Raw genomic sequence first — 57,671 nt, 5'->3', positions numbered from 1 at the left:
TAACGACAATAGCTTGATGCAGTTATGGCAATTACGCTATAACCCGATCGGTAAAGTATTAAGCTGCACATATTATGAAACAGATCTTAAGTTGCGCATCGTCAAAATGAATAATGAGATTGAACAACTACGCAGCAATTTAATGATGACTCAATAAATTTCAGTATCATTAAGTGTGCAAACACAAGGATCAAATATAAAAAAAGAGCACATTGCGCTCTTTTTTTATATTTGGTGTTATGGTATTTAAAGCAACGTTATAAATAATAAACCGCAAGCTGCACACCCATTAATGCAAATATACCAGCTAAAACATCGTCAATCATAATCCCAAAACCACCATGGACTTTTGCATCTAACCAACGAATTGGCCAGGGTTTAATGATGTCAAAAAATCGAAATAATATAAAACCAAGTAGTAACCACACAAAGCCTACTGGCGCGGCGATCATGGTGATCATCAATCCAACCACTTCATCCCACACAATTGCACCATGATCATGAACGCCCATATCTTTTGCGGCCTTACCACAAATATAAAAACCGGCAAGCATGCTGAGCACAGTGATCATCAAGTAGGGAGTTAAACTTAATTGTTGCATTAAGAGCACTATAGGTACGGCTGCTAGGGTGCCAAAAGTACCAGGCGCTTTGGCCACTTTCCCGCTACCAAAACCCAAAGCTAAAAAATGAATAGGGTTAGCAAGAGACAATTTTTTTACAAATTTATCTTGAGTAAATAGTTTCATAGGCCTTTGTTAAAAATGCTCAAAAACGCGAGAAACAGGAATAAAAGCCTTGCCATCATCGACAAACTTAAGTTTATCACCAGCACATATCTGGCCTATTTTGACAAACTTAACTCCAGCGTGAATAAGCGCTGTATCAATAGCACCGCGTTGTGATTCTGGCACAGTGAACAACAGCTCATAATCTTCGCCGCCAGTTAACGCATAGCTTAGTGCATCTTCGCGGCTCAAATTGGCTTTTAACGAGTTAGATAATGGGATCAGATTAACATCGATAATCGCCCCCACTTTGGAGGCTTTAAGCACATGAGCAATATCGGACACTAACCCATCAGACAAATCGATTGCACTGGTAGCTAAGGTTCTCAATGCCTGCCCCGCTAACACTCTTGGTGTGGGGTAATAATGGCGATTTATCAGGTATTCTTTATCTTCTGTGTATACAGATTTTACGCCACGTAGCACATCTAACCCTAACGCGGAGTCACCCAATGTACCCGTAACATAAATCCAATCACCATTTTTAGCCCCCGAACGAGTTAATGCAGTGCCCTTAATCACTTGGCCATTAATGGTAATGCTTGTGCTACGCGGGCCCCGGGTCGTATCTCCACCAATGAGAGCGATACCATAGTACTCTGCGATCTCAAATAAACCCGTACTAAAGCTAGCTAACCAAGACTCATCAACACTTGGCATTGTTAAAGCAAGGGTAAACCAGGCAGGCTCGGCTCCCATGGCCGCAAGATCAGAAAGATTCACAGCCAAAGACTTATAACCCAGTGCATGGGCAGGCATGTCTGATAAAAAATGGACATTTTCTACGAGAGTATCACATGAAATCGCAATCGATTTGTTGTCTGCTGGATTAACCAAAGCACAGTCGTCGCCAATGCTGAGCTCTACATCGCGTCTTTTTTGGCCTTTATTACGAAAGTAATGTTCGATGAGTTGAAATTCTTTCACATTCAGTTTGGTTCGGTAAACCGACCACCTTAATTTAGAAACAATTAATAGAAATGAAAAACGGTATCCGAAGATACCGTTCTGGTATTACTTATGTTTCACTAATTTATCTAGCAAGCCATTTACAAACTTGTGACTGTCGTCGGCGCCAAACGCTTTCGCTAATTCGATACCTTCGTTAATTGCCACTTTAAACGGCACATCTTTACGAAAGGTCAACTCATAGGTTGCCAAACGAACGATTGCTTTTTCAACTGGTGAAACATCTTCGAAATCACGATCTAAATGTGGCTTCAACAAATCATCAATCTGTGCAGTTTTTGACGCTACACCCGACAATAACTCGCGAAAATAAGCAACATCTACGCCGTCTGTGCTCTGTTCAGTTAAAAACTCATGTTCTACATCAGCAACATTGTTCTTACTTAACTGCCATGAATAAATGGCTTGAACGGCTAAACGGCGGGCCTTACGGCGCTCTGAAGGTTTCATACTTTTCCTACTATTACAGCTGTTGTTCTAGTTGTTGCAGTACATTAACCATTTCAAGCAAGCCAAGTGCAGCTTCGCCGCCTTTATTACCTGCTTTAGTACCTGAACGCTCAATGGCTTGTTCGATGGTATCTGTCGTTAATACACCAAATGAAACAGGTAGGTCATATTCTAGAGCAACTTGCGCAAGACCTTTGTTACATTCGCCGGCAACAAAATCAAAATGAGGAGTACCGCCACGGATCACTGCACCGAGTGCGATGATGCCGTCAAATTTGCCACTTGCAGCAACACGTTTTGCTGCTAGCGGTAATTCAACTGCGCCAGGAACACGCACAACAGTGATGTTGTCGTCACTTACCTGACCGAAACGCTTTAATGTGTCTATTGCACCGTCAAGCAGACTTTCAACTAAAAAACTATTGAATCGCGATATTACGATCGCCACTTTGGCATTTTTCGCTTCGATATTACCTTGAACTACGTTCATTCTATCTTACCTAAATTAGCTAAAGCACCCGGCTCGGGGCAAAAAGAGGCGCTATGATATCACAGCCATTAGCCCTGAGCGCTATGCAATTAATGAAATTGTTAAATTTACCATAGACCAAAATTATTCGGCTATGTAATCAGTCACTTCTAAACCAAAACCTGACAGTGAATGGTAACGCTTTGGCGAACTTAATAAACGCATACTCGTCACGCCTATACTCGCTAATATTTGTGAGCCTACGCCAACACGACGTGAAGTACCTTGCCACATTGCTGGCGCAGGTAGTTGCCCATTGTCTTCAGCTTCAAACGCTTTAACTTTTGCGAGCAAATCACTGCTGTGTTCTTGATTACCCAGTAACACTAAAATGCCGCCCTCAGCTGCAATGCGCTCCATGGCTTTTTCTAATGGCCAACTGCGCTTTTGGTCACGCTCAGAGTGCAATAAATCGTTAAAGGTATTTTGCAAATGCACACGTACTAAACAATTTGGCTGCACATCACCTTTAATCAAAGCATAGTGTAACTGATTATCTATCGTGTCTCTAAAAGTCACCATAGTAAACTCACCAAAACGAGTCGGTAATTTACAGGTTGCTTCTCGCACAACTGTCGTTTCGTTAGTGTTACGGTATTCAATCAAATCAGCAATAGTGCCAATTTTAATGCCGTGCTTTTCACTGAAGATTTCTAAATCAGGTCGGCGCGCCATGGTGCCATCTTCATTTAAAATTTCGACTATCACCCCCGATGGCTCGCAGCCTGCTAAACGAGCTAAATCACAACCGGCTTCAGTGTGACCTGCACGCGTAAGCACCCCACCTTCTTGGGCCATTAATGGAAAAATATGACCAGGTTGCACTAAGTCTGACGCTTTGGCATCTTTAGCAACCGCAGCTTGCACGGTTACAGCGCGGTCATGAGCAGATATCCCAGTGGTAACACCTTTAGCGGCCTCAATAGACACCGTAAAGTTTGTTGAAAACTGGGCGTTATTGTTAGTTACCATCAGTGGCAAATTGAGTTGCTGACAGCGTTCTTTCGTCATTGTTTGGCAAATGAGTCCACGGCCATAGGTTGCCATAAAGTTGATTGCTGCTGGCGTCACTTTATCAGCGGCCATGATCAAATCGCCTTCATTCTCTCTGTCTTCATCATCCATCAAGATAACCATTTTACCTTGACGAATATCTTCAATGATTTCTTCTATGCTATGTAGCGCCATTGTCAGACCTTTAATTATCGATTTATAGTATTTGAATATGTTGGGTACAGGTATTTACATCTAGTTAGCGTAAGAAACCAGATTTAGCGAGCAGCTCCATTGTGACCCCAGATGTGGGCTCATGATTTGCCTCAGGCTGCATTAACCGCTCTAAATATCGGGCAATTAAATCCACTTCAATATTAACCTTATCGCCAACTTTTAATGTGACTAATGTGGTTTCGCCCGCGGTATGAGGCACAATGGTTAATCTAAAACGGTGACCATCGACTTCGTTAACCGTTAAACTCACACCATCGATGGTAATTGAGCCTTTGTGTGCAATATAACGACTTAGCGCAACAGGCGCAGATAACCAAAACTCAAGCGCCTTACCTCTGTAAGCGCACTGCTCAACGGTGGCAATGCCATCGACATGGCCGCTGACCATATGTCCGCCAAGCCTAGTTGAAGCAGTCACAGCTTTTTCAAGGTTTACTTTTTGACCCACCTGGTAATGGCTAAAACCCGTTAACGCAACCGTTTCAGCGGATATGTCGGCAACGTAACCATCAGGTAAACACGCCACAACTGTTAAGCAAACGCCGTTAGTTGCTATGCTGTCACCTAATTTCACATCGCTTAAATCCAATTTACCACTGGCAACGGTTAAGCGAATATCGTTCCCTTTACGATCAATTTTACGTAATGTACCAAGGGCTTCGATTATCCCAGTAAACATAATGACTCACTTTTAACGTTTATACTTTGCTGTTGCTCAGATTTTTAAGTTTGGCTACAACGAATTAATAGGATTTATTATATCTAAGGATATAACGCTTATCTTGTCCAACGTGGCGCTCATCAATTAACTGCAATTCAGGGGGTTGATCCATTGCGGTATAATCGGGTAATTGCAGCATATTACGCCCATGACTGCCCAGTAACTTAGGCGCCTGATAAAGCACAATATCATCCGCTAAACCTTGCGAGACAAACGCGCCCGCTAGCGTAGCTCCAGCTTCAACTAACACTGAGTTTGCCGTTCTGCCTAAATACGTTAGCAAGGGCAGTAACGGGATTCTACCTGACGAGTCACACTCTAAAACTAAAAAAGACACATGCGCTGGTAATGTCGCTTTGATGTGTGCAGGATAATCACACCCTGACACCAATAATATTGGGCTTTCAATTGAAAAAAGTTGCTGATTTGCCGTTAATCTCGCGCGGCTATCTAGTACCACTCGAAGAGGCTGAAAAATCTCATCTGGAGTATGTCGGGTGGTTAATTCACCTAATGATTCAAAGCGAACATGTAAACTCGGATCATCAACTAGCACGGTTTCAACGCCGGTAATTAACGCACAATGACTGGCACGATACTTTTGCACATCTGCACGAGCTGCAGTGCCGGTAATCCATTTTGACACGCCATTAGATAACGCCGTTTTTCCATCTAAACTAGCAGCCACCTTTACCGTTACCCAGGGTAAACCTGTTTTCATGCGTTTCATAAAACCAAGGTTTAATGCATATGCTTGATCTGTGAGTAAACCGACATCCACTTGAATACCCGCCTCTCTTAGCATGGCGATACCACGCCCAGAAACTTCTGGGTTAGCATCGGTCACAGCCACCACAACTCTGGCAACCTTGGCATTAATTAATCCCAATGCACATGGCGGCGTACGGCCATAATGACTACAAGGCTCAAGTGTGACATAAGCAGTCGCACCTTGCGCGGTTTGGCTTTTATCATAAAGCATCTTAAGCGCATTAACTTCTGCATGACCTTGACCCGCTCGTTGATGATAACCTTCGCCGATAATGTGGTCATCGCGTACAATTACGCAACCGACACAAGGATTGGGCCGAGTAGTAAACCGCCCCTTTTCAGCCAGCTTAATTGCTCGGCTCATCATTTCTATATCAACACTAGACCAGTTAGACATGGTTGTTAACCTCGTTTACTGCCATATATATCCTGTAGAAAATCGTCTAAACAGAAGAGCATGGTCTTACATATGTGATTATTTTTGTAGCTTGGCAATAGCCTCACCAAATTGCGAGACATCTTCAAAAGCGCGATAAACCGAAGCAAAACGAATATAAGCCACTTTATCTAGCGTCATTAACTGCTCCATCATCAGATTACCAATCATTTCAGAATCCACTTCACGCTCGCCAGTTGCGCGCAGTGTTGATTTAATCTTAGTAAGGGCTTGTTCTATCTCGTCAATTGATACCGGACGCTTTTCCACTGCTCGCAACATACCGCCACGCAGTTTATCTTCATCAAACGGCTGTCTGGTGCCATCACGCTTTATCACTCTGGGCATCACTAATTCAGCCCCCTCAAACGTGGTAAAACGTTCATGACATTCGGTACACTCCCGGCGACGGCGAACTTGATGGCCATCGGCCACTAATCGAGAATCGATAACTTTGGTGTCGGTCGCGCTACAAAAAGGGCAATGCATTGAACCTCCTGCAGAAAACAAAATGGCCGCTAAAAATTAGCGGCCATCAAAGTTTATCCTATTTGTGGCATAAGGTTAACCTAAACCTCAACACCTAAAACAATAGTGATTAACCGTATACTGGAAACTTAGCACACAATGCCAACACCTGGCCTTTAACGCGCTCAATAACAGCAGTGTTAGATGCATCATCTAAAATGTCACAAATCCAGGTTGTCAGCTCTTTTGCTTCAGCTTCTTTAAAGCCACGGCGAGTAATGGCTGGTGAACCAATACGGATACCCGATGTAACAAATGGTGAACGAGGATCATTAGGCACTGAGTTTTTGTTAACGGTAATGTTGGCACTGCCTAACGCCGCGTCAGCTTCTTTACCGGTTAAATCACGACCAATTAAATCAACCAACATTAAGTGGTTTTCAGTACCACCTGAGACGATTTTATATCCGCGAGATAAAAATACTTCAACCATGGCTTTGGCATTTTTAACTACTTGCTGCTGGTATACTTTAAACTCTGGCTCTAATGCTTCTTTAAATGCTACTGCTTTACCCGCGATAACATGCATTAATGGGCCACCCTGGCCACCAGGAAATACTGCAGAGTTTAACTTTTTGTATAACTCTTCATCGTCAGCAGCTGAAATAATAATACCGCCACGAGGGCCAGCTAAGGTTTTATGTGTGGTAGAAGTCACAACGTGTGCGTGTGGCACTGGCGTAGGATAAACACCTGCAGCAATTAAACCGGCAACGTGTGCCATATCAACAAATAAATAGGCACCAATTTTGTCGGCAATTTCACGCATTCTTGCCCAGTCAACAATACCTGAATAGGCAGAAAACCCGCCAATCATCATCTTAGGTTTATGCTCAATGGCTAAACGCTCCATTTCGTCGTAGTCAATTTTGCCAGACTCGTCGATACCATAAGGAATGATGTTATAAAGTTTGCCAGAAAAGTTAACTGGAGAACCATGGGTTAAGTGACCACCGTGTGCAAGGTTCATACCCAATACAGTATCACCTGGCTGCAACAACGCCATGAATACAGCACTGTTTGCTTGTGAACCAGAATGTGGTTGCACGTTAGCATAAGTGGCACCAAATAATTCTTTTGCACGTTCAATGGCTAATGTCTCAACTACATCAACGTATTCGCACCCACCATAGTAACGCTTACCTGGATAACCTTCAGCATACTTGTTAGTTAACTGAGAACCTTGCGCTTCCATTACACGTGGACTGGTATAGTTTTCAGACGCAATTAGTTCAATGTGTTCTTCTTGACGACAAGTTTCATCTTCAATGGCTTTAAATAATTCTGGATCGTAATCCGCAATATTCATCGCTTTTTTCAACATGGTAGCTCCAACATCAATATCTTTATAGTAGGGTTGCGGCGTATTCTACTCTGCAACGATGATGATTCACAGTAGAAACAACATGAAATTCACTGTGTTCTGAATACAAAACGATTGATGTTAATTCTTGTCTCGGCCTTTTATAACCCCATTAAGACGGTAAAATTATTTCCGGCAATCCCCTGTTGAGTTCAGCCAATAATACAGTAGAATTATCGCTATCTTTGTTGACAACTAGACAGAATAAACATGGCTCAATTTGTATACAGCATGCTTCGTGTGGGTAAGATTGTTCCACCGAAAAAGCAAATTTTAAAAGACATTTCATTAAGCTTTTTCCCCGGTGCCAAAATTGGTGTACTCGGTTTAAACGGATCAGGTAAATCAACACTATTACGCATTATGGCGGGTATTGACACCGAGATTGAAGGTGAAGCACGCCCTATGCCTGGGCTTAAAATTGGTTATTTACCCCAGGAACCTCGTTTAAATGAGCAGCAAACTGTGCGTGAAGCCATTGAAGAAGCGGTAAGTGAAGCAAAAAATGCTTTAACACGCCTAGATGAAGTCTATGCCGCATATGCTGAACCTGATGCTGACTTTGATGCACTAGCTAAAGAGCAAGGCGAATTAGAAGCCATTATTCAGTCACAAGATGCTCATAATCTTGACCGCATTCTTGAACGTGCAGCAAACGCACTTCGTTTACCTGAATGGGATGCAAAAATTGAAGTGCTTTCGGGTGGTGAACGTCGCCGAGTGGCAATTTGTCGTTTATTGCTTGAAAAACCTGAAATGCTGTTACTTGACGAACCAACCAACCACTTAGATGCTGAGTCAGTGGCATGGTTAGAGCATTTCTTACAAGAATATACCGGCACAGTGGTAGCCATTACCCACGACCGTTACTTCTTAGATAATGCTGCGGGTTGGATTTTAGAACTTGACCGCGGCGAAGGTATCCCGTGGGAAGGCAACTATTCATCATGGCTTGAGCAAAAAGATGCACGTCTACAGCAAGAGTCCTCTACAGAAAGTGCACGTCAAAAAACCATTGCTAAAGAATTAGAATGGGTTCGCCAAGGTGCGAAAGGTCGTCAATCAAAAGGTAAAGCCCGTATGGCTCGCTTTGAAGAATTGAACACCAACGATTACCAAAAGCGTAACGAAACCAACGAACTGCTTATTCCACCAGGACCTCGCCTAGGCGACAAGGTCATCGAAGTTACCAACCTCACCAAGTCATATGGTGATCGAGTGTTGATTGATGATTTAACATTCTCGGTACCTAAAGGAGCAATCGTCGGTATTATTGGTGCTAACGGTGCGGGTAAATCAACATTATTTAGAATGATATCGGGTGCTGAGCAGCCAGACAGTGGTTCAATTTCTGTCGGGGAGTCTGTTAAAATTGCTTCAGTTGAGCAGTTCCGTGATTCAATGGACGACAAAAATACCGTATGGCAGGAAATTTCTGGTGGCCAAGATATTATGCGGATCAACAACACCGAAATTCCAAGCCGTGCTTATGTAGGCCGTTTTAACTTCCGTGGTGGCGATCAACAAAAAATTATTGGTACATTGTCAGGTGGTGAGCGTAACCGTGTCCATCTAGCTAAATTGCTACAGGCTGGCGGTAACGTATTATTACTCGACGAACCCACCAACGATTTAGACGTTGAAACCTTACGCGCATTAGAAGAGGCACTATTAGAGTTCCCAGGCTGCGCTATGGTTATCTCGCATGACCGTTGGTTCCTTGACCGTATTGCTACTCATATCCTTGACTACCGTGATGAAGGTAAAGTGAACTTCTATGAAGGTAACTACACCGAATACTCAACATGGCTTAAAGAAACATTAGGCACAGACGTAGTAGAACCACATCGTTTAAAATACAAACGTATTAGCAAGTAATAAAGCGACAACCTTGTGTTAGCTTAAAACACAAATCACGGTCACAATGAAAAACAAAACAGAGACGATTCGTCTCTGTTTTGCTTTATCAGACTGATTTTCGTTTATATTTATGCCATTTCAATATAAACTCGTTTTTACATCTAAAAGTGTCAAAAATTTGTCAATTTATTGTGAGCGATGCACCACAATCTGTTTGTAAAGCAAAAATAACTTCAGTATTATAAATTATTAACGGATTATTTTGCTCTGCTGATAACACTCAGCGCATTACAGAGTGTCGATGGTTCCAGCTTGTAAAGAAATATTATGGAGAGATCAGTGAGATACGGTTCAATTAGCCTTGCTTTATTGTGCTTATATGCAAGCAATTCATTTGCGGCACTCGAAGTCATCACCAGTTCAGAACAACAGACACTAAACCAAATCGAAACCGAATATGATATCGATAGTTTGTTGATAAATGTGAATGACAAATTCTCTCAACTCAACAAAAAAGCCTATGACGTCGAAGGCCTGAAAAAGACCATTGCATCAGAGCAACTTCGTTATGATGCATTAATTGAAGGTTTACCTCAGGCTATTCGCAGTAAAACAGCCCTACCTGACACTTACAAGCAAATTGAAGAGTCAGTTATTTTGGTTGATGAGTTAACCCTAAAAGCGGAAGAAGACAGCAAACGCCTTGAAACTGAAAAAGTCGAAATCTTGTCTGAGTACGAAAAAATCAACAAACAACGTGCAAGTAAGAGCCAACAGTTATTTAAACTAAAAACGGACATTACTAATCGATTAATTGCTGATCTATCAAAATCAAGCAGTACCCTTCCGGTCAATATCAATGGCTCAACAGAGTGCTCAAAATATCAAACAATTGCCGCGTGTTTAAAAGAATCACAAAGCAGCATTGTAAGCAATACTCGTAACGAATCGCCTTTTTTAAACGACAAGAGCGTATTGTTATCTTATGAAGTCATCGACGCAAACATGAACATGAGAGGCGATTTGAACTATAAAGTGGCGATGAAATTTAAGCCATCTTATAACAACAAAATCGACGAAATGTTAAATGAAAAATTAGGGTTGAAATCAGCAATGGTAACGTTAGTCAGTAACGTACCTGCAGACTGGTTTGTTAACGGCGTAAAAATAGGTACAGGTAAAAAGCTGTTCCACGAAATTCCGCTAGGCAAGCATGGCATTTTAGCCTCTTACCAAAACCAAGACCAATCGAGTGTAGAAAATATTGAAGGCAATGGAGTATTTAATTACAAATTCTCTAATGTCAGCGCCCCTAAGAAACCCGTTACTAAACAACCTATAGTGGTTGCTGAAGTGCCAAAAGGCATTCTTAAGCCCTCGGCAAAACAAGCACAGCAACCTGAAGTTCAAAAACCGAAAGCCAAATACACGCTGTTTTCTGACCAAACTAGCATTAAGTTAAGTGACGATGATGCTAAAAAAACGTCAAATGATAAAGGCTATGAATATTTTATGGGTGTATCTCCAGCCACTAAAAAACAGAACATAGAGTTTACTAACGAGCCTATTGAAAAATAAACTCGCGTTTTGTTATCTCGTTATTGAGCCAGTTAAAGCCATATCAATTGATATGGCTTTTTTTATATTCACACAAACACAGTTCATGACAACGGGTTCAACAAAAACCTATTAGCGCCTTGTTACAAACAAACTAAAAGCTTTACATTACTTTACGCTTAATTTTGCTCAATATAATTACAATATTCGTAAAAGCTAACACACCCTAAGCGGATCCCCGCGCATTGCTTATAGAGATCACCCAAAATGATAAACAAACATGGCTTGAATACTTTTTCAGCAGCCTTAGTGATTTTTACCACCAGCGTATTGAGCACCCATGCTTATGCGGCACCTCAGCCACAACGAGCCGAAAAAATTGTCCCAGTGGTGACTTCAAATGTAGAGCAACATGAGTTATCTCAATCTATTACGCTTATTGGTAAATTAGCCGCGACTCATTCCGTCATGATTGCGCCGCAAGTGGGCGGCAAGATAAACAAAATTGAAGTGACATCTAATGAGCATGTTAATAAAGGCCAGGTATTATTAACCCTGGACGACAGCAAAGCGAAAGCCAGTGTTCTTGAAGCACAGGCATATCACAATGACGAAGTACGTAAACTAAACGAATTTTTAAAGCTGATTAACGTTAACGCCATCACCCAGACCGAAATTGAAGCCCAAAAAGCCAGTGTTGACATAGCCCTCGCCCGCCTGCAATCTGCTCAAACAGACTTGGCCTACCACACCCTCACAGCACCTTTTAGCGGTCATACCGGCTTAATTAATTTTAGCCGCGGTAAAATGGTCAGCATGAATGAAGAGTTATTGTCATTAGACGATTTGTCAGTTCTGCAATTAGATTTACAGGTGCCCGAGCAATATTTAGCCCAACTCAGCACAGCCATGCCGGTCAGCGCAACAAGCCGAGCATGGGAAAATGAACAGTTTACAGGCAATATTATCGCCATAGATCCCCGCGTGAACGAGCAAACACTTAACCTTAAAGTTCGAAGCCAATTCAATAATCAACACGGCAAATTAAAGCCAGGCATGATGATGTCGGCAACCCTCACCTTCCCAAGTGTTTCAGCGCCAATCGTGCCAGTACAAGCGTTAGAATACTCAGGAACAAAACGATTTGTATACGTCATTAACAAAGATAACATCGCCAAGCGCACCGAAGTGGTATTGGGCGCGCGAATTAAAGATCAAGTATTGATTGAGTCTGGAATTAATATTGGCGATCACATTGTGGTTCAAGGCTTAGTGAACATGCGTGACGGTGTAAAAGTGAATGACCTTGCCGGCCAAAATACGCCTGAAAAAAACAGCAATGCAGCCTCAATACAGGAGCGTAAATAATGTGGCTAAGTGATACTGCTGTAAAGCGCCCAGTGGTTGCCATCGTCTTAAGCTTATTGCTTTGTGTGTTTGGTATGGTGTCATTTTCAAAACTTGCCGTTAGAGAAATGCCCGACGTACAAAATCCTGTGGTTACCGTTATGACCACCTACAGTGGTGCTTCGGCAACCATTATGGAAAGTAAAGTAACCAAAACCCTCGAGGACGAGCTGACCGGGATAAGTGGTATTGATGAAATCACCTCAACGACCCGAAATGGCATGTCTAGAATATCCATTGAATTTGAACTCGGTTGGGATTTAACCGAAGGGGTTAGCGATGTTCGTGATGCGGTAGCCAAAGCACAGCGCCGTTTACCAGATGAAGCAGATGACCCCATAGTGTCTAAAGATAACGGCACGGGCGAACCTTCAATCTATGTCAATTTAAGCTCTGAAAACATGGACCGTACTCAATTAACGGACTATGCCCAGCGCGTATTAGAAGACAGGTTTAGTCTTATTACTGGTGTCAGCTCCGTCAATATTTCTGGTGGGCTGTACAAGGTCATGTATGTCCAATTAAAACCACAATTAATGGCTGGCAGAAATGTCACCACCAGTGACATTATCAGCGCATTAAATACCGAAAACCTTGAAACACCTGGCGGTGAAGTTCGTAACGACACCACGGTCATGTCTGTTCGAACTAAACGCTTATACTTTAGCCCCGAAGACTTTAATTACCTCGTCGTGCATACAGCGCCAGATGGCACTCCAATTTACCTTAAAGATGTAGCGAATGTTTTTATTGGCGCCGAAAATGAAAACTCTACCTTTAAGAGCAATGGCATTGTTAATCTCAGTCTCGGTATTGTGCCTCAGTCCGATGCCAATCCATTAGAGATCTCAAGGCTGGTCCAACAAGAAGTCGACAAAGTACAAAGCTTTTTGCCACAAGGAACAAAACTTGTCGTCGACTATGATGCTAACGTATTTATTGACCGCTCAATTAACGAAGTCTACAACACACTATTCATTACCGGGGTGTTGGTTGTACTGGTGTTGTACATTTTTATTGGCCAGGTTAGAGCTACATTAATCCCAGCGGTAACCGTACCCGTATCATTAATTGCTGCATTTATTGCAGCTTACAGTTTAGGCTATACCATAAACTTGTTAACCTTGATGGCGTTAATTCTAGCCATTGGTTTGGTGGTTGATGACGCCATTGTGGTGGTAGAAAACATTTTCCATCATATCGAAAAAGGAGAAGAGCCTTTATTAGCAGCCTATAAAGGTACCAGAGAAGTCGGATTTGCGGTGATATCCACCACACTTGTCTTGGTAATGGTCTTTTTACCTATCTCATTCATGGATGGTATGGTCGGTCTTCTGTTTACCGAGTTTTCAGTCATGTTGGCCATGTCGGTGATTTTCTCATCGCTCATTGCACTCACACTTACTCCTGTAATGGGCAGTAAACTCCTTAAAGCCAACGTCAAAAAAAATCGCTTTAATCAATGGATCGATAATGGTTTTGCACGCTTAGAAACAACCTATCGCAACATGGTGGCTTGGGCGCTTAAGTGGCGTTTGGCAGCCCCGGTGGTGATAATATCCTGTATCGGCGGAAGCTATCTATTGATGCAACATGTGCCATCGCAACTCTCGCCTCAAGAAGATCGTGGGGTGTTATTTGCCTTTATCAAGGGCGCAGAAGGCACCAGCTATAACCGTATGATTACCAATATGGACATTGTAGAAAGCAGGTTAATGCCGCTGTTAGGTCAAGGGGTTGTAAAATCATTTAGTGTAGAAGCACCCGCCTTTGGAGGCCGTGCAGGCGATCAAACAGGCTTTGCCATTATTCAGTTGGAAGATTGGGCAGTTCGAGATACCGACATAAAACAGGCATTAGGCTTAATCAGCCAAACCTTAAAAGATATCCCCGATGTAATGGTAAGGCCTATGTTGCCTGGTTTTAGAGGTCAATCGAGTGAGCCTGTACAATTTGTTTTAGGCGGTTCTGATTATCCAGAATTATTTAAATGGGCGCAAATTCTCCAACAAGAAGCCGATGCAAGTCCTATGTTAGAGGGCGCAGATTTAGATTATGCAGAAACCACACCGGAATTGGTTGTTAGCGTCGATAAACAACGCGCTGCAGAATTAGGCATTAGCGTGTCAGAGATTTCAACCACGCTAGAAATCATGCTAGGCGGTCGCAGTGAAACCACCTTTGTAGAGCGTGGTGAGGAATACGATGTATATCTTCGAGGCGATGAAAATAGTTTTGATAGCGTTACTGATCTCAGTAAAATTTATTTCAGAAGCGCTAAAGGCGAATTAATCACCTTAGATACCGTTACTCACATTGAAGAAATCGCCTCACCACAACGCTTAAGCCACACCAATAAGCAAAAATCGATCACCATAAAAGCCAATCTTGGGGCTGGCTACACATTAGGCGAAGCGCTAGACTTTTTAGAGCAACGTGCCGTCAGTTTATTACCTAGTGACATTTCTATTGCCTATACAGGTGAGTCAAAAGACTTTAAAGAAAATCAATCAGGAGTCTTAATTGTATTTGGACTAGCCATACTCATCGCCTACCTGGTTCTGGCTGCACAGTTTGAAAGTTTTATCAATCCTGCAGTTGTGATGTTTACAGTACCAATGGGGATTTTAGGGGGCTTTATCGGGTTGTTTTTGACCAACCAGGGCCTAAACATATACAGCCAAATTGGCATGATTATGCTTATCGGCATGGTGACTAAAAACGGCATTCTCATTGTTGAGTTTGCCAACCAACTGCGTGACCGAGGCCTACCGCTTGATAGCGCCATTATTGATGCATCAGCCCGTCGTTTACGCCCCATTCTAATGACCGCTTTTACCACGCTTATTGGTGCAATTCCGCTGATTATGTCTACGGGAGCAGGAAGCGAAAGCCGTATTGCCGTGGGAACTGTGATATTCTCCGGCATGGCATTTGCCACGTTTGTTACCCTATTAGTGATACCAGCAATGTATCGCTTAATCTCAGCTTCTACGCATTCGCCAGGATATGTTGAAGCCCAACTCAATGACGCCATTGCTGCGCAGCAGTCACAGCAGCCATAATTAACACAGGTGTAATAATGACCAACCTTGCAGTATTTGTAGACGTACAAAACATTTATTACACCTGTAAACAGGGCTTTGGGCGATCATTTAATTACCGCGCTCTGTACCTGCAATTAACACAGCGCGGTCACATTAATCATGCAGTTGCATATGCCATTGCCCCCGCTGACGACGGTCAGGTTAAGTTTCAAGACGCGTTAAAGCACATTGGGTTTACCGTTAAAACTAAACCATATATTCAACGAAGCGATGGCTCAGCCAAAGGCGATTGGGATGTGGGGATCACTATAGACATGCTAGATATTGCGCCGCAGGTTGATGAGGTCATATTATTGTCTGGCGATGGCGATTTTGATTTACTTCTTAAAAAAATTAACCAAAGCAGCCAATGTTACACCCATGTAATTAGCGTTGAACGATTAACGGCCAAGTCTCTTATTGATCAATGTCAGAAATACACTCCCATAGACAACACATTATTACTTTAAACATTTGATCAAAAGCGTTAATTCAGATACAACTTAGCCACTGTTTTTTACGATATTCAATCCTGTATGGTTAAGTATTTGAATAATCTAAGCCATGTTTACCCAATAAAAGGTATGTCATGTTTTTCCCTTTACACAAAGTAGTCAATTGCCTTTTAGGATTAGCGTTGTCATTTACCCTGGTATTCTCAACCAATGCCAAACAATATCAAATCGAACGCCTGAATGTCGCTAATGGTCTACCGTCTACGATGGTAACAATGATTTACCAGCAAAAAAATGGCTTCATGTGGTTTGCAACAGATGCCGGCGTGAGCCGCTATGACGGGCAAGAATTTGTTAACTTTCAGTTTGCGCCAGGTACAAATAGACACATTTCAAATAACTTTGTCACCGACATTATCGAAGACAGCCTGGGCAATATTTGGTTTGCCACTGAAGATGGTTTAAATCAACTGAACCTTATTGATGAACTTAGTATCATCCCGCTTTCGCAAACCCACTTTCACCAAAATACCAACTGGATAATGAAACTGTACCAAGATAATCACCACAATTTATGGGTGGGTACAGGCAGCGGATTACAATTTAAAGCACAAGGCTCAGAGCAATTCATTTCAATTCCTTTGTATATCGACTCAAAAAACCAGCCTGTAGAAACATCGATTTACAGCATTATGGCAGACAAACAACACAGGTTATGGGTTGGCACTGATTACGGCCTCGCCGTCATGGAGCCAGGCCAAAATAGCCTGCAGTTGTTTAACACCAAAACAGCAAAGTCTTATCAGTCAGCGTTTAATGCCGCCGATATTTTCAAAGATTATTTTCTCACCAGCGAAATAGACCCAAACGGACAACTTTGGCTTGGCACCCAACATTCAGGGTTAATTCATTTCAATCCAGATACAGGCCAGTACCGTCAATACGCAACAACAAGCCAGCAACACGCAGGCAATGACAATCACGATAAGCACAATGATATTCCAAGTAACTACGTGACAAGTATAGCCATCGACACTTCAGATCATATTTGGATTAGTACTGACAAGGGTGCCGCTGTTTTATCAGTTAAACATGGTCTGTTTGATCAAATTAAATCGCAAGCATTTAATGAACACACCATACCAACAGACTTTGTCGACGATGTATTTATCGACTCATCTGGGCTTGTGTGGTTTGCAACCAGTCAAGGAGCCGCTTATTACAGCCCACTGACGCAACCAAGTAGAATTTACAAACCATTAGCCACCCATTCTGAGCTATCTGGATCCAATACCTATGCGATTAGTATCGACACTAAAGGCAACGCATGGATAGCCAATAACCAGGGGCTTGATAAAATTAATACCCAAAATAAAACCGTAGTACTGTCGCCTTTTACAACAGCCAGTGACACAAGATTAACGGGTAATATTTGGAATGTTAAAGCTGACAGCGCAGACAATTTATGGATTTCACATTCTCATGGTGTGAGTTATTTTGATAATCAAACTCAACAGCTCAGTCACTTCAGTAATAAGCAGGGTAATCCTTACGGTTTCCCAGACACAGACTTCTACACTGTCAATCCAGATAACAAGGGCAATGTATGGATAACCGGCTATTTAGATGCTGGAGTTATGCTATTTTCGCCAACCCAAGGGCTTTTAAAGCATTATTTTAATGACAATAATAATCTGTATACCTCAGGTGGCAATTTCACATTCGACTCACTAATCGCCAATAATGGCGAACTATGGCTTGCTACCACCAATGGCATTTTTATTATCGATCCCCAATCAGACACGACCACTCATTTAAGTTTAGGTAATGAGCGAGAAAATATTCGCATTGGCGGAATTTATCAAGATAAACAAGGGGTTTTCTGGGCGGCAACCCAAGGGCTTGGGTTAGCAAAAATAACCCCAACGCCCAATGCAGCAACGCCATACCACATTGAATATATTACGCGAAAACAAGGCTTAATAGACAATAGAATCAAGGCTGTCACGGGTGATGACCAAGGAAACCTTTGGTTAACAAGCCGGCATGTATTAACCAAATACGTCATAAAATCCAATCGTATGACCGATTACCCAAGTGCAATAAATGACGCAAACTTAACCTTCAATGAAGGGGCAATTGAGCTTAAAAACAACCAATTACTTTTAGGCACCAATAAAGGTGTTATTCAGGTTGATACCCAACATATTAGCCAAAATAATTTTATTGCGCCGGTGCATATTACATCCGCAAAAATCGCTAATACCACCTACACCCAAATTAATACCAATAAACTGATTAAAGCCGCAAGTGTCGCTTACGATAATAATATGATCCAATTCTCGTTTGCTTCATTGGACTATACCGCACCACAACGCAATATCTACCGCTTTAAATTGTCGGGGTTTGATAAAGACTGGACCACCACTTTGCAACCCAACGCAATGTACACTAACCTTGCCGCGGGAGATTATGTGTTCCAAGTCCAAAGCACAAACAGCGATGGAATGTGGAGCCCACAACAAGCTGAGTTTGCATTCACTATCAAAAAAGCTTGGTGGTTTTATGCCTTAATCGCCTCAGCTGCAACCATCTTACTGGTGGTTATATTGTTTATTATCTCTCGCGTTAAGCAAATGAAAGAGTTAAGTAACAGGGCTAATTATGACAGCCTCACAGGGCTTGCAAATCGGTTTAACTTTAACCAACAATTGTCATTACTGGTCAATAATCCACAAAAATCAGCCGCCATTGTGTTCATCGATTTAGACCATTTCAAAGAGGTTAACGACTCGATGGGACACGATATAGGCGATGAGCTCATTATCCAGGTTGGCAAGCGCTTACAACACTGTTTAAAACAACAGGATGTACTTGCCCGTTTAGGCGGTGATGAGTTCGCATTAATCATTCAATACGAACCTTCAGAAGATGAAGTTAATCAAGATTTAGTCAATATTATTGAGCGGATCAGAACATCACTGAATGCTGGTTATCAAATTAATGAACATTGGTTACACAGTTCAGCCAGTATTGGTGTTGCTTGCTATCCTAACGATGGCACTGATGCAAAAACCTTGTTAAAACATGCTGATACCGCTATGTACGCTGCAAAACAAAATGGTCGCAATGGCAGCTACTTTTTTAATGAAAAACTGTCAACTGCACTATTAGAGCGGCTACTGATTAAAAACCAATTAAATAATGCATTACCTGCTCAACAGCTTGCGGTGTACTACCAGCCCAAATGTTGCGTCACAACACAGAGCATTTTAGGCTTAGAAGCCTTACTAAGGTGGGATCACCCAACACAAGGAATGATATCGCCCAATCGATTTATTGATGAAGCAGAAGACAGCGGCTTGATCATCGAAATTGGCTTATGGGTATTAAAACAAGCCTGTGAACAAGGGTATCAGTGGTATCAACAAGGTATTTTACAAGGAAATATCTCAGTCAACATCTCGCCGTTACAACTTTCACAGCCCAGCATTGTTAACGACATTGCCAATATTTTACAGCAAAGCCAATTTCCCGCGCACATGTTAGAACTTGAAATCACTGAATCTTTATTAATCAAAGACATCAAAGCCGCCAAAGCAGTGCTAAATCAATTAAAACAACTTAGCGTCCGTATTGCCCTTGATGACTTTGGCAAAGGCTATTCATCACTTAACTATTTAACCCAATTTCCTATCGATACATTAAAAATCGACAAAGCATTTATCAATTCAATGCTCCCCAAAGAAACCAGCAATATTGTATTAAAAAACATTATAAGACTTGGTAGTGAACTTGAATTAGATGTGATTGCTGAAGGCGTTGAAACTCACGCACAACTCATCAAGTTAAAACATTATCAATGCAAAATTGTACAAGGCTTTTTGTTTAGCCCAGCACTAAACCCTGCCGGAACTGAAAACTTACTGTTACAAAACAGCATAATGAATGACAAATTAGAGGCCGCCTATCCTTAACGGCATTTATCTCTAATCAACTATCAAACAGGGTTATGCTGCTTAGGCAATATCATAGGGTGGCTATATAAAACCAATTTACCCTTAGCAGCAAATATCACTTTAGTCATAAAGATGTTACTATGCGCTTATCAAATTAGGAATATAAGCAAAGGATGATATGTTGTTGATTGGTTGCCCAGCAAGCCTCCCGTGTCGTTTTATCTCTCGTTATTGCACTCGTGTATTATCCCAAGTCGTGCGTTACTTTTTGGCCATCATTTGTCTTAGCATGCTTTCTTACTCACTTACAGCAGCACCCTTAAAAATTACGTTAGCCGCTGAAGACGGTTGGCCCCCTTTTGCCGATGAGTTTGGCAGTGGTATATCTCATAAGCTAATACAGCAAGCATTTAAACAGGTCGATGTAGAAGTCTCTACCATCGTGGTGCCATATACTCGTGCACTGATCATGACAGAACGAGGCACTGTAGACGGTGCGTTTAACGTCACCAAAGAACAAAGCACAGTAAAGCGATTTGTTTTTGGTAATGTGCCTTTATTTACAGCCAATGCATCATTTTTTTTCGCCAACTCAAAAACGGTAGACATCAACAACAAGTGGCAACTCCCTGTTGGCAGCCTTGTGGGTATTATTGACGGTTACGAATATGGTGATGAATTACTGCAATTAATTGATAAGCGTCAACTGAAAATTGTGAAAGTAAACAGCCAACGACAACTCATTAACTTGCTGCTAGTAGACCGTATAGACACGGCGATAATGTTCGACCTAGTCGCAGATATTTATATTGAACAGATGGGTGTAAAACAAGATATTAGCGCCAAGTTCAATAACCACACTAGCGAAATATTCGTCGCGTTTTCAAAACATAACCCTCAAGCGTCTCAACTAAGCTTACTGTTAGACAAAGGCTTACTGCAATTAAAGCAACAGGGGCATTATCAACAATTACTTGTGCCACTCGATTAATACATCATCAAGGTCATAGTAAAATGAGCGCAACTGCAATATCGACTAAAAGTAGCCCTGAACATATCTTTAAAGTACAAATATACTATGAAGATACTGACTTTTCGGGCGTGGTATATCACCCTAATTTCTTAAAATATTTTGAACGAGCCAGAGAGCATGTGATTGGAGCAAATGTACTCAACGAATTATGGCAACAGCAACAATTAGGCTTTGCCGTATACCGAACCGACATGGTATGCCATGAAGGGGTTGAGTTTGCAGACATTATTGAAGTGAGAACCCAGTTTTATTTTGAAAGTAAGTTTCGTACTGTTTGGCAACAATCGATTTGGCGCCCCAACGCCACTAAAGCCGCAGTGACTGCAACCATCGAAATGGTATGCATGAACCAAAAGCGACAGCTAGCTGCCATGCCATTACAACTTATTGAACGCTTATCGCAAGAAACCGGTATCACTCAAAAACAATGATTTAACTGCGGATAAATACACTCAAACTCATCTGCAGTGGCCGGTTTTGCAAAATAATCCCCCTGAATGGTATCAACACCAAAATCCCGTAAGGTATTAAGCACAGACTTAGTTTCAACTCCTTCTACTGTAACCTCAAAACCTAAACTTTTGGCCAGTTCAATACTGGTTTTAACTATCTGTTTAGCTGCACTTGAGGTTTCAAAATCCTTTAGAAATGCTTTATCTATTTTAACTTCATCGACGGGCAAAAATCGTAAATAAGCGAGTGATGAATGACCTGTGCCAAAGTCATCAATTGCAATTTTTAATCCGATAGCACGCAGTTGATTAAGCGTTATGATAGTTTGCTCTAACGACACCATTAACGCACTTTCAGTGATCTCAATAATAATACACTCGGCAGGAACACGGTATTGAGCCAATATTGTGGCCACGTTATTAGCCAACTGAGGGTTATCAAGATCAGTCGGAGACAAGTTAAGCGCGACATTGACGAATAGCCCCTTGTCACGCCAGTTAGCTTGTTGCGAAATAACCGCCTCTAATACCCACGAACTTAATAAATCTATCATGCCGGTTTGTTCAGCCAGAGGAATAAATTCACTCGGAGATACCCATCCTAAACCTTCATGTTTCCAACGGATCAGCGCTTCTACTTGCTGACATAAACCACTTTTAATATCGAGCTTAGGCTGATAAACCATAAAGAGTTGCTGTTGCTTCAACCCTTTTGGGAGCCCATTAATAATCAATAATTCACGGTACTGAACTTTATCATCGTCTTGATCATAATAAGCGATAGGTTGCTTTAAGTTTTTCGCTTTTTTAAGTGCTAAATCTAAACGTCTGAGCATTAAACTCACATCAGCATGATGCTCAGCTAATGACAGCACGCCCAATTGTATTTTGATACTTATAGGTTGAAGCTCAATTTCAAATGACATTTGTAAGTCATTTTTGATCTTGAGTAACTGCTCATGAGTGATAGGTTGAGGAAAAAATAACAGAAACTCATTGCCATTCATTCTGGCGATAAATAATGGTTTACAGCTTAAATTTTCTAATCGTTTAGCAAACGCTTTAAGCAATTTATCACCAAATAAAAAACCGAATAAATCATTTACAAACCTAAACTGCCTTATATCAACCAGCACAAGCATTCCTGCATGAACAGGCATTCTGGCCAGCATTTTACGTTTAAAACCCACTCGATTGGCAAGACCGGTTAACTTGTCTCGTTCGGCACTAAAAAGGCTTGATTGATGTAGCTGTTGAAGTACTTCAGCAAGGGGCTGAAGTGATGATGGTGCTTTAAGCGTGAGTTCGTCTTGGTTTAAAAATTGCGATTCTAATGAGTGAGCTAACTGGTGTATCAATTTTTGCTGACGCCAATACACAAATGCCATTATGCACACCAGGCTAACAGCTAAAAATAGCAAAAGTATCAGCAGACTATTCATTCAAATATCATCATCAACAGGTTAACTCTATATCGCTTTATCAGTGAGTTTATGCTTAATAGAACATATCGACGACTCACTGCATTCATTATCGTCGATATTTTTGCCATTGCTGAGATAATTCAGTAATTAGTGTCTATTCATAACTTTGTTTTATTGAATGGTACATATCAATAAACTCATCACTGGCTAAGTCCTCTGGCGTCACTGGCAAGCCCCTTTGGGCAAACACACCAAGTCGCTCCTCTAATTCTTCACCTGCACGTAACTCGCCAGTATAAAACGCTGCCGAGCGAATAAAATCAAGGTATGTGACTTTTTCTGGCATGTAATGCAAGTCAGCCCAACGTTCGACCACTTCCATCACCTCAGGGGCAAAGTCCCATGTTTTTAATACAGCGCGGCCGATAGGCCCCTGCATTTTGCGCACAAGACTGCGTAACTGTTCAATTTTACTGCAAAGCTCAGGGTGAATTTCGGCTTCGGTTAACACGGGTAAGGCACCAATATTATGCACCAGGCCTGCTAAGGTTAAGGTTTCACGATCAAGTCGCTTCGTTGGATTACGTTTATTGTAGATTTCTAGCATGGCACAAGAAGATGCCGTAACTTCAATTGAGGTTTTCCACACTTCATCCATCACTTCCCATACCATTTCATTGGTAGAGATAAACAACTGCTCCATGGCAACAGATGTGGTAATAGATTTAATTTGCACTAAACCAATACGATTAACGGCGGCACTGATGTTTTCTGCTTTATTACCGCGAGAATACAATGCACTGTTTGCCACTTTAATAATACGGGCGGAAATGGCAGCATCTTGACCAATAACATCGCCAACCTGCTTGAGACTGGAATCCTTGCGCGCTACCACCTCTTGAACTCTCATAGCCACTTCTGGCAATGTTGGTAACACCAACGCATCGTCTTTAAGCTTCTTTAATAATCCAACCAAGAGTTGATGTTCGGTAGACATGCGCTCTCCATAAAAAATAATGATTTACTGATGCCAAGATTATATACCCAAATGCATATTATTTGCGACGACTCAAAAACCCCCAAGTCAATTAATTCGCATTTTTGAATATTTGTGATGCACTCCCCACAAAAGTACAACCCACATCACATTTCACAAGGCTATATTTGTACCCACTAATGTCCTTAAGTAAGCTTTCACCCCCTATCGATGTCAACCCAGATGTAAACCGAGAAAACTATGTTTAAACCTGAATTATTATCCCCTGCTGGTACATTAAAAAATATGCGTTACGCCTTTGCTTACGGCGCAGATGCGGTCTATGCCGGCCAACCACGCTACAGCTTACGGGTGAGAAATAATGACTTTAAAATGAAAAACCTCGCCACAGGGATTGAAGAAGCACATGCATTAGGGAAAAAACTGTATGTTGTCAGTAATATTGCGCCGCATAACGCTAAACTTAAAACTTATATAAATGACATGGAACCGGTTGTTGCCATGAAGCCTGATGCGCTCATCATGTCAGATCCAGGGTTAATCATGATGGTACGTGAGGCATTTCCCGAGCAGGTTGTGCATCTCTCTGTGCAGGCTAATGCCATAAACTGGGCATCGGTAAAGTTTTGGCAACAACAAGGCATTAAACGCGTTATTTTATCTCGCGAACTGTCATTAGATGAAATAGAAGAAATTCGTCAACGCTGCCCAGATATTGAACTTGAAGTGTTTGTCCATGGCGCATTATGCATGGCCTATTCTGGGCGGTGTTTATTGTCTGGTTACATCAATAAACGTGATCCAAACCAAGGCACTTGCACTAACGCCTGCCGCTGGAAATATGACGTGCATCCCGCAACACAAACTGAAACAGGTGACGTTATCGCCCTCAATCCTGAGGTACAAATAGAAACACCCACATTAGGCGCTGGGCAGCCAACGAGTGAAATTGTGTTATTACAAGAAGCCGGGCGCCCGGGCGAATACATGCCGGCATTTGAAGATGAGCACGGCACCTACATTATGAACTCAAAAGATTTACGCGCCATTCAACACGTAGACCGTTTAACACGCATGGGCATCGACTCATTAAAAATTGAAGGTCGAACAAAGTCATTTTATTATGTGGCTCGCACCGCGCAATTATACCGTCAAGCAATTGAAGATGCCGCTGTAGGTAAAGACTTTGACCGCACCTTAATGAGTAATTTAGAAGGCTTAGCTCATCGCGGCTATACTGAAGGCTTCTTACGCCGTCACGTACATGACGAATATCAAAATTATCAATACGGTCACTCAGTCAGTAATAGCCAGCAATTTGTGGGTGAATTTACAGGTAAACGAAATGAACAGGGCCTTGCTGAAGTTGATGTTAAAAATAAATTTTCGGTAGGCGACAGTGTTGAGGTCATGACAACTGAAGGTAATTTTGTTATCACTATCGAATCATTAGTGAATCGAAAAAACCAACCAATAGAGGCCGCGCTTGGGTCTGGGCACTTTGTATTTATGCCTATTCCAGAGAACATTGATGTAAACAAGGCCATGTTAATGCGTAATTTACCTGAGGGTGTTGATACTCGAAACCCTCACCAACCAGGCTAATTTAAATGGCTTTAATCATTGACGATAGCTGCATCAATTGCGACATGTGTGAACCCGAATGCCCTAACGAGGCAATAACGATGGGGGCAGAAATATACGAGATTGATCCGGCATTATGTACCGAATGCGTTGGCCATTATGACAAGCCAACCTGTGTGTCGGTTTGCCCTATCGACTGCATTGATCCTGACCCATTGCATGCTGAGTCTCACGATGAATTGCTAGTTAAATATGCCGCCATTACGGGGCGGTAACCCCCCCTAAACGACGCGATGCGCCGTTTTTATTGTTATATGGGTTATTTAGCCGTTTCAGGCCCTAGGGTTAATGCTTGTAACATACACGCCAACTTGTCTACTGTTAACTTTATTGGCCTTGGCAGCGTATCAAGCTCTATTGATAACAACATATTTTTCACCTCAAGGCCTAATTCAGTATCACCTTCAATACGCAGTTTGCGTTGAAAAAACAAGGTATCCGGATCTTCTTTAGCCGCAGCGACTAACAAGAGTTCAGGCACGTTGGCGCTAAAAATCACATTCGGATTAGTCATTGGCAAAGCCTGAAGTTTGCTATCAAAGGCCACTTGAAATTGCAAATCAATGTCGTCAACACAAATGCCTACAGATTTATCTTTTAAAAACACTAATTCACCTGCGCGAAGCTGCTCCGACAGAACTAAATTAAGCATTTGAGTAATCAAAGACATTTTCAGTTTGTTTGGTACGAGCGCTAACGAACGTCGGCTAAACTGTGGGGCGATATCTAAAATAAATCCTGATAAACGTTGTTGTAATATTTGAGCCATTAAGGGTTCCTACCTGCAAAAAGCGCCATTTAGCAAGCTAGTTTACTGGCAATTTATCAAGCGAAACCTGTTTTAAATCAATTCATGTTAACTCAATCACATTTACACTCCTGTTCTTTTAAAATAATGAGAGCATTAACATGGAACTCTTATGCCCAGCAGGTAATTTAGCCTCGTTAAAAGCAGCCTTAAATGCGGGTGCCGACGCGGTATACCTGGGACTAAAAGATGACACTAACGCACGGTCATTTGCAGGGTTAAACTTTTCGGCAGAACAGCTAGCACAAGCCACTACGCTAGCTCATAGTCAAGGTCGTAAAGTCTTTTTAACGATAAACACCTTCCCTAAACCGGGCCATGAACAACGCTGGTATCAGGCCGTTGATTTAGCTGCGAAATTGAATATGGATGCACTTATAGTGGCAGATTTATCATTATTAAATTACGCACATCAGCACCATCCACACTTGCCTTTACACTTATCTGTACAGGCCAGTGCCACCAATTTAGGGGCGTTATCGTTTTATAAAGAAGCATTTAACATAGAACGAGCCGTACTGCCTCGCGTGTTGTCGATTAAACAGGTAAGGGATCTTGCCAAAGTTAGCCCAGTAGACTTAGAGGTATTTGCGTTTGGCAGTCTATGCATTATGGCTGAAGGTCGTTGTCATTTATCTTCGTACGTCACCGGGCAATCTCCTAATACTGGCGGCTCATGTTCACCTGCTAACCACGTTCGTTGGCAAGACAGTGGCACTGATAAATTAACTCGATTAAATAATGTGTTAATCGATAAAGCACAAGCACATCAGCAACTTGGCTACCCCGTTGTGTGTAAAGGTCGCTATGTGGCGCAATATGATCAAGACGCCAAATATTTACTCGAGTCCCCCACCAGCTTAAATACATTAAGCCTGATACCGCAGTTAGCACAAGCGGGAATAGCGTCACTTAAAATTGAAGGCCGTCAACGAAGCCCAGCCTATGTTAGCCAGGTCACTCAAGTGTGGCGCAGCGCAATAGATACTTATCTGGCAGCACCTAACGAGTTTGCAGAACAGGCTCAATGGTCACAGGCATTAGCCAAAGTGTCAGAAGGGCAAATTACCACATTAGGTGCTTACGAGCGCCAGTGGCAATAAAAGCGATAAGGACAACAATGAAAATATCTCTAGGACCTATCAGTTATTGCTGGTCTAAATCCGACGTAGAAACCTTCTACCAGGCTGTTGCCACCAGCAATATTGATACCGTTTATCTCGGTGAAACGGTATGCAGTCGCCGCCGCGAATTAAAATTTTCTGACTATTTAGCGTTAGCCAATATGCTTAAGTCTCATGGTAAACAAGTGATATTGTCGACCATGGCATTAGTCGAAGCGCAATCAGAATTGCATGAATTAACACGCGCTATCAATAATGGTGACTTTTGTATTGAAGCAAACGATATGGCCGGCGTGTATTATGCTCACCAAGCCAAAGTGCCTTTTGTGTGTGGCCCGACAATTAACAACTATAATCGCGCCAGCTTAGATTTATTGCACCAAAAAGGCATGTTCCGCTTTGTTATGCCATGTGAACTGTCAAAAGATTGGCTGCAAGCAGTGATCAACACAGACACGAAACCCTCATTCGAAATAGAAGTGTTAGGACACGGATATATGCCATTAGCGCATTCTGCTCGCTGTTTTACTGCCAAGCATTACCAGTTACCAAAAGACAGTTGCCAAACCATTTGCCAACGACACAGCAAAGGCTTGTTAGCACAAACTCAAGAGTCACAACCTCTATTAAGATTAAACGGCATTCAAACTCAATCAGCGGCACAGGTAAATCTGATAAACCAAATACCCACCATGATCAATATGGGTGTTGATTACTGGCGGATTTCACCCAATAAACTAGCCGATATTGCGCTCGCAGACACCTTAACCAACTTGCTTAATAAGGCTCAATTCAATGATCTAGCACAAGTTGCTATCACGAACACCCAATCCAAAGACTGTAATGGCTACTGGTTAGGTTTACCGGGAATGGATTACAACCCACAAGCCAATAACGCCTCATTTTAATCGACGTTAGTCGTGTGTGTTACGTCTAATTTGTATCTATTTGAGCAATGGTTCAGCAATGCTGATCAGGCCATAATGCTGAACCATTTAATCTTACTGTTGAGTAAAAAAACAATTCAAAAACAACTAGAAAACAACCCAATAACAGAAGCGCAACACAATGATTAATTTGACGTTTATCCATCTAGTCATTAAAAATCCAAATGCGTATATCTACCCACATTTAACAAATATCTATTCGTTTAAGTAATCATTTTACATACTGCAAATAAGGAGGTAACCTTGCCTCCCTAAAAAGCACAATTGAATGGACATTCATTTAGCGTCCATCTACAACAGTGGTCTTGCCCTTTAAGCCCACTTTAAAGCACATACGTAAGGTGTATTTAACGTGACACACAAACAACATAACATTAAAACAATTCTTACCTTTATCGTCCCATCACTGATTGGTCTATTACTGTTTATGACGCCTATCAGTGTTGACGGTGCAATTACCATCCCAATTGCGATTATTTCTAAAGCACTACAAACCAGTCTGGGCAGTTCAATTCAGTTAATTGTGGCTGGTATTGTCGTATTTATGGCTATAGCGTCTTTATTAACTCGCATAGTTAATCCTCAATTTGTCCGTAAGAATCATTTTTTACGCACCTTGTTAAAAGTGAATTTATTCTGGCTGGTCACCCGGATTTTGGGCGCAGTATTTATTGTCATGGTTTACTTGCAAGTCGGCCCTGAGATGATCACGTCGTCTGCAACCGGAGGACTGGTACTCAATGACCTAGTCCCAGTGTTATTTTCAGTATTTATTTTTGCCGGAATGCTATTACCACTTCTTTTAAATTTCGGCTTACTTGAATTTTTTGGCACCTTGTTGACCAAAGTAATGCGCCCCATATTCAACCTTCCGGGTCGCAGCGCAATCGATTGTATGGCTTCATGGTTAGGAGATGGCAGCGTTGGTATTTTAATGACCAATAAGCAGTATGAAACTCGTTTTTATACTGAAAGAGAAGCAGCGGTCATTGGCACAACATTTTCGGCTGTATCAATTACATTTAGCCTTGTGGTGATTTCGCAGGTCAAACTTGAACATTTATTTGTGCCATTTTACCTGACCGTATGTTTAGCCGGATTAGTGGCAGCAGTCATTGTACCTAAGCTTCCGCCATTATCATGGAAAAAAGACACCTACATTGACAACACACCACGACATGACGACGATGAAAGCGTACCAAACAATCATGGGGTATTTTCATGGGGTTTTGAGCAAGCAATGCAAAGAGCATCTTCAGCTGGCGGTGTTAAGCATGTCTTAGTTGAAGGGGTCAAAAACGTTGTTGAAATGATTTTTGGCGTCATCCCTGTGGTAATGGCCATTGGCACAGTGGCATTGGTACTTGCTGAGCATACCCCCTTATTTAATTACCTCGGCATGCCCTTTATTCCGTTGTTAGAGTTATTGCAAATCCCTGAAGCGGTCGACGCATCAAAAACAATTGTTGTTGGTTTTGCAGACATGTTTATCCCCTCTATTTTAGCCAGCTCTATTGAGTCAGATTTAACCCGTTTTGTGATAGCGGCATTATCTGTGACCCAATTAATTTACATGAGCGAAGTGGGGGCATTACTGATTGGTAGTAAAATTCCGGTTAACTTTTTTGAACTTTTTGTCATATTTATCTTACGCACCTTAGTAACATTACCAGTAATCGCATTAATGGGACACTTACTGATATAAGCCTCACAGCATAACAGATAGGTTAAATCCCCTGAGGAGCGCAACGCGCTCCTTTTTCGTTTAAAAAGCCAGCGAAAAAGATAAAAATCAAGTATGCTTAATGCATAACAACATACTCATTGGCAACGGGCAGTATCCCGTTATTATAAATTCATAAGGGTACCCCATGGACGACAGACGTAAGTTTTCTCGTATCTTATTTGCTGCTAGTGCTTATATTCAGCAAACCGAACAAACTTGGCGCACAAAAATTTTAGATTTAAGTCTCAATGGGGCTTTAGTTGAACTACCAGCAGGTTACACCGGGCAACTTAATACCATTGTCACCTTAGCATTTGTGTTGCCAGACTCAGACATTGAACTGCAAATGCAGGCGGCCATTGTTCACAAAACCCCAGAGCACCTTGGGCTTAACTGTGTGCATATTGACCTTGAGAGTATTACTCATTTGCGCCGTATTATTGAACTCAATTTAGGCGATGCAGAGTTGCTAGACCGTGAGCTTAATTCACTCGTGACACCAACGCCTTAGCGTTTAATTGTTACTTTTTCAGCAATAAAAATGGCAAGCTTTTAAGCTTGCCATTTTGTTATATTTCCTTGAGTGATAACAATCAGGGTAAATAAGTGATTAGAAATTGCATAGATAAAATCGCTTAAAATAAGACGAAATTGCAGCGATCTCGTTGTTTTATCCTCAAAATGTCTAACGACGTGATAAACGATATTAACCAGTAAGCATGAGTACATTCTTTTGCTGCTCGGTATTAATTAATCAACTCAAGTAATTCATGAATGGTTTTTACCGGGGTAATTTTAGCTCCTAAGCCTTCCATTGACTTATGGTAATTGCGATAAGGAATAAAAATCTCGGTAAACCCGTGTTGCGCCGCTTCTTTCACTCTCGGTACACCACTATCGATAGGCCTTACATCACCGTTAAGACTTAACTCCCCCATAATGCAGGTGGTACGCGGGACAACAAAGTCATTTAAACTGCTCAGTAACGCCGTCACTAATGCCAAATCGATACAGGTTTCAGACTCATCGATTTTCAACCCCCCCACAATATTAAAAAAAGTATCATGGAAAATTTTAGTCTTTGTGTGTTTGCGTAAAATGCCCGTCAACATTTTAATCCGGTTCATATTTAACCCTACACACACTCGCTGAGGAAATTCTGACTCCGTCTCTGTGGTTAAACATTGGATCTCTAGCAATAAATTGCGATTACCTTTACGAATACAGGTAATAGTAGAACCTGGCGACTCAGTGGTCGACCCTGACAAAAAGATCTCGCTGGGGTTATCGACACTCAGCATACCGCGCTCGCTCATGCGAAAAATACCCACGGTATCAACATCACCAAAACGATTTTTATTCGCCCTTAAGGTTCGAATTTGACCATCGTTGGTATCGATATGTAATAACGCGTCAACAATATGCACTAAGGTTTGCGGCCCTGCGATTTCGTTATTTTTATTCACATGAGCAATAATGAACATGGTAACGTTATTTTTTTTACAATATTGGGTAAATGCTTGCGCTGCGGTTTTCACTTGAGAGGGAGAGCCTGGGCTACCATTCGCATTATCGGTAATCACTGCCTGAATTGAATCTATAACCGCAAATTTTATTTGCTTAGCTTCAAGCTCTTCAATTATCGACTCAACGCTGGTTTCAGATAATAAATATAAATTATCTTCGTTATAGTTAAGCTTTAAACGATTTACTCGATTTTTAAACTGGGACAGTGACTCCTCAGCAGTACAATAGAGTGATGCTGTCGACTGCGACATACGTGCAACTAAATCCGACAATAATGTGGTTTTACCCGCACCAGGGTCGCCTGAAATAATATTCACAGAGCCCGTTGTAAGCCCACCACTGAGCACTCTGTCAAGCTCACCAATTCCCGTTAATCTTTTTTCAGCCTCAACGGACTCAACATCATTGAGCTTTTTAGCTCCGCCACCAGACGCACCGGCATACCCTAATACCGCCGGACGCGACGCGACGGTTTTAGTACTCGCTAAACGAACCTCAACCAAGGTATTCCAGGCACCACAACGACACTGCCCCTGCCAACGCGGATAATCCATGCCACAATCGTCACAAACAAATGCCATTTTTGGAGCTTTAGCCATATTACTTCCTACTATTTTACTTATATACTCAACATCTTGCGATAAAGAGGATGTTAGATAAATCGACCAACACATTAAAACAAAACGCAGTGATTTACTCTACATCAATGGAAATGGACAAAAGCAAGGTTGGCTGATTAAATAAGTTAATAAAATGAGATAAATAACAACGATATTTATCTTGAACCTTGCCAATAGTTACAATCTTGTTCAAACTGATTGTTAATTAGCGTGTAACAACTGCTAATTAATAAATAGACTAACCATATTAACTTACAGAGTATGGATTAGTAATGAATAATGCCATAAAGAACAGCACTTTCTTGCCGATACTATGTCGATAAGACTCACTAAATAGACGACAAAAAACAACAAAAATGAGTTTAGATAACCACAGTGCATTAATTGAACAACTAAAACCACTCTTGATGGAGCCTGATTTTCAGGACATTTTTGAGCGGCTGACTGCTGATGAGTCAAATTCAACCCGTTTTTTATTAAAAATGGAGCTTAATCGTATTTCATCACAATGCACTCGTATTATCGACTTACGCGACAAAACTGAACTCCCCTGTGAAGAAGTTGTGATTGCCAACCAGCGGCACTTTTTGGACGAACCAGCAAAAGAATCACTCATTAACGCCCTGCCTTTGTATCGTAACAAATACACCTTAGGGGTTTACGAACAGGTTGTAAAAGCGCACAAACTACGCCGCTTAAAGCTGCGTAATATTGAACAAGAAGACATCCTCAACCAAGAAAACCCATATTTAGTCCCTGGTGTTGTACTTGGCAGTTATTTTAACCGTTGCGAAGAACGGATGAATTACAGCATACGTATTGCTGTGACTCAATCAAACCTCAATGAAATTAGCGGTGTGACCCTGGATCTTTCCGTTGGCGGTGCACGAGTAAAACTGCCCGTTAAACATCATTTAGACCCAGATAAGCCCATTAAACTCAAACTGCTTGAGCTCAGTGAAGAGTTCTACATTGATGATCTACAACATGGAGTTGATTATCAAATAGTAGACATACAAAACAAAGATGGCCACGCAATTTTAAGGCTTAAACGGTTAAGTGGTGGTGATGCGTTAGACAAACTGCTAACCAAAGTTATACGAAGTTATAAATTTCGCTATAAAGTCGATGTAAACGATGTCATTGTTACCGCAACTGGCCTAGGATATGAACGCCATTACTTGCCATTGCTTACACATTTACCCTTATATGTCACACTCAAAGACGATGTACCACACATTAGCTACGAATTGCTTGGTCGCGGCAACCAACCAATACAACACTACTTTCAAGATGAAAATCACGTCAGCCAATTACCCAGCTTTATCAATACTCGACGTCTGACTCAGCTCCTCAAAAATAACGCAGACACGGATCATAATCTGCTCTTTAGTTTTACCCATAATGCACAAGGTAAGCTGCACTATTATTCAGCGACATTAGCCGAGTTAAAAGCCACCAAAAACCTCAATTTATTTCTTGGATTTGCTGCAACTAAAGCCAGTTGGCGGGTTTTTAAATTAATTGCTCAACCTATTGATCATAATAAAAACTATAAAACCTCAACACTCCCGGGCGATGATGCTCGTTATAGTGCATTAACAGAGCAGCAACTCGCCCAGTTCAGTCATATTTTACAGCTTATTGATTTAACCAATGAAGAAGTTCGCCGAGATTACCAGCAATGGTTTAACAAAGAAGACGTCAATGGACTAAAAATTTTTGCTCAAGCCAAAGTAAAAAACCACAGCATTAAAAAAGTGTCGATGCCATTTAGTGAACGTCGTCATGAGGCACGATTTGCCTTTAAAACCACAGTAGTCATCCAGCAAGGCGATAAAACAGCCACAGGTATTACTCATGATATCTCTAGCCGAGGATTACAACTGATACTGGAGCACGCAGTTGATTTTACAGAGCCAGCTCAAGTTACGTTATCCTTTCCAAGGCTTCAGGCCGCTGCTGGCAAAACCAACTTATCAAATTTGCCATACCAACTGATCCGCAGCCGCATGAACGGCCTCACATTACACTTAAGTGCATTAGTTGGACACTCCCCCCATGAAGGGGTCGAGTTTTTAAATAAACTTATCGCCCACAACAAACAAAAGCTAGAGCAATTATCTGACAACGAAGGTCAACTCAAAGAACTGGCTGATGGCCTAAAGAACCTATTTATGCGCCAATTGCCCGGCGTGCCTTATTTTATAGAAAAAACAGTCAAATCAGCCCAAATGGCGTGCATTGGTATTGGCACAACCACAGATGAAATAAGCCATTTGTTCGCACAAGACACAGATCAAGTGTTGCAATACAACTTAATGCCTTTGTTAGATAATAATGTGTTAAAACAACAAATCATTGACCCCATAAAATCAATGAAACCCAGCCATGATATGGATTTTTTTGAAGTATTTATCCAATTGGTACGCCAACCAAGGGGCACAGTGCAAATAAAGTGCATACTCAAATCGGAATTAGGCGGTAGAGACAATCAAATAGCCTTTATTGAACAAAGTAAAAAAGTAGGCCGATTTATGGCATTAAGAGTCTATCGTGGTGCCACAGATAAGCCCGACATGAGTTACATTCGACGTGAACTAGAATACATTCATATTCATGCAAACCATCGAGCAAAACAGCTCGAAGAGCAGCTTTGGAAAGTTATCGGTTCAGGTGAGTTACTGGATATTACTGCCGAAGTGGAAATTCGTTATCCCAGCCTTCTCATGGTCGACAAACCTAAGTAACCTGAACGCTGGATAACAACTTAGCTTACAAGGCTAAATACCAGTTTTTAATCGCAACAAAATGATCTTGTTCAGCTTGTTTATTGGTTAACATGCCAGCATGGTCATAATCAAATAGGTTACCTTGCTCTTTAGACAAAAGCGTATACTTCACTTTACCTATGCCGCATTCAGCAATCATGTCACGCACATCAGATGGATTACCTAGCACACGGTCATTTTTACCGGCAATAAACCAACTGATTGGCCATTGAGTATTAGTGGCAGCGTGACCATAATCAAATTCATCATCATGATCAACCCAGTCTCCCCGAACCCAATCAATGGTTTGCAATAACGAGGCGCGGCTTTCATTATCCATTCCGACACGAAGACGATGGGCATCTAAATACCCTTGTCTTGATACCAAAAATGGCGCTAGACGATTCCAAAAAAAATCGACCATGAGCCACTTTCTAAACGAGCGTACTTTTATCGTACGTTTAGAACCAAAAGTTAACAAGGAGGCGACACTGTGTTGTAACTGGCTAAAGCGCGTCAAGCTACTGGCCATTAGCACACCGCCCCATGAGTGTGCGCACCAATGCACCTGACTTACTAATGGATGACGCTGCAAGATAAACTGGTGCACCAAAGGTAACTGTTCCCGAATGACCTCCCCTTGACCTAACGCAAAATCACGGTGAATTTTCGGCTCACTTAACCCGCGACCGGCAGTATCCATCACATAGACATCAAAACCAGCCCGGGCTAAAAAACAAGCAAGCCCTCGACCTGAGTCACTGTAAAAAACACGGCCATTGGACATGGCACCATGTAACATTAAAATGGGAATATTGGCGCCATTGGCAGTAGTAGGAGCAATATGCCTTATGTGTAAACGACCGTCACGATAAGGAATAAAAAGCGAATCTTGTTGAATATCAGTGTTCACAGTTGGCAGAAATAATAGAAATTTAAAACTAAACTATCATTACTGCCAACAAATACAAACAAATTAGAGCAAAAACTTAAGTGTTATGTTGGGCTACCAAAAACATGACAAAATCTAACGTCAAAGTCTTAATCCAGCCACACCCATAGGTCTGATCGCAACAATTAAGCCTGCAAGCAAAATACTAGCGCGCGTAAATCAAGACGATCGATAGCTGCATCTGCAGCAGCAACAAGCTTGGGCTTAGCATGAAACGCCAATCCTAAATCAGCAGCTTGGATCATAGGAATATCATTGGCGCCATCACCTATAGCAACACGTTGTCCTGACGCAATGCCCCATTGCAGCGCCGAGCGCTCAATGACATTGGCTTTGTATTGTGCATCAACAACCTCTCCAGTGACTTCGCCAGTCAATTTACCGTTGATAACCACTAACTCATTCGCATAGGCTGCATCTAACCCTAGCAAGTGCTTTAGATGCTCTACAAACGGAATAAATCCGCCTGATGCAACCACAAGTTTCCATTGGTGGGCTTTAAGCTCTGCAACCATAGATTCTATACCGGGCATTAAAGGTAAGCCGTCGCATAATTGCTTAATAATTGCAGCGTCTGCTCCTGCTAACTTAGCCACTCGCTGCCTTAACGATTGCTCAAAATCTAATTCGCCTCGCATGGCACTGGCTGTTACGGCTGCAACTTCATCACCGACACCGGCCATTGCAGCAAGCTCGTCAATACACTCTATTTGAATGGCGGTTGAATCCATGTCCATCACTAATAACCCCGGATGATTCAAACGTGCCAAAGGCTGCTGGATAAGTACTATCTCAGCGGCAATATTTTGCGGAAAAGCAGCTATCCACTCATCAATTGCGACTTGAGCTGACAACTCAAATCCTAACAAATCATTTTGCCGTTTAAGCTGCGCAATATGCATATTGATTGAAATGGAACACAGCCAAGCTTCAATATCAGCAGAACAATGTGAGGAAAAGATAACCCGACAACGGTAGGGTAAATCAGATTGCAAACTTATTGGGTACTCAGGCTCTTCATAACGATATAACACACGGCCCTGATGCTGATAAGTCTCACAAGCCTCTGAAAATAACCAATTTAGTAAAACATTTTCACCTTGTTGTTGCATCAATACGGCCTCTTAGTATGTTCCGACTATCTACTGACAAATTTTTCGATTAGTATAGCTTTTTGATGATTCTCTGTTATTGGACTACCGCTGAGTGTTACCTAGTTACAACGATCACCCTAAATCAGCATCCAATTAAATAGAAAAAACACTGAGGATTAAAGTGATTTTTGTTAAAGGTCTTAAGAAAAGACAAAAATTTAGCCGGATAATACAAATTGTTATCGCGATTTCGCTCATTTTTGGTCTTATACATTTATGGCAAGCTAGCCTTAGAAATGGCCAAAACTTGCTTAACTCACAAACTAAAGTGATGGCACGTTTACTGGCTCAACAAGCAGCAAATGGTGCAGCACCAGCAATGTATTTACAAAATGATGAGCAACTTCAATGGTTAGCGTCTGCATTAGCCGCTGATCCTAAAGTGATGTCAGTTAACATATATAATTCTCAAGGGGTAAGACTGGCTTTTGCTCAAAGCGTGTCTTTTGAAGACTTAGAAGCCGATTCAGACGCGTTAAAGGGCTTATTAAAGCCATACCCTCCTTTAATCGAAAATGTGATTCAAGATGACAACAACCTAGGTTATGTAGAAGTTCGGCTAAACCTTGATATCTTTTTTGATGAAATTAAAGTGTTGCATGAACAAAACATGGAATTACAGCAGATGATGTTAATTGTTGCTGGTTTCATCGGTTTATTACTGTCACGTGCATTATCCTTTAAACGTGCCGATTTTGATCGCAGAAAATCGCAAGCAAAGTTACGTAAAAAGCCTAAAAGGATCGCGTTAGTGTCAGGCAGTGAAAAAGCAGAAGATAAAGACGAAAAAGAAGATAAAAACTAATACCAATTCCACTAATTATCTGGTCATTCAGCGGGAATTCAGTGCCTTCTAGGCAAGTAATAGGATTGTAGGCATAGTTGCTCTACGTCAAAATACTATTAAGCAGCATAGAAGGCACAGAAACCCGCCTTGTAGGAGACGCTCAGACAGTCCATTTCTTTGTTGCATTGCTTTAGAAGGGAATAACCATTATTTCAACAATGCGCCTCAAACTGAACAGTCTGAGCGACTCTGATTGGTCACATAATTAATGGAAATGGTATAACACAAAATATAAAAGGGACGCTTTTTGGCGTCCCTTTTAATCATCATCTGTATGATAGTGTTAAACAGTACTGATTATCGTACTATTTATAGTTTACAGTGTTAACGCTGCATCCAAAGTCATGATAATCATGTCATTGAAAGTCGTTTGACGCTCATCAGATGTGGTTTTTTCACCCGTACGGATATGGTCAGATACAGTCACAACACATAATGCTTTAGCACCTAATTCGTGCGCAACACCGTATAAACCAGCCGCTTCCATCTCAACGCCTAGTACACCCATTTTTTCCATCACGTCAAACATTTGTGGATCTGGTGTGTAAAATAAATCAGCAGAGAAAACGTTACCTACACGGATTTTAGTGCCGTGAGTTTTAGCAGAGTCAACCACTGCGCTCAGTAAGCTAAAGTCAGCAATAGCTGCAAAATCGTTATCTTTAAAGCGTAAGCGGTTCACTTTAGAGTCAGTACATGCACCCATACCAATGATCACGTCACGTACTTTTACATCAGTGCTAATTGCGCCACAAGTTCCTACACGGATTAAGTTTTTAACACCATAATCTTTAATAAGTTCGTGAGCATAAATCGAACAAGATGGAATACCCATACCTGAACCCATTACCGAAATACGCTTACCTTTGTAAGTTCCTGTAAAACCTAGCATGTTACGCACATCAGTCACTTGCTCAACATTTTCTAAAAATGTTTCAGCTATGTACTTAGCACGTAATGGATCGCCAGGGAAAAGCACTGTTTCAGCAAACGCACCTTCAACAGCATTAATATGTGGTGTAGCCATGATATAACCCCTATGTTTCTATTTTATTTGGTCTTGCTTAATAATGTGTGCAGTTTAGCAAAAGCATTAACTTTTATATAGAACCGTCGTTTGAAAATGTGACTAATTAATAAAAGATTCGCCATAACTCATAGGTTCTAACTTAAAATAACTCGCAATTGACTGACCAATATCAGCAAAAGACTGACGGCGACCTAACGATCCTGCCGGTAAACCTGCTCCATAAGCCAGAACCGGTACACGCTCACGAGTATGCTCAGTACCTACCCATGTTGGGTCGCAACCATGATCAGCGGTAAACACCACTAAATCATCTGGCTGTAATATGGCAAAAAGCTCAGGCAAACGAGAATCGAAATACTCAAGTGCTTTAGCATAACCGGCAGTGTCACGACGGTGGCCATAATGAGAGTCAAAATCAACAAAATTTGTGAATACGATAGTGTTATCACCCGCGCGTTTTATCTGCGCTAAAGTTTCGTCAAATAGCTCCTCAAGACCAGTAGCTTTAAACTGCTGAGTAATGCCACTATGAGCATAAATATCAGCAATTTTACCAATACTGACCACTTCACCACCGGCCGCTTTCATCTTATCAAGCACCGTCGGCGCAGGAGGAAGTACAGCATAATCGTGTCGATTACCTGTGCGAGCAAAATCAGCTGGGCCTGTGCCCACAAATGGACGCGCGATAACACGACCAATGTTGTATGGTTCAAGCTCTTCGCGGGCAATTTTGCATAAATTGTACAGATTCTCTAAACCGAATGTTTCTTCATGGCAAGCCACTTGAAATACTGAGTCAGCAGAAGTATAGAAAATAGGCTTACCCGTTTTCATGTGCTCTTCACCCAATTCTTCAAGGATTTGAGTACCCGACGCATGACAATTGCCCAAAAAGCCATCTAAGCCTGCACGTTTAAGAATTTTATCTGTCAATTCTTTAGGAAAGGAGTTGGTTAAATCACTGAAGTAACCCCAATCATATAGCACAGGAACACCCGCCATTTCCCAGTGACCGCTTGGAGTGTCTTTACCTGAGCTCAGCTCGTCGGCATGGCCATAAGCACCAATCACTTCAACATCATCACTGAAACCATCAGCAAATTTACCTGTGCTTTCAAATCCCGCATGGCCTAAACCTAACTTTGCTAAGTTAGGAAGTTTTAGCAGACCTTGACGACCAATATCGGCTTTACCTTCTGCACATGCTTGAGCAATATGGCCAAAGGTATCAGAACCGACATCACCAAATTTCTCAGCATCGGTTGCAGCGCCAAGACCAAATGAGTCTAGCATTAAGATAAAAGTACGTTTCATTATGTTTTCCTTTATAAATCTGAAGCGCGAATATAGCGATAAATTTCTGGCGTCTTTTCTGGCGCGCTATCTCTCACTACAATAGCCTGTTGCACTGCAGCTGCAGCTTCAGCAAAGGCGTCTTCAGACTGAGCATGGATCATGGCTAACGGTACATCTTTGTTAACTTCTTGACCCAATGCGCAAACTTGAGTTAATCCGACGCTGTAATCGAGTGCGTCACCAGGCTTACGGCGACCACCGCCTAAGGTAACTACAGCTAAACCAAGCTCACGGGTATCCATTTGGTAAGCAAAGCCGGAAGTATTGGCATAAACAGGGCGAATGATTTTCGCGTGAGGTAAATACTTATCATATGCCTCAACAAAATCGGTAGGACCGCCTAAACCAGAGACCATTTTAGCAAATGCCTCTGCCGCTTTACCATTATCTAATACAGCGTTTAGTTTATTACGCGCATCGGTTTCATTCTGTGCAATACCGCCCAAAATAAGCATTTCTGCACATAATCCCATGGTGACAGCGTATAAACGTGGGTTACGGTATTGACCGGTTAAAAACTGGATAGCTTCACGCACTTCAACAGCATTACCGGCACAAGATGCCAACACTTGGTTCATGTCAGTTAATAACGCTGTGGTTTTAGTGCCTGCACCGTTGGCAACTGCAGTAATACTGCGGGCTAATTCTTCTGATGCTTCATAAGTTGGCATAAACGCGCCACTACCCACTTTGACATCCATAGCTAACGCATCAAGACCAGCTGCCAGTTTTTTCGATAAAATTGAAGCGGTAATAAGCCCAATAGACTCAACAGTTGCCGTGTTATCACGAATAGAATAAAAACGTTTATCTGCAGGCACTAAATCGCCAGTTTGACCGATAATGGCTACTCCAGCCTCTTTAACGACTTTGCGGAAAAGCTCACTCGAAGGTTCGGTTTGATACCCAGGAATGGCATCAAATTTATCAAGTGTACCACCGGTATGGCCTAAACCACGTCCAGAAATCATCGGCACATAACCACCGCACGCAGCAGCCATAGGGCCAAGCATTAGGCTGATAACATCACCTACACCACCGGTACTGTGCTTATCGATAATAGGACCGTTTACACGCAATGCATCCCAATTTAAAACCGTGCCAGAATCACGCATGGCACTAGTCAATGCAATACGCTCATCCATATTCATGTCTTGAAAATAAACCGCCATACCAAAAGCAGCAATTTGCCCTTCTGATACTGTATTGTGGGTGATTCCGTTAACAAAAAATTGAATTTCGGCTGTGCTTAGCGCTTCGCCATTGCGTTTTTTACGAATGATTTCTTGAGCAAGAAACATAATACGTCCCCTTTTAGGCAACCCATCACCTTTAGGATCGCCATTAATATAGGAATACTATCGTATGATAGTGTCTTTAGATGACGCGTAATACGCCACCTAAAGTGAAAATAAAGCCTAACAGAGCTCTGCTAGGCTATTGCCATTAGTAACCAGAAGTTGCTTTTGGCGCTTCAGTCAATTCTAGCGTGTGCAACAAGCTGTTTAACAAGCTTGAAGCGCCAAAACGGAATGTTTGTGGTGTAACCCAGTCGTCACCTAAAATACGCGCCGCTAAGCCTAAAAACTCTGCTGTTTGAGCAGCATCACGTACGCCGCCTGCTGGTTTAAAACCGATGTTACGGTTTTTCTCACTGATGACAGTTAGCATAATTTCAGCAGCTTCTAGCGTCGCATTAACTGGCACTTTACCCGTAGATGTTTTGATAAAATCAGCGCCAGCATCAATTGAAATTTCTGATGCCTTACGGATTAATGCAGGATCTTTTAATTCACCAGATTCGATAATCACTTTTAAAATTGCGTCTTCACCGCACTCTTCTTTACAGGCTTTCACGAGTTCGAAACCAACGGTCTCATTACCTTCCATTAATGCACGGTATGGAAATACCACATCCACTTCATCAGCACCGTAAGCAACAGCTGCACGGGTTTCTAATACTGCGATAGCAATATCGTCATTACCATGTGGGAAGTTGGTTACTGTGGCGATTTTAATGTCTTCACAATCAAGTTCATTGAGTGTTTTACGTGCAATAGGAATAAAACGAGGATAAATACAGATTGCGGCAGTATTACCCGCAGCAGATTTAGCTTTGTGGCATAACTCAATCACTTTTTGGTCGGTATCATCATCATTTAACGTCGTTAAATCCATTAATGAAATGCCAAGTTGCGCCGCTTTTTTTAAATCAGTCATAATTGCTCTCCGAAACGAAAAATCAAAGTCGATAAATTTTGTTCAGGCAACACTATAGCTGGCTATATGATTATAATTATGGCCGGGCCTTCAGTATTGCCAGTAAATCTTGCTGCTATTTACTAACCTAAGTATTCAATCTGATAACGAGTACCACGACTTGAATCCTTGAAGACCGGAAAAGATAAAACAAAGATATTTGTTTCAACTGTTCCGCGAAAAATCCTTTTTAGCGCGTAAAAATAAAACTTTGTAGAGTACAAACTTTTATATAAAAACACTCTTGTTAGACAATGATTTTAAATGAAAGTTCGATGTTACTTTTATTATAAAATATGGAGCCGCAAATGCGGCTCCAACAGATTCACTATACCAATCTTAGAACTTGTAAGTTGCAGATAGGTAATGTGACCAACCAGTAGATTCTAGGCCAACCAATCCGCCTTCATCTTCAAGTAGGTATACGTCTTTGAAGCCTTTTAAGCCATAACCAAGCGCGTAACGATCTGAATGCCAGTATAGACCAAAGAAGATGTTACCACCGCTTGAAGTCTTAGGAACGAACATGTTGTCGTCTTCGTCAGCACCAAATTGGTAATCGATATAACCTTGGAATGATAAGAAGCTCTTGTTGTCGAAGAAGTAGAAAGGCTTGAACCAGTTAGCTGAGAACTGATAACCGTTCCACTCTTTAGCGTTCATGTCGTAGTAACCATAAAGGTTCATACCAGTCTTGCCTAACCAAGGTACGTTTACGTCTGCACCAACACCCCAGAATGTAGAGTTAACGCCTTCGCCGTTAAGACCATCCCAGTTGAACAAAGTTGAGAAATATACTTCTTGGATTGGGCCAAAAGATAAATCTTTACCAGTAATCGCATCGATAGAGAAACGAGGATTGAACTTCATGAATATTTTACTAGTGCCTGAACCTGGGTTTTTGTCACCATTGTCAGTAGATTCATTTGCTAAGTTGAACACATCAACATAACCATAAAGATCAACAACACCAGAACGACCACCAAACTCCATTTCTAAGTAGTTATGTTGATCGCCAGATGCTGGGTTATCAGGCTTTTCACCGATAGAATACATCGCATTAAACTGCAACCATTTATAATCAGTAGCGTGAAGATCTGTACGATCTGCCGCGAAAGTATTACCAGAAATAGCAGCAACTGTTGCACCCGCTAAAGCTAACATTTTTACATTTTTCATCATCAACCCCATGTATATTATTTAACTATCTTCTTGGATAGCACTTCTTTTTAATCATTCGTATTTTACCGTTACTGATATAAATCTCAATATTTAATCGATAAAAAACGAATACAAAATTCTTTTTTGTGAACAATGTCGCGACTTTTTGTCTACACATTATTAACAAACAAACTGATGAATACTGAGCAGCGGCTTTAATACATCCTCTTTGTACAGTATTCAACTAGCCTATAACTTCGCATCGGAAATGGTGGATTAACACAAAAATCAATAACAACGTCTTACAAACTGGGCCTTTAACATTGACTCACTAAAGACCCAGTGATTGAGGTTTTACCCTCTAGATTAACTCTTAACTTAGATAGCTAAGAATAGACCGGCTAATGTCGCGCTCATTAAGTTAGCTAATGAACCAGCGATAACAGCACGGATACCTAATTTTGCAAGGTCATGGCGACGTGAAGGAGCCATAGCACCTAAACCACCAAGTAAGATTGCAATAGAAGATAAGTTAGCGAATCCACACAATGCGAAAGAGATAATCGCTTTAGTACGATCTGTCATGACAGCTTGAGTTGCTTCAACTAACACACCGCCATCGGCAATATCTTTTAGGTATGGAGCAAAGTTCAAGTAGGCAACGAATTCGTTAACAACAATCTTTTGACCGATGAAAGAACCAGCAACTAATGCTTCGTTCCAAGGTACACCGATTAAGAAAGCTAAAGGCATGAAAATGTAACCAAGGATAAGTTCTAGAGTGATACCCTCTAAACCAAACCAACCTGTTACACCACCGATGATACCGTTGATCATAGCGATTAAGCCTACGAATGCGATCAACATTGCACCAACGTTAATGGCTAGGCTCATACCAGATGAAGCACCGCCAGCAGCAGCGTCTAATACGTTAGCTGGTTTATCTGGGTCTTCTGGTAAGTCATCCATTTCGTTGATAGCGGTTTCAGTTTCAGGGTGCATCAGTTTAGCCATTAATAGACCACCTGGTGCCGCCATGAATGACGCTGCAACTAAGTATTCAATAGGAACACCCATTTGCGCGTAACCGGCTAATACAGAACCTGCAATAGAAGCAAGACCACCCACCATAATGGCGAATAGTTCAGATTGAGTCATTGTCGCAATAAATGGACGAACAACTAAAGGCGCTTCAGTTTGACCAACGAAGATGTTTGCGGTTGCAGACATAGACTCAGTACGGCTTGTACCTAATGCTTTTTGTAAACCACCACCGATAATACGGATGATCCACTGCATGATGCCTAAGTAGTAAAGCACTGCAATTAAAGAAGAGAAGAATACAATGACGGGTAATACGTTAATGGCGAAAATAAAACCAACTTTGAAGTTAGCTAAATCACCAAATAAGAAGCTGATACCACTTTGTGCGTAACTAATCACACTTGATACAGCGTCAGATACACCTTTCAGAATATCTTTACCGATTGGAACATATAATACGAAACCAGCGAAGAATGCTTGAATAGCTAAAGCACCACCAACGGTACGTACATTAATTGCTTTTTTGTTAGTTGATAGTAAAAAACCTATCGCAAGTAGGACGACCACCCCTACTAAACTCATTAAAATATCCATTAATCATCACCCTTTTGTTAACAGTTTTTTTGAATGTTGTTAACTCACCTAATTTCCGTTGATGATTATAACTGAGCGTGAAACGAAAAGCGTCGTTTTGATCAACTTTTTAGAGTTTAATTTCAATCTCTTAAGCAATAAAACTCAACATTACGCAACTCGTTTCAAAAAAAACAATTAAAGCTCAAACAGTTGCACAGTATTTTTATTAAACTGTTCTAATATACAGACAGTCTCATTTTTCTTTAAAAATGAGATTTCGGACACAATTCGACTTAATATTAGTGGGGTATTACGTGTTTTAGGTTGATCAAAAGGGCTCATACTGGGCGAATCGGTTTCCAATAAAAAGTGTTCCAATGGTAATTCGGTCACTGCTTGGCGAAGCTTTTTCGCACTAGGATTGAGCAATAATCCACCAACGCCTAATTTAAAGCCGAGATCTATATATTGCTCGGCAATTTGCCGATTACCATAAAAACCATGTATTACCCCGCCACGCTCTAGCCTACATCGTTTCAGAAGAGTGATTAATTCTTGATGAGCTTTCACCGCATGTAAAATGACAGGTAATTGGTAAGTTTGCGCTAGGTGTAATTGTTTTTCTAATAACAACAATTGTTTATTTGACCAAGAGTGTAATTTATCTAAACCACACTCTCCAACTGCCACCAAACGCTTATTTTCCCTATATTGTTGCAACATAGCGTCAAGCAGAACAATAGCTCGGTCAATCTCATCTGGCACATACCAAGGATGGATCCCAAGGGCGAAATACCATTGATATTTATCGGCGATGTCTAATTGATGCTGCCATTTATCAGCAGCAACGCCAGGGATAATCACAGATGAAATGCCCTGTTTGCTCATTTCAGCAACAAGCTCGTCTCGGTCCTGATCAAAATCAGCCATATCCAGATGTGCGTGGGTATCGATCATATTGCATCTACTATTATTATGATTAGCGCTAAACTAGCACAAAATACATTGGCACGATAAGCGCAGCTTTAAATAGAAATGAATCGAACATTGAACCGTGCAAATCTTGTCAATATTCTATAAGTACCGATTATTTATCTTCACCTCACACAACTATAAGAATTACTGTGACAGGCCCCTTAAAAACACAATAAAAAAGGCGGCAAAGCCACCTTTTTTACATTAACTCAACATAAAACTTAACAACTAGTGTTCACGTGTCTTAGCAAACTCAATGTCAGGGTAGCGTTCCATCGACAGGTTTAAATTAACCATAGTCGGTGCAATATAAGTTAAGTTATCGCCACCATCGAGTGCAAGGTTAGCACTACACTTGCGACGAAACTCTTCAAGTTTACGCTCATCTTTACAGTAAACCCAACGGGCAGTACTGACACTAATGCCTTCGTAAATCGCTTCAACGTTATATTCGCTTTTTAAGCGTCCAACAACCACTTCAAACTGAAGAACACCAACAGCACCAACAATTAAATCATTTGAGTCAATGGGCCTAAATACCTGTACAGCGCCCTCTTCAGATAACTGCACTAAGCCTTTTAGCAATTGCTTTTGTTTTAATGGATCTTTTAATCGAATTCGGCGGAACATTTCTGGCGCAAAGTTAGGCACGCCAGTAAAACGAATTTTTTCGCCCTGGGTAAATGTATCGCCTATTCGCATGGTACCGTGATTGTGCAGACCAATAATATCACCAGGATATGCCGCTTCAGCCCTGTTTCGATCACCCGCCATAAAGGTTAACGCATCACTCACGTTAACATCTTTACCAATACGCACATGATGCATTTTCATGCCTTGTTCATATCGACCTGAACACACTCGCATAAATGCAACACGGTCTCGGTGCTTAGGATCCATGTTTGCCTGAATTTTAAAAATAAATCCTGAAAATTTCTCTTCATTGGGCAACACTTCACGGACATCAGTTTCACGGGGTAAAGGTTTTGGTGCCCATTCAACAATACCATCGAGTATATGATCAACACCAAAGTTACCTAACGCGGTACCAAAATACACAGGTGTGAGTTCACCTTTTAAAAATGCCTCTTGATCAAAAACGTGCGAAGCTCCAGCCACCAACTCCATTTCATCACGAATATCTGAAGCATATGATCCAAGCGCTTTATCTAATTCCGGGTTATGTAAACCTTTAATAATGCGCTCTTCTTGAATAGTGTGTCCCATACCACTTTGGTACAAAATCACTTCATCACGTAAAATATGATAAACACCTTTAAAGTCCTTACCTGATCCAATAGGCCAGGTAATAGGTGCACAAGCCATTTTTAAAATGTCTTCAACTTCATCCATCAACTCAATCGGATCACGAATATCACGGTCACATTTATTCATAAATGTCACAATAGGCGTGTCGCGTAAGCGAGTCACTTCCATCAGCTTAATGGTTCGGTCTTCAACACCTTTAGCAGAATCGATAACCATTAAACAAGAATCTACAGCGGTAAGAGTACGGTAAGTATCTTCCGAAAAGTCTTCGTGACCAGGTGTATCAAGTAAGTTGATAAGTGCGCCACCGTATGGAAATTGCATCACAGACGTAGTAATCGAAATACCACGGTCTTTTTCCATTTCCATCCAGTCAGATTTAGCGTGTTGACCTGACTTTTTACCTTTTACCGTACCGGCTTTTTGTAAAGCCTGTCCGAATAATAGTACCTTTTCGGTGATGGTGGTTTTACCCGCATCGGGGTGCGAGATGATAGCAAAGGTCCTTCGCTTATTGATTTCATTAAGAAAATCTTGGTTTGCCATGTATAAAATCTTTTAGTTTGTACACGGATTTGTACACACTTTTGGAAGTACTCTCTTTTCAGTTCTTCGCTTGTCAAATCCGTCGTGTTAATCGTAATTGGCCGCTATTTTCGCTGATATTGACTTTATAAACAATCAATGGTTATCTAATCGGTTACCATTTACTCTCAGCGTACGCCAATGCTCAGTTGTAGCTGTTTGCAATCGTTGCTTCTTCAGCTCATGAACAACTGTGGCTAAACCACAAATTCCTTCGCTACCAAAAATCGATGATAGCTTGTCGTACAACACCAATGATGGTGCAGTTGCCATTGATCGGTATTGCAGGGTATTGCGGGTTCAAAGGTTTTAGGTACTTCTGTTCACCGTCAATGACCAACTGCTTAAAGGTTGCTTCTTTCGAATCATCCAAACGCGCAACAACCAATGAACCTGAAGAGTAAGGTAACTCGGGATCAACAACGATCACTGCCCCCTCAGGTATGGATTTTTTTCCGCTTGGATTTTCCATACTGTCGCCTTTTACGCGAAGTGCGAAACAACCCTCATGTGCTTTCCCAGTGACTTCACGCCACTCCTCAGCATCTTCATGGGCAAATCCCTCCGCTATTTCAGTCCAATCACCGGCCTGAACCCAGTTAATGAGAGGAATTTTTCCCTTAATGTCAGGCCCGACTTCTACATTACCGACCCCCAAGCCAATCTCGCCATCACCTGTGGCGAGCCAATGAGCATTCACGCGAAGCGCCTCCGCGATCTGCATGGTGTAACGAGACCTAGCCGATTTACCAGAGCAAATCTGGCTGATCGACTGCTGTTTGATACCAATGCGACGAGCCAACTCAGACTGAGTCACCCCAGTAAGCTGCAAGGCATGGTTTAGTCGTTCGGATAAAGTTTTCATAAGCCCGTATTCTACAAATAAAACTGTAGCCTTTCAACAATTTTAACTGTTGACTTACCTACAGTTTAAACTGTAAAATTCAATCTTGTAACAGTTTTTATTGTAACAGGAGACGGTATGGAAGTGTTCAACACGACACAAAAACATCTCCGCCGTGCCATTGACTTGGTAGGCGGGCAATCAGCATTAGCACGAGCCATCAACTCAAAACAGCAAAACGTCTGGTTTTGGTTGAATAAATCAGGGCGTGTTCCCGCTGAATTCGTTTTACCCATCGAACAAGCTACGCAAGGACAGGTAACCCGATCCCAGTTAAGACCGGACATCTATCCCGAATGCCCAAGCGAGCTGAAAGCCAGTAACCATTAGGATTAAGGGCAAATAATGGTCAGCATTTTACGTAAACACAAAAGCGAGTTCCTCCATGCGTGATTATGGCAAGGTCTATACCCGCTTTTGGCTAAAGCAAAACGTTTTGTCCTGGAGTGACTCAGCGAAGTTGCTAGGACTGTATTTGCTTACATGCCCACATTGTAATTTGCTTGGCTGCTTTCGATTGCCGGTTGGTTACGTTGCTTCTGACTTGAATTGGGAAGAGCAACAGGTTGCCAAGGCTCTAAATGAGTTAGAACAAGATCAGTTCCTCATTCGTTGCGAGGAATCCGGTTGGACTTTGATTCGAAGCTTTCTGAAGCACAACCCAATCGAAAACCCAAACCAAGGTAAGGCAGCCTTTCGGTTGCTTAAAGATGTACCTGCCGACTTCATTGGTATGGCATCGCTTTTGAAATCTCTTGCCGCTTTTCAAGCTCGGCTACCTGAAGAATTTTCATCATTGTTTATGCCTGATGGCAACCCGGTTAGGGACTCTCAACGGTCGGATGACTCTGAGAGAAGCAATAAACCAACAGTTAAAACTGTTGACCACATACAGTTTGAAGACTTCTGGGATGTACAAATACGCAAAGAAAAAAAAGCGAAAGCCAAAGAAGAATGGCTACGCATGGGACTCAATGAAGACCATGAACTCGCCTTGGAAGTGCTAACACGCTGGAAAGAGCAACGAGACAACCGATTGCAGTATCAAGATCGGACTAAGACCCCTATGCCACATAACTGGCTTTTAAACCGGCAATGGGAAGACGAGTACGTTCGCATTGATGAAGTACAGCAATCATCGACGAGCCTAAAGGGCAGCAATCACCAATTGAACATTGAAGAAAGCAATCGCCGCATTGCTGAAAGCTGGGCCGGACCAGGTATTCGGGAGGTTCGTTCAAGTGCAGGAGGTTGATAAACGCGAGTTTGCTGAAGTTTGGGGAGCTGCTTGGGCCATGTATGGCAAAAGCGTATCACCACAATTGCTATCCATCGCATTTGAAGCCCTTCGTGCTTATAGCATTGAAGAAGTGCGAATCGGTCTGACTCGGCATATTCAATCACCGGATACTGGGCAATTTTTTCCAAAGCCCGCTGACGTCATCAAGCATATCGATGGCAACTCGGGTTCAAGAGCCATGGTTGCTTGGAACAAAGTTGACAAGGCTGTTCGTCAGGTTGGCGCTTGGACATCCGTGATGTTTGACGATGCGCTTATTCACCGCGTTATTTCAGACATGGGGGGATGGGTTGAACTCTGCAAGGTAGATGACAGGGAATACCCCTTTAAACAAAAAGAGTTTTTAACACGCTACCAGGCTTACTTGTTGCGGGACGAAGTGGGTGAATACCCAAGGCTATTACAAGGTATTGCAGACCATCAGAACCAGCAAAAAGGATTTGATATGCAAGCGCCGGTTGCCGTGGGCGACTGGTCAAAAGCAGCACAAGTTTATACAAGAGGCATCACCGACTTTAGCGCAGTGCCTTTGAAAAGAATAAGCCCGAAAGCCATTCAGGCGCTTCTCGGAAATCAATTAGAGGACAAAAATGAAAACGATTAAAGCAAAAACCATTGCCCTAGTGATAGCCATGTCCGCAAGCTCTTCAGTCTATGCATTTCCGGGCTATCAGTGGGAAAAAGCAGCCCAAAGCGTTGGTATTGATCCTGTCATGCTCTACGCCGTTGCCTTGGCTGAGTCCGCCTCACATCGTGGTCTCAACATGACCAGCCCATGGCCATACGCAATTCGCAATGGTTCAAATGCAACCTACGCCAAATCTCAGACAGAAGCGGAGCAACTGTTAAGCCAGGCACTGCAAGAGAGTGAAAAATACCAGCTCGATATTGGCCTAATGCAAATCAATTTGCATTGGCACGGACATCGGGTGAGCTCAGCAGCAGAACTGCTAGACCCCATCACCAACCTTACCGTCGGCTCCAGTATTTTGGCCGAAGCAATCAAGTCTTCACCTAACGATTTAGAGCTTGGCATAGGCCGCTATCACAGTTGGAACGAAGAGCGTGCACGCTGGTATGGGCAAAGAGTGCTTTCTATTTATCGCAATATTTTACATGAACTGGAGGTCCGTCAATGACAACCAATCAACAAGACTTCTATCAATTAAACTTGGCGTACCTGCACGCAGCACGGGAATTGGCGCGCATTGATCCGCAAGAGGCTGTCTTGCGCTTTGGACTTACACGCGATGTGGTTGATGCTCTGATTAATGCTGGTGTTGACGACCTGCAACGAGTAGCGACCTCATCATTCATGCTGTTTCAACCAAGGGGTAACCAAAGCCAACTGATTGAGATGGTGAAGAGCAAAGGCACAGGTATCCCAAGAATCGCTTATTTATTATCAACCCTAAACAACAAGGGGGATGCATGATTGATAACCTGTCCAAAAGTGAGCTGTTTACCCGAGCCTCGCTGCTTATTAAGTACGGATTTCGAACGACCATTATCGCGCTCGATACAGGTTTGCCAATCCACATTATCAGAAGGCTGCACAAAGAAGTGACTGGCAAGTCACCTTGTCCTGGTCAATTGCCAGAATCTGATGCCATCGTTAAAAGCAGAAGAGCCCTAGTTGAAGGCTCCCTGCTGATGGCGCTTTATGTCAATATTGGTGGTGATAATGTCTACAAGAAATTAAATATCGATGCTTTGATGAAGGCTTACGATGCGTACTTGGTTGCAAGAGAAGAGGCAGATCTTCCAGCTGAGATCCCCTGGAAAAAACTGACCATCAATGAAGGTTGGGTTCTAGCTCGTGATTTAAGATCACAGCTTGCATCCTTACACCGGTGTCGATGCGGCAGTCTGTATTTGACGGTATCTCAACAGCGCATTCAGCTTAAATGTCCTGTGTGTGAGATTATGGCCGAGCAAACCACTAGAGCACTTTTTGAGAACTAACATGCTGATGCATGATTTGATTGTGCACCGCCCGTGCACTTTGAGAGTACTAAGATGATAAAATTACTTAAATCTTTACCAGCACGCTGCTGGTTTATATCACTGGGGCTTTTTCTGGCGACTTTGGCTGCGGCTCATTTTTTTCCCTCAGAAATATTAACGGCATCTGCCAAGTTAGCGGCTTTGCCATTTCTGATTTGCACCGTCGTTTTTTTCAGCTACTTGGGATTCAAAGCGACCTGTAATCCCATCGGACTTATAGCCATCATCACTATGCTTGTAGCAATCGCATATTGGCAAGCGAGTTGGACAATTTTATGTGTCGGTTTAGCCTTCTTAGGCTTAAGCGGACTAATCCATTTATTTCAAAGACAACTGAAAGATACCGGTCGAGAACTAAGCCTGAGCGAAAAAAAATATTGGTACTGGGTAAACGAATTTGCAGATGGTCGCTCATCTATCCTCCCTAAAAAAACAAGGTCATAGTAAATTGACTGCTTTTTTACTTATACTCAAAAAATTGATTGGCACTTTCGTACTACGAATGAAAAATGCCATTTCCATCAATGAATACGGATCAACTCAAGTTCGTTACCCAGCACAACAGGACAGTTCTTTGACATCCTTGTTAAAGGTTTGGGCGCAGAGCTTCAAACCCTCCACCATAGTCAGGTAAGGGAAAAGCTGGTCGGCTAATTCCGTCACCGTCATACGGTTGCGGATCGCCAGCGCCGCACTCTGGATCAGTTCTCCACCTTCATGCGCCAGAATCTGCGCCCCGATCAGGCGGCCAGTGGCTTTTTCCGTCACCAATTTGATAAAACCATCGGTCTCGAAATTCGCCAGTGCGCGCGGCACGTTCTCCATCTCCAATACACGACTGTCGGTTTCAATGTCTTGTGCGTTGGCTTGCTCTTCCGTGAGCCCAACAGTTGCCACCTGGGGATCGGTAAAAATCACTGCTGGCATGGTGGATAGATCCAGTTTGGCGTATCCGCCCGTCATGTTGATGCCGGAACGGCTACCGGCGGCCGCGGCGACATAGACGAATTGCGGCATGTTGCAGCAGTCTCCGGCGGCGTAAATACCGGGAACATTGGTTTCCATGCGTTCGTTAACAACGATTTCGCCCTTTTTGTTGGTCGTAACACCCACCGCGCCCAGATTGAGTTGGCAAGTATTGGCGTGTCGCCCGGTGCTTACCAGCAAACGATCGCAGCGTAGATCGCCCGCGTTAGTTTCCAATGTAAATTGGCTTCCATCGTGGGTCACCTTGGTAGCTTGCGTACTGTTTAATACTCGAATGCCTTCTTTTTCAAAACATCCGGTGAGTTTTTCACCGAGCAAGGGATCTTCCCGATAAAGCAATGTATGTCTTGCTAATATGGTGACTTCACTGCCTAAACGGCGATAAGCCTGGGCAATTTCCAGCGCTACAACCGACGAACCAATCACGACCAGGTGCTGCGGCAATTCCTGAGCAAACAGCGCTTCGGTAGAGGTCCAATAAGGTGTTTCAGTTAAACCATCAATAGGAGGAATGGTTGGCGTGGAGCCGGTAGCGATCAGGATTTTATCGGCGTGAACTGCCTGCTCGGTTCCATCATTTTTTCTGACTATCAGGGTGTTGGCATTTTTAAATTGCGCCCAACCTTTAAGTAAACTAAGCGCAGGATTTGTCTCCAGAATATTCTGGTACTTTGCCGCGCGCAGCTCTTCGACCCGAGCGGTCTGCTGCTGAGTCAACAAGGCTCGACTCAATTGGGGCGCATGATTTTCCAGTCCGGTAAAGGGATTATTGCGTTGCTGCTGAGCCAATTGAGCGGCGCGGATTAGAATTTTTGAGGGTACGCAGCCGACATTCACGCAACAGCCGCCAATCACATCGGCTCCCTCAATAAGAGTGACCTTGGCACCACCTTCAGCGGCTTTAATAGCGCAGGCAAAAGCGCCGGAACCCGTACCGATAATCGCCACGTGTTGAGTTTGGTTGCTTTCAGTGTTGCTTGCATTTTCGTTGTCACAGCAGTCGTTCGGTGAAGTAATTTCTTTTGCAGTGCCAGTGGATTCTTTTGCGATATAACCGAGAGCTTCTATTGCTCCAATGAGAACGGTTACGCTGACCCCACCGTTCGTGGTGATCGTTGCTCTGGCGTTTTCATAAGATATTTCAACCTTATTAACGCCTTCGATCGCATCGAGTGCTTCTTTAACGTGGGCGACGCAACTTGGACAGGTCATCCCTTCTATCGATAGTAAGATCATTCGTTTTCCTCAAATAGTAGTCAGGCATTGCGTCGTGTTAAACAGCACAGCTGTCATCATCACAGCGTTTATTCGCCGGTGAAAAAATATCCCAAAGCGATACGGCAACCATCAGGCCTAATGCTGAATAGGTGACATAGCTGCTCCAGCCGTACTGGAAAAACGGATAGAGCGATAACAGCAATAAAATGGGGCCGGCCACACCCAGCGCACTACGGTGCCATTGCCGGTAGCTGAACCAGCCAAGTCCGTTGAGTACCAAGGCAATCCAGGCAAACAGGGGTAATAGCGTGCTAACAAGCAGACCTTCCCATTGGCTGAGAAAACCCAGTCCTACCGCAGCGCCCAGACTGGCAATGGCCGGGAAACACATGGCGCATCCCATAGCAGAAACCAGCGCGCCCAATGAGCTAATCTTATCGCCGAACCGGGTCAGTAACCGTATTAGCATTTCTATGCTTTACTCCTTGAGCGTTGACGGATAACCCGCGTTAGTGGTGGCTTCGGTCAGTGCTTTTACCGTGGTTTTTTCGTCGTCGAAGGTGACCACCGCCAGTTTGGTCTTAAAGGTCACTTCGGCTTTACTGACGCCATCGACTTTTTGTAAGGCTTTTTCCACGGTAAAGGGACAGGTCACACAGTTCATGGTTGGGACTTCCAAAGTAACTGTTTTCGGGGCAGCTAAAGCGTTCAGGCTGGTCAGTACGAACAGGGACATTAGGGCGAGTGTTTTCATAATTTTCTCCAAGAGCAAGCCATAAAGATTTAATCAAAATAAAAGGTTAGAAATCGTCATCAGGCGAACCAGACAATCCAATAATTACTGGTGACTAAAACCAACGCAGTCAGTGCCGTTAACCAAAAGATCACCTGCCGACGTTTTCGCACTTGAGGAACTACACAGGCGGTGCCTGGCTCACAGTCCTCGACGGGGCGATAGACCTTCCAGCCTGCGAAGCCAAATAAGGCTAAAACCAGCAGGATAAAAATGGGACGATAAGGTTCTAACAAGGTTAAATTACCAATCCAGGAGCCACTCACGCCTAGCAGCAACAAGACGAAAGGACCAGCGCAGCAAAGACCAGCGCCAATAGCGGCAATAACACCGCCGATGATTGGAAAGTTGGGATTACTTTTTGACATAACTCACTCTACTTATCGTACTTTAGTAAAACAAGTTTAAACCCCGTACCCAACTACGGAGTCAAGATAAAATTTGAATCATTATTAATCTTCAGGAAGTAGGGAATCAATAATGGGACAGTGGGATTGGTTAGTATTAGAATTACACTCATTCAATAATTCTGTGAGAACGGTTTCTAAGCGGCGAAGACCTGCTATTTTGACTTTCACACTTGCAAGCTTGTGTAAAGTCATTTCTTGCACTTCTATACAGGGAGTGTCATTAAGGCTGAGTAAATTGGAGATTTCTTCCAAAGTGAACCCAAGATCTTGGGAACGTTTAATGAATTTTATTCGGTTTAATGTTGCCAAAGGATAAAGTCGGTAGCCTAGATGCGGTTTTTCAGGTTTTTCTATAAGACCACGTCGTTCGTAATAACGAACAGTCTCAACATTGATACTAGCTTGTTCGGCTAATTTTCCAATTGTGTACATGTGTTATATTTCTCCGTATCTAAGTACGGAGAAATATATCCCTATCTACGTAATTAAGCCATAAAACTTCGTTAGCCTTGAGCTTCTACTCCTTGTTTTATTTATTTCCTGATGCCTGGTTATATGCCCTAATATCGATCAAGTTGTTCTGAGCATAATCTCCCGCAAGGGATGCATTTGAGATCACCGCTATCTGCTTATCCACAAATGCTTTATCTTCTTCAGACACACTGTCAGGGATGTAAGCGCCACTCTCATCCTTTTGACGATACTCATTTAGCATTTGCTCCCTTAGGCCAAGCATTTCAGGCGACCAACTCGATGAGTCTTCAGAGTTGAATACGCGCCCCGCCAAACCTTCATTGAAAGCTTGAGCGAACACTTGACTTTGAATCGGGGTCAATCCCATTCTCTGCCCTTCGCTGTATGCTTCCTTTTTAAAATCATCAGCATACTGCTCTAGGAACTCACCATATCGATTGTTAACTGCCGCACCGAATGCCCCCGCCAACATGGCTTCAGACTTAGTGCCCCAGTTTACTTCGGAAGCATACTGCGAACTCGATCCACTGTATGCATCATTAAACGCCGTCAATGGGTTTTCCAAAGAGGTTCCTGCATCAACGGCGGCTTTTAAGCCATCCCAGGTTGATTTGCTGGCCACCGTAGCGTTGTGCAAGAAACCTCGTGAGCCAGGATCTTCAAGCGCTTGTTCTTTGTAACTCTCATAGTCTTCGCCAAAGTGATTCAAGGTATGCAGTGCTGCATCAGTATGCTTGCCACTGAAATCACCAATAGCACTGGCGCTGTTGAAGAACATTTCAGCACCAGAAACTCCGCTATCATCAGCCATAATGCGTGATCGCCACTGAGATCCAGCTTCACTGTTTAGTCCAGATTGATAGGTACTTGTGTCAGTAGCTACGGCCTGCTGAGCTTGCTGCTGATGCGCATTCAACTGTCCATCTATACCGTGAGCTTACGGCAGCATGGCGTGACATAAGTAATAAAGCAAAAAATCTGGTTTCTTAAATTTCAGGCACGGCAATACTTAGGCCACTGGCCCAAGCATTGCTTGATTATGAGCGGTTTATTATTGGTATTGGTCGAGATAATTCCAAGGTAGGTATTTTTCAGGATGCTTTTTTGCATCATCCGCATCTCGTTGCAGTCGCGTAAAGTAATCAAATACATTGATGCCTGCTTCATTGCCTGTTGCTATCATCG

The 57,671-nt window shown here is 42.3% G+C and carries 53 protein-coding genes and 1 pseudogene (1 of these 54 running past the window's edge); 24 read left to right on the top strand and 30 right to left on the bottom strand.

Going from position 1 to position 57,671, the window contains the following annotated elements; translation table 11 throughout:
• On the top strand, positions 1–157 hold the 3' end of the coding sequence (locus IEW93_RS07900; protein WP_188738714.1) for a hypothetical protein. Its footprint begins 980 nt before the window's first position; the window shows 157 of its 1,137 coding nt (coding positions 981–1,137); the start codon falls outside the window, past its left edge; the stop codon is at positions 155–157.
• A gap of 100 nt (positions 158–257) precedes the next feature.
• Here IEW93_RS07900 and IEW93_RS07895 read toward each other — a convergent pair whose 3' ends face one another.
• The 9 genes from IEW93_RS07895 to glyA form a co-directional block, all read right to left on the bottom strand.
• Complete coding sequence (locus tag IEW93_RS07895) at positions 258–749, bottom strand: phosphatidylglycerophosphatase A family protein (RefSeq protein WP_188738712.1); 492 nt, start codon at positions 747–749, stop codon at positions 258–260.
• A 9-nt stretch (positions 750–758) separates the two neighbouring features.
• Positions 759–1,715, bottom strand: a complete 957-nt coding sequence (gene thiL, locus IEW93_RS07890) for a thiamine-phosphate kinase (RefSeq protein WP_188738709.1) — start codon at positions 1,713–1,715, stop codon at positions 759–761.
• 87 nt (positions 1,716–1,802) lie between these two features.
• The gene (nusB, locus tag IEW93_RS07885; protein WP_188738707.1) at positions 1,803–2,207 is read right to left on the bottom strand and encodes a transcription antitermination factor NusB; all 405 of its coding nucleotides are present in this window, start codon (positions 2,205–2,207) and stop codon (positions 1,803–1,805) included.
• A gap of 13 nt (positions 2,208–2,220) precedes the next feature.
• The gene (gene ribH / locus IEW93_RS07880) at positions 2,221–2,697 is read right to left on the bottom strand and encodes a 6,7-dimethyl-8-ribityllumazine synthase (protein WP_160053672.1); all 477 of its coding nucleotides are present in this window, start codon (positions 2,695–2,697) and stop codon (positions 2,221–2,223) included.
• 123 nt (positions 2,698–2,820) lie between these two features.
• A complete protein-coding gene (gene ribBA, locus IEW93_RS07875) occupies positions 2,821–3,924 on the bottom strand; it encodes a bifunctional 3,4-dihydroxy-2-butanone-4-phosphate synthase/GTP cyclohydrolase II (RefSeq protein WP_188738705.1) in 1,104 nt (367 codons plus the stop codon).
• Between the two features lie 64 nt (positions 3,925–3,988).
• Positions 3,989–4,645 carry a riboflavin synthase gene (locus IEW93_RS07870; RefSeq protein ID WP_188738703.1) on the bottom strand — a complete coding sequence of 219 codons (657 nt, stop codon included), beginning with the start codon at positions 4,643–4,645 and terminating at the stop codon, positions 3,989–3,991.
• A gap of 64 nt (positions 4,646–4,709) precedes the next feature.
• On the bottom strand, positions 4,710–5,855 hold the full coding sequence (ribD, locus tag IEW93_RS07865; protein WP_188738700.1) for a bifunctional diaminohydroxyphosphoribosylaminopyrimidine deaminase/5-amino-6-(5-phosphoribosylamino)uracil reductase RibD: 1,146 nt from the start codon (positions 5,853–5,855) through the stop codon (positions 4,710–4,712).
• Between the two features lie 78 nt (positions 5,856–5,933).
• Positions 5,934–6,383 carry a transcriptional regulator NrdR gene (gene nrdR / locus IEW93_RS07860; protein ID WP_188738698.1) on the bottom strand — a complete coding sequence of 150 codons (450 nt, stop codon included), beginning with the start codon at positions 6,381–6,383 and terminating at the stop codon, positions 5,934–5,936.
• Positions 6,384–6,492: 109 nt separating this feature from the next.
• The gene (gene glyA, locus IEW93_RS07855) at positions 6,493–7,746 is read right to left on the bottom strand and encodes a serine hydroxymethyltransferase (RefSeq protein WP_188738696.1); all 1,254 of its coding nucleotides are present in this window, start codon (positions 7,744–7,746) and stop codon (positions 6,493–6,495) included.
• Between the two features lie 249 nt (positions 7,747–7,995).
• Between glyA and ettA the strand changes: the two genes are divergently transcribed.
• From ettA to IEW93_RS07815, 8 genes are all read left to right on the top strand, one after another.
• Positions 7,996–9,663 carry an energy-dependent translational throttle protein EttA gene (gene ettA / locus IEW93_RS07850; RefSeq protein WP_188738693.1) on the top strand — a complete coding sequence of 556 codons (1,668 nt, stop codon included), beginning with the start codon at positions 7,996–7,998 and terminating at the stop codon, positions 9,661–9,663.
• 321 nt (positions 9,664–9,984) lie between these two features.
• The gene (locus IEW93_RS07845) at positions 9,985–11,223 is read left to right on the top strand and encodes a hypothetical protein (RefSeq protein WP_188738690.1); all 1,239 of its coding nucleotides are present in this window, start codon (positions 9,985–9,987) and stop codon (positions 11,221–11,223) included.
• Positions 11,224–11,469: 246 nt separating this feature from the next.
• Complete coding sequence (locus IEW93_RS07840) at positions 11,470–12,570, top strand: efflux RND transporter periplasmic adaptor subunit (protein ID WP_188738688.1); 1,101 nt, start codon at positions 11,470–11,472, stop codon at positions 12,568–12,570.
• Positions 12,570–15,674 carry a multidrug efflux RND transporter permease subunit gene (locus IEW93_RS07835; RefSeq protein WP_188738686.1) on the top strand — a complete coding sequence of 1,035 codons (3,105 nt, stop codon included), beginning with the start codon at positions 12,570–12,572 and terminating at the stop codon, positions 15,672–15,674. Before IEW93_RS07840 ends, IEW93_RS07835 begins: the two co-directional genes overlap by 1 nt.
• Before the next feature lie 17 nt (positions 15,675–15,691).
• Entirely contained in the window at positions 15,692–16,165 is a 474-nt protein-coding gene (locus tag IEW93_RS07830) for a LabA-like NYN domain-containing protein (protein ID WP_188738684.1), read from the top strand.
• A gap of 167 nt (positions 16,166–16,332) precedes the next feature.
• Positions 16,333–20,127, top strand: coding sequence for an EAL domain-containing protein (locus tag IEW93_RS07825; RefSeq protein WP_188738682.1), 3,795 nt, complete (start codon positions 16,333–16,335; stop codon positions 20,125–20,127).
• Between the two features lie 160 nt (positions 20,128–20,287).
• Positions 20,288–21,100: a substrate-binding periplasmic protein gene (locus IEW93_RS07820; protein WP_188738679.1), complete on the top strand. Its 813-nt coding sequence runs from the start codon at positions 20,288–20,290 to the stop codon at positions 21,098–21,100.
• A 23-nt stretch (positions 21,101–21,123) separates the two neighbouring features.
• Entirely contained in the window at positions 21,124–21,573 is a 450-nt protein-coding gene (locus tag IEW93_RS07815; protein WP_188738676.1) for a thioesterase family protein, read from the top strand.
• Here IEW93_RS07815 and IEW93_RS07810 read toward each other — a convergent pair.
• Positions 21,561–22,982, bottom strand: a complete 1,422-nt coding sequence (locus tag IEW93_RS07810) for a putative bifunctional diguanylate cyclase/phosphodiesterase (protein ID WP_223419552.1) — start codon at positions 22,980–22,982, stop codon at positions 21,561–21,563. The two genes, IEW93_RS07815 and IEW93_RS07810, sit on opposite strands and share 13 nt — an antisense overlap.
• Positions 22,983–23,172: 190 nt before the next feature.
• Positions 23,173–24,015: an HDOD domain-containing protein gene (locus IEW93_RS07805; RefSeq protein WP_188738672.1), complete on the bottom strand. Its 843-nt coding sequence runs from the start codon at positions 24,013–24,015 to the stop codon at positions 23,173–23,175.
• Between the two features lie 240 nt (positions 24,016–24,255).
• On the opposite strand from IEW93_RS07805, the gene trhP reads away from it, so the two are divergent.
• Both trhP and IEW93_RS07795 read left to right on the top strand, forming a co-directional pair.
• On the top strand, positions 24,256–25,620 hold the full coding sequence (gene trhP / locus IEW93_RS07800; RefSeq protein WP_188738671.1) for a prephenate-dependent tRNA uridine(34) hydroxylase TrhP: 1,365 nt from the start codon (positions 24,256–24,258) through the stop codon (positions 25,618–25,620).
• A 5-nt stretch (positions 25,621–25,625) separates the two neighbouring features.
• On the top strand, positions 25,626–25,874 hold the full coding sequence (locus tag IEW93_RS07795) for a YfhL family 4Fe-4S dicluster ferredoxin (protein ID WP_188738669.1): 249 nt from the start codon (positions 25,626–25,628) through the stop codon (positions 25,872–25,874).
• A gap of 44 nt (positions 25,875–25,918) precedes the next feature.
• Here the strand turns inward: IEW93_RS07795 and ubiT are convergent, their stop codons facing one another.
• Entirely contained in the window at positions 25,919–26,428 is a 510-nt protein-coding gene (gene ubiT / locus IEW93_RS07790) for a ubiquinone anaerobic biosynthesis accessory factor UbiT (RefSeq protein ID WP_188738667.1), read from the bottom strand.
• A gap of 140 nt (positions 26,429–26,568) precedes the next feature.
• Here ubiT and ubiU point away from each other — a divergent pair, with 140 nt between their 5' ends.
• The 4 genes from ubiU (at position 26,569) to IEW93_RS07770 (ending at position 30,775) form a co-directional block, all read left to right on the top strand.
• A complete protein-coding gene (ubiU, locus tag IEW93_RS07785; RefSeq protein WP_188738666.1) occupies positions 26,569–27,570 on the top strand; it encodes a ubiquinone anaerobic biosynthesis protein UbiU in 1,002 nt (333 codons plus the stop codon).
• A 17-nt stretch (positions 27,571–27,587) separates the two neighbouring features.
• On the top strand, positions 27,588–28,499 hold the full coding sequence (locus tag IEW93_RS07780) for a U32 family peptidase (RefSeq protein WP_188738664.1): 912 nt from the start codon (positions 27,588–27,590) through the stop codon (positions 28,497–28,499).
• A gap of 391 nt (positions 28,500–28,890) precedes the next feature.
• Positions 28,891–30,243: a YjiH family protein gene (locus tag IEW93_RS07775; protein ID WP_188738662.1), complete on the top strand. Its 1,353-nt coding sequence runs from the start codon at positions 28,891–28,893 to the stop codon at positions 30,241–30,243.
• A gap of 166 nt (positions 30,244–30,409) precedes the next feature.
• Entirely contained in the window at positions 30,410–30,775 is a 366-nt protein-coding gene (locus IEW93_RS07770) for a PilZ domain-containing protein (protein ID WP_188738660.1), read from the top strand.
• A gap of 235 nt (positions 30,776–31,010) precedes the next feature.
• Here the strand turns inward: IEW93_RS07770 and radA are convergent, their stop codons facing one another.
• A complete protein-coding gene (radA, locus tag IEW93_RS07765; protein ID WP_188738658.1) occupies positions 31,011–32,390 on the bottom strand; it encodes a DNA repair protein RadA in 1,380 nt (459 codons plus the stop codon).
• Between the two features lie 377 nt (positions 32,391–32,767).
• Here radA and IEW93_RS07760 point away from each other — a divergent pair, with 377 nt between their 5' ends.
• The gene (locus tag IEW93_RS07760; protein WP_188738656.1) at positions 32,768–35,161 is read left to right on the top strand and encodes a PilZ domain-containing protein; all 2,394 of its coding nucleotides are present in this window, start codon (positions 32,768–32,770) and stop codon (positions 35,159–35,161) included.
• 25 nt (positions 35,162–35,186) lie between these two features.
• Here IEW93_RS07760 and IEW93_RS07755 read toward each other — a convergent pair whose 3' ends face one another.
• Both IEW93_RS07755 and serB read right to left on the bottom strand, forming a co-directional pair.
• Positions 35,187–36,095 (bottom strand): alpha/beta fold hydrolase, encoded by a 909-nt coding sequence (locus IEW93_RS07755; protein ID WP_188738654.1) that lies wholly within the window; start codon positions 36,093–36,095, stop codon positions 35,187–35,189.
• Positions 36,096–36,259: 164 nt separating this feature from the next.
• A complete protein-coding gene (serB, locus tag IEW93_RS07750) occupies positions 36,260–37,246 on the bottom strand; it encodes a phosphoserine phosphatase SerB (RefSeq protein ID WP_188738800.1) in 987 nt (328 codons plus the stop codon).
• Between the two features lie 163 nt (positions 37,247–37,409).
• On the opposite strand from serB, the gene IEW93_RS07745 reads away from it, so the two are divergent.
• Entirely contained in the window at positions 37,410–38,093 is a 684-nt protein-coding gene (locus IEW93_RS07745) for an AhpA/YtjB family protein (protein WP_188738652.1), read from the top strand.
• A 358-nt stretch (positions 38,094–38,451) separates the two neighbouring features.
• Here the strand turns inward: IEW93_RS07745 and deoD are convergent, their stop codons facing one another.
• The 9 genes from deoD to IEW93_RS07700 all read right to left on the bottom strand — a co-directional run bounded on the left by deoD (position 38,452) and on the right by IEW93_RS07700 (position 49,258).
• Entirely contained in the window at positions 38,452–39,162 is a 711-nt protein-coding gene (deoD, locus tag IEW93_RS07740; protein ID WP_188738650.1) for a purine-nucleoside phosphorylase, read from the bottom strand.
• Positions 39,163–39,264: 102 nt separating this feature from the next.
• Positions 39,265–40,482, bottom strand: a complete 1,218-nt coding sequence (locus tag IEW93_RS07735) for a phosphopentomutase (RefSeq protein WP_188738648.1) — start codon at positions 40,480–40,482, stop codon at positions 39,265–39,267.
• Between the two features lie 11 nt (positions 40,483–40,493).
• Positions 40,494–41,825 (bottom strand): thymidine phosphorylase, encoded by a 1,332-nt coding sequence (deoA, locus tag IEW93_RS07730; RefSeq protein WP_188738646.1) that lies wholly within the window; start codon positions 41,823–41,825, stop codon positions 40,494–40,496.
• 145 nt (positions 41,826–41,970) lie between these two features.
• Positions 41,971–42,744 (bottom strand): deoxyribose-phosphate aldolase, encoded by a 774-nt coding sequence (deoC, locus tag IEW93_RS07725; RefSeq protein ID WP_188738644.1) that lies wholly within the window; start codon positions 42,742–42,744, stop codon positions 41,971–41,973.
• Positions 42,745–43,122: 378 nt separating this feature from the next.
• On the bottom strand, positions 43,123–43,962 hold the full coding sequence (locus IEW93_RS07720; protein WP_059746464.1) for a nucleoside-specific channel-forming Tsx family protein: 840 nt from the start codon (positions 43,960–43,962) through the stop codon (positions 43,123–43,125).
• 360 nt (positions 43,963–44,322) lie between these two features.
• Positions 44,323–45,582: a NupC/NupG family nucleoside CNT transporter gene (locus IEW93_RS07715; RefSeq protein ID WP_188738642.1), complete on the bottom strand. Its 1,260-nt coding sequence runs from the start codon at positions 45,580–45,582 to the stop codon at positions 44,323–44,325.
• A gap of 177 nt (positions 45,583–45,759) precedes the next feature.
• A complete protein-coding gene (locus tag IEW93_RS07710; protein ID WP_188738640.1) occupies positions 45,760–46,521 on the bottom strand; it encodes a TatD family hydrolase in 762 nt (253 codons plus the stop codon).
• A 246-nt stretch (positions 46,522–46,767) separates the two neighbouring features.
• Positions 46,768–48,354, bottom strand: coding sequence for a peptide chain release factor 3 (gene prfC / locus IEW93_RS07705; protein ID WP_188738637.1), 1,587 nt, complete (start codon positions 48,352–48,354; stop codon positions 46,768–46,770).
• Between the two features lie 256 nt (positions 48,355–48,610).
• Positions 48,611–49,258 carry a LexA family protein gene (locus IEW93_RS07700; protein WP_188738635.1) on the bottom strand — a complete coding sequence of 216 codons (648 nt, stop codon included), beginning with the start codon at positions 49,256–49,258 and terminating at the stop codon, positions 48,611–48,613.
• A 117-nt stretch (positions 49,259–49,375) separates the two neighbouring features.
• Here IEW93_RS07700 and IEW93_RS07695 point away from each other — a divergent pair, with 117 nt between their 5' ends.
• From IEW93_RS07695 to eexR, 7 genes are read left to right on the top strand one after another with little or no spacing between them, the layout of a single operon-like run.
• Positions 49,376–49,627: a helix-turn-helix domain-containing protein gene (locus IEW93_RS07695; RefSeq protein ID WP_108945895.1), complete on the top strand. Its 252-nt coding sequence runs from the start codon at positions 49,376–49,378 to the stop codon at positions 49,625–49,627.
• Positions 49,628–49,682: 55 nt separating this feature from the next.
• Positions 49,683–50,552, top strand: a complete 870-nt coding sequence (locus tag IEW93_RS07690) for a hypothetical protein (RefSeq protein WP_188738634.1) — start codon at positions 49,683–49,685, stop codon at positions 50,550–50,552.
• Complete coding sequence (locus IEW93_RS07685; RefSeq protein ID WP_032081042.1) at positions 50,539–51,201, top strand: DUF6475 domain-containing protein; 663 nt, start codon at positions 50,539–50,541, stop codon at positions 51,199–51,201. Before IEW93_RS07690 ends, IEW93_RS07685 begins: the two co-directional genes overlap by 14 nt.
• A complete protein-coding gene (locus tag IEW93_RS07680; RefSeq protein WP_188738632.1) occupies positions 51,188–51,736 on the top strand; it encodes a lytic transglycosylase domain-containing protein in 549 nt (182 codons plus the stop codon). The genes IEW93_RS07685 and IEW93_RS07680 overlap by 14 nt, the downstream gene beginning before the upstream one ends.
• Entirely contained in the window at positions 51,733–52,032 is a 300-nt protein-coding gene (locus IEW93_RS07675; RefSeq protein WP_000210563.1) for a flagellar transcriptional regulator FlhD, read from the top strand. The genes IEW93_RS07680 and IEW93_RS07675 overlap by 4 nt, the downstream gene beginning before the upstream one ends.
• Positions 52,029–52,562, top strand: coding sequence for a FlhC family transcriptional regulator (locus IEW93_RS07670; RefSeq protein WP_000566752.1), 534 nt, complete (start codon positions 52,029–52,031; stop codon positions 52,560–52,562). The genes IEW93_RS07675 and IEW93_RS07670 overlap by 4 nt, the downstream gene beginning before the upstream one ends.
• Before the next feature lie 54 nt (positions 52,563–52,616).
• Positions 52,617–53,048, top strand: a complete 432-nt coding sequence (eexR, locus tag IEW93_RS07665; protein WP_040132805.1) for an entry exclusion protein EexR — start codon at positions 52,617–52,619, stop codon at positions 53,046–53,048.
• Positions 53,049–53,153: 105 nt separating this feature from the next.
• Here the strand turns inward: eexR and merA are convergent, their stop codons facing one another.
• The 6 genes and pseudogenes from merA to IEW93_RS07635 form a co-directional block, all read right to left on the bottom strand.
• Positions 53,154–54,827, bottom strand: a complete 1,674-nt coding sequence (merA, locus tag IEW93_RS07660; protein ID WP_028867977.1) for a mercury(II) reductase — start codon at positions 54,825–54,827, stop codon at positions 53,154–53,156.
• A gap of 37 nt (positions 54,828–54,864) precedes the next feature.
• Entirely contained in the window at positions 54,865–55,278 is a 414-nt protein-coding gene (gene merC, locus IEW93_RS07655; protein WP_229706643.1) for an organomercurial transporter MerC, read from the bottom strand.
• A gap of 9 nt (positions 55,279–55,287) precedes the next feature.
• The gene (merP, locus tag IEW93_RS07650; RefSeq protein WP_028867975.1) at positions 55,288–55,563 is read right to left on the bottom strand and encodes a mercury resistance system periplasmic binding protein MerP; all 276 of its coding nucleotides are present in this window, start codon (positions 55,561–55,563) and stop codon (positions 55,288–55,290) included.
• Positions 55,564–55,622: 59 nt separating this feature from the next.
• The gene (locus tag IEW93_RS07645; protein ID WP_154715436.1) at positions 55,623–55,970 is read right to left on the bottom strand and encodes a mercuric transporter MerT family protein; all 348 of its coding nucleotides are present in this window, start codon (positions 55,968–55,970) and stop codon (positions 55,623–55,625) included.
• Between the two features lie 84 nt (positions 55,971–56,054).
• On the bottom strand, positions 56,055–56,444 hold the full coding sequence (gene merR / locus IEW93_RS07640; RefSeq protein ID WP_032482372.1) for a mercury resistance transcriptional regulator MerR: 390 nt from the start codon (positions 56,442–56,444) through the stop codon (positions 56,055–56,057).
• Positions 56,445–56,541: 97 nt separating this feature from the next.
• Positions 56,542–57,417, bottom strand: a pseudogene (locus IEW93_RS07635) (conjugal transfer protein TraG N-terminal domain-containing protein); the annotation flags it as partial.
• Positions 57,418–57,671 lie beyond the last annotated feature (254 nt).

The organism is Shewanella inventionis (genome assembly GCF_014641855.1).
Classification (GTDB): Bacteria; Pseudomonadota; Gammaproteobacteria; order Enterobacterales; family Shewanellaceae; genus Shewanella; species Shewanella inventionis.
Note: the sequence above shows the minus strand (reverse complement) of the source record. Positions and strands in the feature narration are given on the sequence as shown.

What these genes read in the sequence shown, in the direction of transcription:
- IEW93_RS07895 (WP_188738712.1), bottom strand. Translation starts at nt 749, where the DNA reads ATGAAACTATTTACTCAAGATAAATTTGTAAAAAAATTGTCTCTTGCT.
- nusB (WP_188738707.1), bottom strand. Translation starts at nt 2,207, where the DNA reads ATGAAACCTTCAGAGCGCCGTAAGGCCCGCCGTTTAGCCGTTCAAGCC.
- ribH (WP_160053672.1), bottom strand. Translation starts at nt 2,697, where the DNA reads ATGAACGTAGTTCAAGGTAATATCGAAGCGAAAAATGCCAAAGTGGCG.
- ribBA (WP_188738705.1), bottom strand. Translation starts at nt 3,924, where the DNA reads ATGGCGCTACATAGCATAGAAGAAATCATTGAAGATATTCGTCAAGGT.
- IEW93_RS07870 (WP_188738703.1), bottom strand. Translation starts at nt 4,645, where the DNA reads ATGTTTACTGGGATAATCGAAGCCCTTGGTACATTACGTAAAATTGAT.
- ribD (WP_188738700.1), bottom strand. Translation starts at nt 5,855, where the DNA reads ATGTCTAACTGGTCTAGTGTTGATATAGAAATGATGAGCCGAGCAATT.
- nrdR (WP_188738698.1), bottom strand. Translation starts at nt 6,383, where the DNA reads ATGCATTGCCCTTTTTGTAGCGCGACCGACACCAAAGTTATCGATTCT.
- glyA (WP_188738696.1), bottom strand. Translation starts at nt 7,746, where the DNA reads ATGTTGAAAAAAGCGATGAATATTGCGGATTACGATCCAGAATTATTT.
- ettA (WP_188738693.1), top strand. Translation starts at nt 7,996, where the DNA reads ATGGCTCAATTTGTATACAGCATGCTTCGTGTGGGTAAGATTGTTCCA.
- IEW93_RS07840 (WP_188738688.1), top strand. Translation starts at nt 11,470, where the DNA reads ATGATAAACAAACATGGCTTGAATACTTTTTCAGCAGCCTTAGTGATT.
- IEW93_RS07835 (WP_188738686.1), top strand. Translation starts at nt 12,570, where the DNA reads ATGTGGCTAAGTGATACTGCTGTAAAGCGCCCAGTGGTTGCCATCGTC.
- IEW93_RS07830 (WP_188738684.1), top strand. Translation starts at nt 15,692, where the DNA reads ATGACCAACCTTGCAGTATTTGTAGACGTACAAAACATTTATTACACC.
- IEW93_RS07820 (WP_188738679.1), top strand. Translation starts at nt 20,288, where the DNA reads ATGTTGTTGATTGGTTGCCCAGCAAGCCTCCCGTGTCGTTTTATCTCT.
- IEW93_RS07815 (WP_188738676.1), top strand. Translation starts at nt 21,124, where the DNA reads ATGAGCGCAACTGCAATATCGACTAAAAGTAGCCCTGAACATATCTTT.
- IEW93_RS07810 (WP_223419552.1), bottom strand. Translation starts at nt 22,982, where the DNA reads ATGGCATTTGTGTATTGGCGTCAGCAAAAATTGATACACCAGTTAGCT.
- IEW93_RS07805 (WP_188738672.1), bottom strand. Translation starts at nt 24,015, where the DNA reads ATGTCTACCGAACATCAACTCTTGGTTGGATTATTAAAGAAGCTTAAA.
- trhP (WP_188738671.1), top strand. Translation starts at nt 24,256, where the DNA reads ATGTTTAAACCTGAATTATTATCCCCTGCTGGTACATTAAAAAATATG.
- IEW93_RS07795 (WP_188738669.1), top strand. Translation starts at nt 25,626, where the DNA reads ATGGCTTTAATCATTGACGATAGCTGCATCAATTGCGACATGTGTGAA.
- ubiT (WP_188738667.1), bottom strand. Translation starts at nt 26,428, where the DNA reads ATGGCTCAAATATTACAACAACGTTTATCAGGATTTATTTTAGATATC.
- ubiU (WP_188738666.1), top strand. Translation starts at nt 26,569, where the DNA reads ATGGAACTCTTATGCCCAGCAGGTAATTTAGCCTCGTTAAAAGCAGCC.
- IEW93_RS07780 (WP_188738664.1), top strand. Translation starts at nt 27,588, where the DNA reads ATGAAAATATCTCTAGGACCTATCAGTTATTGCTGGTCTAAATCCGAC.
- IEW93_RS07770 (WP_188738660.1), top strand. Translation starts at nt 30,410, where the DNA reads ATGGACGACAGACGTAAGTTTTCTCGTATCTTATTTGCTGCTAGTGCT.
- radA (WP_188738658.1), bottom strand. Translation starts at nt 32,390, where the DNA reads ATGGCTAAAGCTCCAAAAATGGCATTTGTTTGTGACGATTGTGGCATG.
- IEW93_RS07760 (WP_188738656.1), top strand. Translation starts at nt 32,768, where the DNA reads ATGAGTTTAGATAACCACAGTGCATTAATTGAACAACTAAAACCACTC.
- serB (WP_188738800.1), bottom strand. Translation starts at nt 37,246, where the DNA reads ATGCAACAACAAGGTGAAAATGTTTTACTAAATTGGTTATTTTCAGAG.
- deoD (WP_188738650.1), bottom strand. Translation starts at nt 39,162, where the DNA reads ATGGCTACACCACATATTAATGCTGTTGAAGGTGCGTTTGCTGAAACA.
- IEW93_RS07735 (WP_188738648.1), bottom strand. Translation starts at nt 40,482, where the DNA reads ATGAAACGTACTTTTATCTTAATGCTAGACTCATTTGGTCTTGGCGCT.
- deoA (WP_188738646.1), bottom strand. Translation starts at nt 41,825, where the DNA reads ATGTTTCTTGCTCAAGAAATCATTCGTAAAAAACGCAATGGCGAAGCG.
- deoC (WP_188738644.1), bottom strand. Translation starts at nt 42,744, where the DNA reads ATGACTGATTTAAAAAAAGCGGCGCAACTTGGCATTTCATTAATGGAT.
- IEW93_RS07720 (WP_059746464.1), bottom strand. Translation starts at nt 43,962, where the DNA reads ATGAAAAATGTAAAAATGTTAGCTTTAGCGGGTGCAACAGTTGCTGCT.
- IEW93_RS07715 (WP_188738642.1), bottom strand. Translation starts at nt 45,582, where the DNA reads ATGGATATTTTAATGAGTTTAGTAGGGGTGGTCGTCCTACTTGCGATA.
- IEW93_RS07710 (WP_188738640.1), bottom strand. Translation starts at nt 46,521, where the DNA reads ATGATCGATACCCACGCACATCTGGATATGGCTGATTTTGATCAGGAC.
- prfC (WP_188738637.1), bottom strand. Translation starts at nt 48,354, where the DNA reads ATGGCAAACCAAGATTTTCTTAATGAAATCAATAAGCGAAGGACCTTT.
- IEW93_RS07700 (WP_188738635.1), bottom strand. Translation starts at nt 49,258, where the DNA reads ATGAAAACTTTATCCGAACGACTAAACCATGCCTTGCAGCTTACTGGG.
- IEW93_RS07695 (WP_108945895.1), top strand. Translation starts at nt 49,376, where the DNA reads ATGGAAGTGTTCAACACGACACAAAAACATCTCCGCCGTGCCATTGAC.
- IEW93_RS07690 (WP_188738634.1), top strand. Translation starts at nt 49,683, where the DNA reads ATGCGTGATTATGGCAAGGTCTATACCCGCTTTTGGCTAAAGCAAAAC.
- IEW93_RS07680 (WP_188738632.1), top strand. Translation starts at nt 51,188, where the DNA reads ATGAAAACGATTAAAGCAAAAACCATTGCCCTAGTGATAGCCATGTCC.
- IEW93_RS07675 (WP_000210563.1), top strand. Translation starts at nt 51,733, where the DNA reads ATGACAACCAATCAACAAGACTTCTATCAATTAAACTTGGCGTACCTG.
- IEW93_RS07670 (WP_000566752.1), top strand. Translation starts at nt 52,029, where the DNA reads ATGATTGATAACCTGTCCAAAAGTGAGCTGTTTACCCGAGCCTCGCTG.
- eexR (WP_040132805.1), top strand. Translation starts at nt 52,617, where the DNA reads ATGATAAAATTACTTAAATCTTTACCAGCACGCTGCTGGTTTATATCA.
- merA (WP_028867977.1), bottom strand. Translation starts at nt 54,827, where the DNA reads ATGATCTTACTATCGATAGAAGGGATGACCTGTCCAAGTTGCGTCGCC.
- merC (WP_229706643.1), bottom strand. Translation starts at nt 55,278, where the DNA reads ATGCTAATACGGTTACTGACCCGGTTCGGCGATAAGATTAGCTCATTG.
- merP (WP_028867975.1), bottom strand. Translation starts at nt 55,563, where the DNA reads ATGAAAACACTCGCCCTAATGTCCCTGTTCGTACTGACCAGCCTGAAC.
- IEW93_RS07645 (WP_154715436.1), bottom strand. Translation starts at nt 55,970, where the DNA reads ATGTCAAAAAGTAATCCCAACTTTCCAATCATCGGCGGTGTTATTGCC.
- merR (WP_032482372.1), bottom strand. Translation starts at nt 56,444, where the DNA reads ATGTACACAATTGGAAAATTAGCCGAACAAGCTAGTATCAATGTTGAG.